Annotated in this window: 46 protein-coding genes (1 of these 46 cut by a window edge); 25 read left to right on the top strand and 21 right to left on the bottom strand. The window is 58.0% G+C overall.

Translation table 11 applies throughout. From position 1 onward, the window contains the following. Nucleotides 1–70 precede the first annotated feature (70 nt). Nucleotides 71–598 (bottom strand): SprT family zinc-dependent metalloprotease, encoded by a 528-nt coding sequence (locus ACCC84_RS12135; RefSeq protein WP_371901944.1) that lies wholly within the window; start codon nt 596–598, stop codon nt 71–73. A 328-nt stretch (nt 599–926) separates the two neighbouring features. On the opposite strand from ACCC84_RS12135, the gene fumA reads away from it, so the two are divergent. Beyond that, on the top strand, nt 927–2,573 hold the full coding sequence (gene fumA, locus ACCC84_RS12140; RefSeq protein WP_004958776.1) for a class I fumarate hydratase FumA: 1,647 nt from the start codon (nt 927–929) through the stop codon (nt 2,571–2,573). A gap of 62 nt (nt 2,574–2,635) precedes the next feature. Here fumA and ACCC84_RS12145 read toward each other — a convergent pair whose 3' ends face one another. The 3 genes from ACCC84_RS12145 to ACCC84_RS12155 form a co-directional block, all read right to left on the bottom strand. After that, nucleotides 2,636–4,030, bottom strand: coding sequence for a sugar porter family MFS transporter (locus ACCC84_RS12145; RefSeq protein WP_371901945.1), 1,395 nt, complete (start codon nt 4,028–4,030; stop codon nt 2,636–2,638). A gap of 259 nt (nt 4,031–4,289) precedes the next feature. Next, nucleotides 4,290–5,258 carry an XdhC family protein gene (locus ACCC84_RS12150; protein ID WP_371901946.1) on the bottom strand — a complete coding sequence of 323 codons (969 nt, stop codon included), beginning with the start codon at nt 5,256–5,258 and terminating at the stop codon, nt 4,290–4,292. Between the two features lie 7 nt (nt 5,259–5,265). Then, nucleotides 5,266–5,835 (bottom strand): nucleotidyltransferase family protein, encoded by a 570-nt coding sequence (locus ACCC84_RS12155; protein ID WP_004958785.1) that lies wholly within the window; start codon nt 5,833–5,835, stop codon nt 5,266–5,268. 198 nt (nt 5,836–6,033) lie between these two features. Between ACCC84_RS12155 and ACCC84_RS12160 the strand changes: the two genes are divergently transcribed. From ACCC84_RS12160 to ACCC84_RS12170, 3 genes are read left to right on the top strand one after another with little or no spacing between them, the layout of a single operon-like run. Next, a complete protein-coding gene (locus tag ACCC84_RS12160; protein ID WP_371901947.1) occupies nt 6,034–8,823 on the top strand; it encodes a xanthine dehydrogenase family protein molybdopterin-binding subunit in 2,790 nt (929 codons plus the stop codon). Then, nucleotides 8,820–9,371: a (2Fe-2S)-binding protein gene (locus tag ACCC84_RS12165; RefSeq protein ID WP_004958789.1), complete on the top strand. Its 552-nt coding sequence runs from the start codon at nt 8,820–8,822 to the stop codon at nt 9,369–9,371. Before ACCC84_RS12160 ends, ACCC84_RS12165 begins: the two co-directional genes overlap by 4 nt. Further along, complete coding sequence (locus tag ACCC84_RS12170) at nt 9,368–10,609, top strand: cytochrome c (protein WP_004958793.1); 1,242 nt, start codon at nt 9,368–9,370, stop codon at nt 10,607–10,609. Before ACCC84_RS12165 ends, ACCC84_RS12170 begins: the two co-directional genes overlap by 4 nt. Before the next feature lie 34 nt (nt 10,610–10,643). On the opposite strand, the gene ACCC84_RS12175 is transcribed toward ACCC84_RS12170, so the two are convergent. The 3 genes from ACCC84_RS12175 to ACCC84_RS12185 all read right to left on the bottom strand — a co-directional run bounded on the left by ACCC84_RS12175 (nt 10,644) and on the right by ACCC84_RS12185 (nt 14,451). Next, on the bottom strand, nt 10,644–11,594 hold the full coding sequence (locus tag ACCC84_RS12175; RefSeq protein WP_198773672.1) for a glycoside hydrolase family 43 protein: 951 nt from the start codon (nt 11,592–11,594) through the stop codon (nt 10,644–10,646). 10 nt (nt 11,595–11,604) lie between these two features. After that, nucleotides 11,605–13,005, bottom strand: coding sequence for a glycoside-pentoside-hexuronide (GPH):cation symporter (locus ACCC84_RS12180; protein WP_198773671.1), 1,401 nt, complete (start codon nt 13,003–13,005; stop codon nt 11,605–11,607). Nucleotides 13,006–13,230: 225 nt separating this feature from the next. After that, nucleotides 13,231–14,451, bottom strand: a complete 1,221-nt coding sequence (locus tag ACCC84_RS12185) for an MFS transporter (protein WP_371901948.1) — start codon at nt 14,449–14,451, stop codon at nt 13,231–13,233. 170 nt (nt 14,452–14,621) lie between these two features. Between ACCC84_RS12185 and ACCC84_RS12190 the strand changes: the two genes are divergently transcribed. Then, nucleotides 14,622–15,239, top strand: coding sequence for a TetR/AcrR family transcriptional regulator (locus tag ACCC84_RS12190; RefSeq protein WP_004958804.1), 618 nt, complete (start codon nt 14,622–14,624; stop codon nt 15,237–15,239). A gap of 62 nt (nt 15,240–15,301) precedes the next feature. Here the strand turns inward: ACCC84_RS12190 and ACCC84_RS12195 are convergent, their stop codons facing one another. Beyond that, nucleotides 15,302–16,678, bottom strand: a complete 1,377-nt coding sequence (locus ACCC84_RS12195) for an amino acid permease (RefSeq protein ID WP_004958807.1) — start codon at nt 16,676–16,678, stop codon at nt 15,302–15,304. Between the two features lie 630 nt (nt 16,679–17,308). Between ACCC84_RS12195 and pdhR the strand changes: the two genes are divergently transcribed. The 10 genes from pdhR (at nt 17,309) to ACCC84_RS12245 (ending at nt 32,458) form a co-directional block, all read left to right on the top strand. Continuing rightward, a complete protein-coding gene (gene pdhR / locus ACCC84_RS12200) occupies nt 17,309–18,073 on the top strand; it encodes a pyruvate dehydrogenase complex transcriptional repressor PdhR (protein ID WP_004958808.1) in 765 nt (254 codons plus the stop codon). Between the two features lie 166 nt (nt 18,074–18,239). Further along, entirely contained in the window at nt 18,240–20,903 is a 2,664-nt protein-coding gene (gene aceE, locus ACCC84_RS12205; RefSeq protein ID WP_004958812.1) for a pyruvate dehydrogenase (acetyl-transferring), homodimeric type, read from the top strand. Between the two features lie 13 nt (nt 20,904–20,916). After that, nucleotides 20,917–22,800 (top strand): pyruvate dehydrogenase complex dihydrolipoyllysine-residue acetyltransferase, encoded by a 1,884-nt coding sequence (gene aceF, locus ACCC84_RS12210; protein ID WP_371901949.1) that lies wholly within the window; start codon nt 20,917–20,919, stop codon nt 22,798–22,800. Between the two features lie 311 nt (nt 22,801–23,111). Then, nucleotides 23,112–24,536, top strand: a complete 1,425-nt coding sequence (gene lpdA, locus ACCC84_RS12215) for a dihydrolipoyl dehydrogenase (protein WP_039991753.1) — start codon at nt 23,112–23,114, stop codon at nt 24,534–24,536. Nucleotides 24,537–25,069: 533 nt separating this feature from the next. Beyond that, on the top strand, nt 25,070–27,667 hold the full coding sequence (gene acnB / locus ACCC84_RS12220) for a bifunctional aconitate hydratase 2/2-methylisocitrate dehydratase (RefSeq protein ID WP_371901950.1): 2,598 nt from the start codon (nt 25,070–25,072) through the stop codon (nt 27,665–27,667). A gap of 214 nt (nt 27,668–27,881) precedes the next feature. Continuing rightward, nucleotides 27,882–28,244: a protein YacL gene (yacL, locus tag ACCC84_RS12225; protein ID WP_039991754.1), complete on the top strand. Its 363-nt coding sequence runs from the start codon at nt 27,882–27,884 to the stop codon at nt 28,242–28,244. A gap of 247 nt (nt 28,245–28,491) precedes the next feature. Further along, complete coding sequence (locus ACCC84_RS12230) at nt 28,492–29,448, top strand: 2-keto-3-deoxygluconate permease 1 (protein WP_004958826.1); 957 nt, start codon at nt 28,492–28,494, stop codon at nt 29,446–29,448. Then, nucleotides 29,445–30,716: a D-threonate kinase gene (dtnK, locus tag ACCC84_RS12235; RefSeq protein ID WP_273871909.1), complete on the top strand. Its 1,272-nt coding sequence runs from the start codon at nt 29,445–29,447 to the stop codon at nt 30,714–30,716. The genes ACCC84_RS12230 and dtnK overlap by 4 nt, the downstream gene beginning before the upstream one ends. Continuing rightward, a complete protein-coding gene (locus tag ACCC84_RS12240; RefSeq protein WP_050763112.1) occupies nt 30,676–31,689 on the top strand; it encodes a D-threonate 4-phosphate dehydrogenase in 1,014 nt (337 codons plus the stop codon). Before dtnK ends, ACCC84_RS12240 begins: the two co-directional genes overlap by 41 nt. A gap of 10 nt (nt 31,690–31,699) precedes the next feature. Continuing rightward, a complete protein-coding gene (locus tag ACCC84_RS12245) occupies nt 31,700–32,458 on the top strand; it encodes a DeoR/GlpR family DNA-binding transcription regulator (protein WP_004958834.1) in 759 nt (252 codons plus the stop codon). An 82-nt stretch (nt 32,459–32,540) separates the two neighbouring features. Here the strand turns inward: ACCC84_RS12245 and speD are convergent, their stop codons facing one another. The 3 genes from speD to ACCC84_RS12260 form a co-directional block, all read right to left on the bottom strand. Continuing rightward, the gene (speD, locus tag ACCC84_RS12250; RefSeq protein WP_004958838.1) at nt 32,541–33,335 is read right to left on the bottom strand and encodes an adenosylmethionine decarboxylase; all 795 of its coding nucleotides are present in this window, start codon (nt 33,333–33,335) and stop codon (nt 32,541–32,543) included. A 25-nt stretch (nt 33,336–33,360) separates the two neighbouring features. Continuing rightward, nucleotides 33,361–34,221, bottom strand: a complete 861-nt coding sequence (gene speE / locus ACCC84_RS12255) for a polyamine aminopropyltransferase (RefSeq protein ID WP_039992566.1) — start codon at nt 34,219–34,221, stop codon at nt 33,361–33,363. Between the two features lie 133 nt (nt 34,222–34,354). Beyond that, nucleotides 34,355–34,702: a YacC family pilotin-like protein gene (locus ACCC84_RS12260; protein WP_102991096.1), complete on the bottom strand. Its 348-nt coding sequence runs from the start codon at nt 34,700–34,702 to the stop codon at nt 34,355–34,357. A gap of 156 nt (nt 34,703–34,858) precedes the next feature. Between ACCC84_RS12260 and cueO the strand changes: the two genes are divergently transcribed. Both cueO and hpt read left to right on the top strand, forming a co-directional pair. Next, nucleotides 34,859–36,496 (top strand): multicopper oxidase CueO, encoded by a 1,638-nt coding sequence (gene cueO / locus ACCC84_RS12265; protein ID WP_371901951.1) that lies wholly within the window; start codon nt 34,859–34,861, stop codon nt 36,494–36,496. Between the two features lie 164 nt (nt 36,497–36,660). Further along, a complete protein-coding gene (gene hpt / locus ACCC84_RS12270) occupies nt 36,661–37,197 on the top strand; it encodes a hypoxanthine phosphoribosyltransferase (RefSeq protein WP_004958848.1) in 537 nt (178 codons plus the stop codon). 40 nt (nt 37,198–37,237) lie between these two features. On the opposite strand, the gene can is transcribed toward hpt, so the two are convergent. After that, nucleotides 37,238–37,903 carry a carbonate dehydratase gene (can, locus tag ACCC84_RS12275; RefSeq protein WP_004958851.1) on the bottom strand — a complete coding sequence of 222 codons (666 nt, stop codon included), beginning with the start codon at nt 37,901–37,903 and terminating at the stop codon, nt 37,238–37,240. A gap of 188 nt (nt 37,904–38,091) precedes the next feature. Here can and ACCC84_RS12280 point away from each other — a divergent pair, with 188 nt between their 5' ends. From ACCC84_RS12280 to ACCC84_RS12290, 3 genes are all read left to right on the top strand, one after another. After that, a complete protein-coding gene (locus ACCC84_RS12280; protein WP_004958853.1) occupies nt 38,092–39,015 on the top strand; it encodes an ABC transporter ATP-binding protein in 924 nt (307 codons plus the stop codon). Beyond that, nucleotides 39,012–39,782, top strand: coding sequence for an ABC transporter permease (locus tag ACCC84_RS12285; RefSeq protein WP_004958857.1), 771 nt, complete (start codon nt 39,012–39,014; stop codon nt 39,780–39,782). Before ACCC84_RS12280 ends, ACCC84_RS12285 begins: the two co-directional genes overlap by 4 nt. A gap of 157 nt (nt 39,783–39,939) precedes the next feature. After that, a complete protein-coding gene (locus ACCC84_RS12290; protein ID WP_004958862.1) occupies nt 39,940–41,220 on the top strand; it encodes a polysaccharide deacetylase family protein in 1,281 nt (426 codons plus the stop codon). 36 nt (nt 41,221–41,256) lie between these two features. On the opposite strand, the gene panD is transcribed toward ACCC84_RS12290, so the two are convergent. The 3 genes from panD to panB all read right to left on the bottom strand — a co-directional run bounded on the left by panD (nt 41,257) and on the right by panB (nt 43,438). Continuing rightward, on the bottom strand, nt 41,257–41,637 hold the full coding sequence (gene panD, locus ACCC84_RS12295) for an aspartate 1-decarboxylase (RefSeq protein ID WP_004958864.1): 381 nt from the start codon (nt 41,635–41,637) through the stop codon (nt 41,257–41,259). Between the two features lie 130 nt (nt 41,638–41,767). Continuing rightward, the gene (gene panC / locus ACCC84_RS12300; RefSeq protein WP_004958867.1) at nt 41,768–42,622 is read right to left on the bottom strand and encodes a pantoate--beta-alanine ligase; all 855 of its coding nucleotides are present in this window, start codon (nt 42,620–42,622) and stop codon (nt 41,768–41,770) included. Between the two features lie 21 nt (nt 42,623–42,643). Beyond that, nucleotides 42,644–43,438: a 3-methyl-2-oxobutanoate hydroxymethyltransferase gene (gene panB, locus ACCC84_RS12305; protein ID WP_371901952.1), complete on the bottom strand. Its 795-nt coding sequence runs from the start codon at nt 43,436–43,438 to the stop codon at nt 42,644–42,646. Nucleotides 43,439–43,602: 164 nt separating this feature from the next. Here panB and qseB point away from each other — a divergent pair, with 164 nt between their 5' ends. Further along, entirely contained in the window at nt 43,603–44,265 is a 663-nt protein-coding gene (gene qseB / locus ACCC84_RS12310) for a quorum sensing response regulator transcription factor QseB (RefSeq protein WP_004958872.1), read from the top strand. Then, nucleotides 44,262–45,620: a quorum sensing histidine kinase QseC gene (gene qseC, locus ACCC84_RS12315; RefSeq protein WP_004958874.1), complete on the top strand. Its 1,359-nt coding sequence runs from the start codon at nt 44,262–44,264 to the stop codon at nt 45,618–45,620. The genes qseB and qseC overlap by 4 nt, the downstream gene beginning before the upstream one ends. 33 nt (nt 45,621–45,653) lie before the next feature. Here the strand turns inward: qseC and folK are convergent, their stop codons facing one another. The 6 genes from folK to thpR form a co-directional block, all read right to left on the bottom strand. Further along, nucleotides 45,654–46,157 carry a 2-amino-4-hydroxy-6-hydroxymethyldihydropteridine diphosphokinase gene (folK, locus tag ACCC84_RS12320; RefSeq protein WP_004958877.1) on the bottom strand — a complete coding sequence of 168 codons (504 nt, stop codon included), beginning with the start codon at nt 46,155–46,157 and terminating at the stop codon, nt 45,654–45,656. 100 nt (nt 46,158–46,257) lie between these two features. Further along, nucleotides 46,258–47,793: a polynucleotide adenylyltransferase PcnB gene (gene pcnB / locus ACCC84_RS12325; protein WP_371901960.1), complete on the bottom strand. Its 1,536-nt coding sequence runs from the start codon at nt 47,791–47,793 to the stop codon at nt 46,258–46,260. Nucleotides 47,794–48,012: 219 nt separating this feature from the next. Next, nucleotides 48,013–48,924 carry a tRNA glutamyl-Q(34) synthetase GluQRS gene (gluQRS, locus tag ACCC84_RS12330; protein ID WP_198773663.1) on the bottom strand — a complete coding sequence of 304 codons (912 nt, stop codon included), beginning with the start codon at nt 48,922–48,924 and terminating at the stop codon, nt 48,013–48,015. A 73-nt stretch (nt 48,925–48,997) separates the two neighbouring features. After that, on the bottom strand, nt 48,998–49,453 hold the full coding sequence (dksA, locus tag ACCC84_RS12335) for an RNA polymerase-binding protein DksA (RefSeq protein ID WP_004958885.1): 456 nt from the start codon (nt 49,451–49,453) through the stop codon (nt 48,998–49,000). 182 nt (nt 49,454–49,635) lie between these two features. Beyond that, entirely contained in the window at nt 49,636–50,343 is a 708-nt protein-coding gene (gene sfsA / locus ACCC84_RS12340) for a DNA/RNA nuclease SfsA (RefSeq protein WP_004958887.1), read from the bottom strand. Nucleotides 50,344–50,355: 12 nt separating this feature from the next. Continuing rightward, complete coding sequence (gene thpR, locus ACCC84_RS12345; protein WP_039991761.1) at nt 50,356–50,883, bottom strand: RNA 2',3'-cyclic phosphodiesterase; 528 nt, start codon at nt 50,881–50,883, stop codon at nt 50,356–50,358. Nucleotides 50,884–50,955: 72 nt separating this feature from the next. Here thpR and hrpB point away from each other — a divergent pair, with 72 nt between their 5' ends. The 3 genes from hrpB to fhuA all read left to right on the top strand — a co-directional run. Next, a complete protein-coding gene (gene hrpB, locus ACCC84_RS12350) occupies nt 50,956–53,394 on the top strand; it encodes an ATP-dependent helicase HrpB (RefSeq protein WP_182646434.1) in 2,439 nt (812 codons plus the stop codon). A gap of 175 nt (nt 53,395–53,569) precedes the next feature. Then, nucleotides 53,570–56,077: a bifunctional glycosyl transferase/transpeptidase gene (gene mrcB, locus ACCC84_RS12355; RefSeq protein WP_004958895.1), complete on the top strand. Its 2,508-nt coding sequence runs from the start codon at nt 53,570–53,572 to the stop codon at nt 56,075–56,077. A gap of 254 nt (nt 56,078–56,331) precedes the next feature. Continuing rightward, nucleotides 56,332–57,671 carry the 5' portion of a ferrichrome porin FhuA gene (fhuA, locus tag ACCC84_RS12360; RefSeq protein WP_039991763.1) on the top strand. 859 nt of this gene lie beyond the right edge of the window, so 1,340 of the gene's 2,199 nt are visible here — the first part of the coding sequence; the start codon lies at nt 56,332–56,334; its stop codon lies off the right edge, out of view.

The following is a 57,671-nucleotide window of genomic DNA, read 5'->3' on the forward strand; positions in this document are numbered from 1 at the left end:
AATTTGGCAAAGCAGGCAGGGTAACGGAAGTTATCGACAGGAGCAAATCTCGCAATATGCTTGTTTTAACTTATAAATCGTTTAACTCATGCGTTTCGCCAGCGATAAATCTTAGTTTATCGCCGCAGCGGCGGCAGCGGTATTCGCTTTCACCGCGCAACACCCGGTTATGGCGGCGCACCGTCAACTGATGCCGTTGGCAAGCGCATTGATAAGGAAAGGTTTTGCTCTGTACCGATGCGGTTTCAAAACCATGGGTGCGGCTGGCGGGGACGCGCAACACGCTTTCCATCATCCAGCGCCATTCACTGCCGTGCGGTGCCACGCGGCCAAAACGCCGGAATACCAGCAGGTGCGCCAGTTCATGCGGCACCACCTCATCGATAAAGGCGTGCTGATTTTCCAGCAGTAGCACCGGGTTGAGGCGGATTTCCCAGGCTTGCAGCCAGGCGGTGCCCGCGCTGGTGCCGCGTTGCTGGTAAACGATCTTGGGTTCGGCAAATTCTTCGGCAAAATGCTCTGCCGCCAGCTGCAGTTTTTCTCGCAGACAGCGCATTACCGCCTGTTGCAGCGCTATGGGGATTCTTACTTTGTTCATTGCCGCTAGCATAGGCCAGGCGAGCGTTCCAGACAATATCCCATCAATAATGATAACCCGATCGATAACCACAGATTGTAATCAAGGTGTTAACTGCGGGATAATAATTCGTGCTTGATGAGTCTGTACCCGCAGTTCTCAATGGATGAGGTTGAAAAAACTTGGCCAGTAGTAATTCCTTACCGTTAAAGGGGTTATTTTGCGATTTTGCGCAATAACCGACTCGCTGAAAATACGTAAGGTAAGGTGAGTTTTTTTGACGCAGCGAACCCGAATTACGCGCTGAAAGTGTGAATTTAACGCAGCTGATGTTGCAAGTGAGAGATAAATGTCGAATAAACCGTTCCATTATCAAGATCCGTTCCCGCTGAAGAAAGACGATACCGAATACTATCTGCTGAGCCGCGACCACGTTACCGTTGCCGAATTCGAAGGGCAGGAAATCCTCAAAGTCGCCCCGCAAGCCCTGACCCTCCTCGCCCAGCATGCCTTCCACGACGCGTCGTTCATGTTACGCCCGGCGCACCAGCAACAGGTGGCCGACATTCTCGCCGATCCGGACGCCAGCGAAAACGATCGCTACGTTGCGTTGCAATTCCTGCGTAACTCGGAAATCGCCGCCAAGGGCATTTTGCCAACCTGCCAGGATACCGGCACGGCGATTATCGTCGGCAAAAAAGGCCAGCGGGTGTGGACCGGCGGCGGTGATGAAGAGGCGCTGTCGCGCGGGGTGTACAACACCTATATCGAGGACAACCTGCGTTATTCGCAAAACGCGGCGCTCGACATGTACCAGGAGGTCAACACCGGCAGCAACCTGCCTGCGCAGATCGATCTGTACAGCGTGGACGGCGATGAATACAAATTCCTCTGCATTGCCAAAGGCGGCGGTTCGGCCAATAAAACCTACCTGTATCAGGAAACCAAGGCGCTGCTGTCGCCGGGCAAACTGAAGGATTACCTGGTCGACAAGATGCGTACGCTGGGGACCGCGGCGTGCCCACCCTACCACGTGGCGTTTGTCATCGGCGGCACCTCGGCGGAAGCCACGCTGAAAACGGTGAAGCTGGCATCTACCAAATATTACGATGGGCTGCCGACCGAAGGGAACGAACACGGCCAGGCGTTCCGCGACGTTGCGCTAGAGGCCGAGTTGCTGAAGGAAGCGCAAAACCTCGGTCTGGGGGCGCAGTTCGGCGGTAAATACTTTGCACACGACATCCGCGTAGTGCGACTGCCGCGCCACGGCGCCTCATGTCCGGTCGGTATGGGCGTTTCCTGTTCCGCTGACCGTAACATCAAGGGCAAAATCAACCGCGACGGCATCTGGCTGGAAAAACTGGAGCATAACCCAGGCAAATACATCCCGCAGGAACTGCGGCAGGCCGGCGAAGGCGAAGCCATTAAAGTGGATCTGAACCGACCGATGGGCGAAATCCTCAAGCAGCTGTCGCAATATCCGGTGTCGACTCGCCTGTCGTTGAGCGGCACCATTATTGTTGGCCGTGATATTGCTCACGCCAAGCTGAAAGAGCGCCTGGATCGCGGCGAAGGTTTGCCGCAGTACGTCAAGGATCACCCGATTTACTACGCCGGCCCGGCCAAAACGCCGGATGGCTACGCCTCCGGTTCTCTGGGGCCAACCACCGCCGGGCGGATGGACTCCTATGTCGATCTGCTGCAATCGCACGGCGGCAGCATGATCATGCTGGCGAAGGGCAATCGCAGTCAGCAGGTGACCGACGCCTGTCACAAGCACGGCGGTTTCTATCTCGGTAGCATCGGCGGTCCGGCGGCGGTACTGGCGCAGCAGAGCATCAAGAGTCTGGAATGCGTGGAATACCCTGAACTGGGGATGGAAGCGATCTGGAAAATTGAAGTAGAGGATTTCCCGGCGTTCATCCTGGTGGATGACAAGGGCAATGACTTCTTCCAGAAGATCCAAAGCGCGCAGTGCGCGCGCTGTGTGAAATAAGACGCATAAAAAAGCCGCCCGGCAACGGGCGGCAGAGGCACAGCATCGGCGGTTGACGTGGATTAGCGAGAGCCAATCTCACGCAGCGGTTTGCCCGCCATCAGATTGCGTTCGATGTGTTCCAGCGAAATGCTCTTGGTTTCCGGGATCAGCACGATGGTCAGGACGATAAAGATCAGATTAAGCGCAGCGTAGACCCAGAAGGTATGCGCGCTGCCCAGGCTGTTTAGCATGGTCAGGAAGGTTGCGCCGACGATCATATTGGCAATCCAGTTGACGGCGGTCGAACAGGTAATACCGAAGTCACGACCTTTCAGCGGCTGTATTTCCGAGCACAGCACCCAGATCAGCGGGCCGGCGCTCATGGCGAAGCCGACGATAAACATCAGCAACATCAGGACGGCGAAATACTGTGCCGCCGGCGTTGCCATACCGATGCTCATCATGGTGCCGAGCACGCCCATGCCGATAGCCATCACCAGGAAGCCCAGCTTCAACGTCGGTTTGCGCCCCCAGCGGTCAACCAGCCCGATGGCGATAAAGGTGGCCAGCACATTGACCAGCCCAACGATCACCGTTCCCCACATCTGCTGTGCGGTGCTGGCAAAGCCGGCCAGGTCGAAAATCTTCGGCGCGTAGTACATGATCACGTTCATGCCGGTGAACTGTTGCATCACCTGTAGCAGAATGCCGAGGTAGACCGCGCGGCGGAAGTTTTTGTTATCTTTGAACAACGCCCAGCCACTTTGCTTGATCTTCAGACTTTCGCGGATCTCATCCAGCTCGGCTTTGGCTTGCGCGCTGGTATCACGCAGCATTTCCAGTACCTGGTGCGCTTCGGCATCGCGGCCGCGCGACGTCAGCCAGCGTGGGCTGCGTGGCAGAAAGAACACGCCCACCAGCAACAGCAGGGCGGGGATAGTGATGATGCCGAGCATCCAGCGCCATGAACCGCTGTAGCTGAAGGCGGTATCCGACAGGTAGGCTGCCAGAATGCCGATGGTGATCATCAATTGATACATTGAAATCATGCTGCCGCGAATGCGCTCCGGGGCAATTTCCGACAGGTACAATGGCGCGGTGAATGACGCGATGCCTACCGCCAGACCGAGCAGCACGCGCGAAACCAGCAGCACGTCGACGTTTGGCGCGAAGGCGGAACACAGAGAGCCGGCGACAAACAGCACCGCGCCAATCATCAGGCTGTATTTACGACCCAGACGGAAGGACAGCCAGCCGCTGCCCACGGCACCGACCGCCGCGCCGAACATCATCGAGCTAACCACCCACTCTTGCTGCTGAGAGGTGATCTGGAATTCATGGGTAATAAACGGCAGAGCGCCAGCGATCACGCCGATGTCCAGCCCAAACAGCAAGCCGGCCAATGCTGCCAGAAAACAGACAAAAAAGGTCAATTGGGCATTGGTGCGGCCCTTGCCTGCGGAAGTTTTACTCATAACGCCTCCGAATGAAACTTGGTGAAACTGCTTTGGCCGCTATGTTATTGATCCTGCGGCTGGTTAAAAGTGCGCCTGATCACATTAATGTAATCGCTTACATTAATGGCGTATTTTGAGATGATTCCAATAGGTGATTAATTGTTAATCGGTATGCCATGAGGATTGGAAGATATAAAAAAGCGCAGAAAGCCATGTAAACGTTTTCAATTTAGGAAGGTAACCAAGTGGCCGCGGGAATCGCCCGCTGTCAGCGGGCTCAGACGTGGGTGCGGTTTTTTTGCTGCACGATGTCGGCCATCACCGCCAGGGCGATTTCCGCCGGGGTTTTACTGCCTAGCGGCAGGCCGATGGGCGCATGGATACGCTCGAGATCCTGTGGCGTAAATTCGGCGATCTGTTGCAGCCGTTGTCGGCGACGGGCGCTGTTGTGCTGCGATCCCATGGCGCCGATGTAAAACGCCGGGGTATGAATGGCTTCCATCAGCGTCAGGTCGTCGATGCGCGGATCGTGGGTCAGTGCGACCACGGCAGTATTGGCATGGCAGCCGCCTTGTTCAATAAACCGCGCTGGAAACTGCTGTAGCAGCGTAACGTCGGCCGGTAACTGGTTGGCGAAGTTGTCCAATGCATCAGGGCGGTTTTCGCATACCAGAACTTCAAAGCCTAACGCGCGGGCAAATTCGGCGCAAAACAGCGCCACGCTGGACAGACCGGCGATCAGCAAGCGTGGCGCGGCGGCGATATGCAAGATAATCTCCCGATCCTGTCGCACCACCTGCGTCGCGCTGGTGAACTCGGTGACCTCCAGCGTGCTGCAGGCGTTGGGCAAGCGCAGTCGTTTCACCAGTGCATGATGCCCATCCAGTGCCGCGGCAATTTGCGCCAGATAGCGCATGCTGGCATCGCCGGCCGGCAGGTATTCGATCAACACATCCAACACGCCGCCACAGGGGAGCGCGACGTTGGGCGTCAACCCCCCCTCACCGTAACGGATCACCTGGCTGGCAGCCTGATAGTCACCCTCGCCGATGCGGCGTAGAAAATCCTCCTCCACGCAGCCACCGGATAACGAACCGCAATAATGGCCGTCGCGCGTCGCAGCCATCAGTGCGCCGGGAGAGCGAGGCGATGAACCATAGGTGTTCAACACGGTACACAGCCACACAGGTTGCTGTTTAAGCCAGCTTATCGCCTGGCTGACGACGGTAATATCGAGGTGTTGCATCGGCTATTCACTCGCTGGCGGAGAGCTGAGACGGAAAATCAATATCCTGCATGATGTCCGCCGAATCAACAGAAAACAGATGGACCTGCTGGCCATGCAGCAGGCTACGCCCGCCGTCGTCGCCATGCAACGCACACAACGGCGCGCGCAACGCGGCAGAAAAACCCACCGGATGTCCCGGACGTTGAGCGAAACAGGGGCGTGCGATGGCGTATTGTCGCAGCGCGGCCGCGGTCTGGATGAAAATCTGCGGTGTGACAAACGGCATGTCCGCCAGATGGATCAGCCAACCGTCCCAGCGTGGCGTGGCGGCCACGCCGGCAGCGATCGAATCGCCCAGACCGGGGCTGGCCAGCAGCGTGACGGCGATCTGATGCGCGGCGCAAACCCGTTGCACCGGCAGATTGTCCGGCCGGGTAACCACCTGAACCGGCATACCGGAAGCCAGCGCCTGGCTCAGCGTTTGTTCAAATACCGTTACGTTGCCAAGTAATGCGTTCAGCTTATTACCGCTGCCACCAGCGCGAGTAAACCGCGTGCCGCGCCCGGCGGCGGCGATCACAATGCCTATTGTCATTTTCGCCCGCTCTCATTTGCGCAAGTTATATTTACCACACAAACCGTATGTGTTTTGTATATGTATTTTTGTTGAAAACAAGATGTTAATCATCACATGATTCTAGCGATAAGCATATGCTTATGTCGTCTAAGGCAACGGTATTCACGTTTGCGCAACAACACCACTAAAAATACTATAAAGAACCAAGGGATATTTATGAGCAATTTTAACCCGTCACGGCGTCGCTTTATTAAAAGCGCAGTGATAGCGGGGGTAGCCGTTTACCTCGCGCCACTTTACAGCCGCGCTTATGCCGCGCTGTTCGAACAAAAAATCCTTCAGTCGCCCGCATGGGATGCCCAGCAAAAACGTATCCGTTTCCGTATTGACGGCCGCGCAAAGGTGATGGGCCACAAGGTGTTCGCGCGCGACATTCGCGCAGTGGATATGCCGCACTGGCCACAACGGCAGGCGCATGCCTTTGTCCTGCGCGTCACCAAGGCCGACCGATTGTTCGACGGCGTCGACCTGTCGCTGCTGGGGGAGGAGTTGCAGCCGGATCGGCTGGTTACCGCAGACGATCTGGCGCGCGACGGACTGGCGTTGCCGGCATTTTACGGCGACGACATGTTGTTGCCGCGTGGTAAAACGCCGGCCTATCTCGGCCAGGCGGTGGCTATTCTGATCTATCACGACTTTGCCCGCTTCCGTTTCGCCAAAGACGCGCTGAAGTTCCGCGATGAGGTTATCCGATACGGTGCGCAAACCGGCCCGTTGGCGCGCGATCCGTGGGGCTCGTTCCGTTACGTGCGCATCGGCGGTGCGCAGCCGTTCGACGACGACCGCTTCTCCAGCCTCAAGGATAGCCCGATCTTCCCGATCGGGATGCGCAAACACCTTCCGGTCTGGCCGGAAGGGCGCGACGGCGGCAAGCTGGATCAGGAGGGCATGCATTACGCCGGGCTGATCGCCGATGAGTTGCGCTCGCCGCCAGCGGATTGGCTGGTGATGTCGCGTCGTTACACTACGCAGTCGATTGATACCGCTGCGCTGGAACCGGACAACGCCAACGGCTGGTACGACAGCGCGACGCAAACGCTGCATCTGGTGGTACCGACCCAGTCACCACAGGAAGTGGCCGCGGAAATGCCGCGCATGTTGGCGCAGCACAATCCGCCGCTGAAGCAGTTGATTCTGCACCCGTGCTACACCGTGGGTTATGGTTCAAAAGATCACTGTAACTTCCCGTATTACGGCGCGGTGGCGGCGATGTACGGCGACGGTCATCCGGTGCGGTTGGCCAATGACCGTTTTGAACAGTTCCAGACCTCATTGAAGCGCCACGCGTTTGATATGCACTACACCATTGCGGTGAACCGGCAAACCGGCGTGCTGCAATCCTTCCACGGCGAAATGACCGCTGACGGCGGGGGCCGCAGCAACTTCACGCCGTCGGTGGTGATGGTGGGGGCGACCGCTGCGCAGTCGATCTATTACTTCCCGAAAAGCGATCTGTCGTCGGTTGGCCTGGCGTCACGCGCCATTGATGCCGGTTCGGCGCGCGGTTACGGCACGCTGCAAAGCATGGCGGCAACCGAAATGATGGTGGACGAACTGGCTGCCGAACTGCAGATCGATCCGATCGAGTTCCGTTTGCGCAACGTGTTGAAGTCCGGCATGAAGAATACCCAGGGGGCGATCCCGGCCGGGGCGATCCGCGCGGATGAAGTGCTGGAAAAGGCCGCGCAGCACCCGATCTGGCTCAAGCGTCGCGAACGCAAAGTCGAATTTAACGCGCAGCATCCCGGCAAGCGCTACGGCGTTGGCTTTGGCTGCGTGCAGAAGGATTTCGGCACCGGCGCGGAAACCTCTTTCGCCCGGGTTGAACTGAGCGAAGACGGTCGCATTACGTTGCACCATAGCGGCGCTGAAATGGGCACCGGCATGTCTACCTCCCAGTCGGTGCTCTGCGCTCAATGGCTGGGAAAACCGGCCGATGAAGCGCATTTTTCGGTGACCGACTGGTCACTGTTGCCAATGGTGACCAGTGGCGATCCCTATCTGATGTCGCAGCAGCAACAGGACGCGATGCAGGCCAATCCGCAGTGGACGCCAAGTTATTGCTCGCCCTCCAGCGCCAGTAACTCGGCGTTTTATTTCTCTCACAGTACGCGCGAAGCGGCGCGGCTGGTGTTTGAACATGGCCTGTGGCCGGCGGCGCTGGCCATTTGGCAGTCCGGCATCGGTGGCGGCCAGGCTGCGCCGCTGGTGGTGCGCAAAGAAGACGCCCGCTGGGTGGAAGGCGGTTTGACCGCCGCCGGTATGCAGGTACTGCCGCTGGAGATGTTGGCGAAAAAGGCTTTTCAACTGGGCGGCGTCACCGGTGCGGTGGTACATGTGTTCAACCGCTGGCAGTGGGCCGAAGCCGAGTTCAACCTGGGTAATCAGCGCCAACGGCTGCCGATTGACGGCCTGGCCTTGCGTCAGGCCGGCGGCGACTACCGTACGCTGGCGCGCGAGCAGGTTTATTACCCGCCGACCCAGCGCAATAACGCCGCCGTGACTTACTACAGCGCGGTCGGCACGCTGGTGGAGGTAGCGATAGATATCGCCACTGGCCAGGTAGAATTGCTGAATCATCATTCGATCATGGAGTGCGGCAACCTGATTGTGCCGGAACTGGTGTCCGGCCAGCTACAGGGCGGTGTCGCGATGGGTATCGGCCATGCGCTGCACGAATATTTACCGTTGTACGAAGACGGGCCGGGTAACGGAACCTGGAACTTCAACCGTTATCACCTGCCGCGCGCCAGCGATGTGGCGGTTTGGCAACAGACCGACCATATCCTGCCTGCGCTGTCGGAAACCGATCCGCCGAAGGGCATGGCGGAAGTGGTGATGATCCCGGTGGTGGCCGCGTTGGTCAACGCCATTGCCGACGCCACCGGCCATCGTTTCCGTGATTTACCTGTCCGTGCCGAGAATATTCGTGAGGTATTACCATGAGCATCAAAACCCAGCCAATCACCCTGACCATCAATGACAAACAGTACGGCCCGCTGGAAGTGCCGGAAGGGCTGATGATGATCGATTTTCTGCACGAATATCTCGATCTGACCGGTTCACGCCTTGGCTGCGGTCAGGGCATCTGCCATGCCTGCGTGGCGATCGTCGACCACCCGAGCGGTAGCAGTGAAGAAGTGCGTACCTGCATTACCGGCGCGCATTTCTTCAACGGTAAAAAAGTCCGCACCGTTGAAGGCCATGCGAAAGTGGACGAACAGGGCGCAGTGACGCTCTCGCCGATTCAACAGGCGTTTCTTGACCATTACAGTTTCCAGTGCGGTTACTGCACGCCGGGCTTTGTTAACGCTGCGACCCTTTTTGTGGAAAAACTGCAGCGAGAGCCGATAGCTCGCGAGGCGCTGGAAGCGGCGATTGAACAGGCGCTGGATAGCCACATCTGTCGCTGTACCGGTTATGTTCGCTATTACCAGGCGGTACGCGAGGTGGTATTGAACACGCCAGGACTGCTGAAGGAGACGGCAAAATGAAAAAACGTCTCGCTTTGTCGGTGGTGTTGCTGGTGATTATCGTGGTAGCGGTGCTGTGGTGGCGGGAAAACCGCAGCTACGACGGGGCCGCACAAAACGTAACGGCCAATGCGCAACAGCTTGAACGCGGGCGCTATCTGACGCGGGCGGCAGACTGTGCGGCATGCCATACCGCCGACGGCGGCGCGCCGCTGGCCGGAGGCTATCCGCTGGCAACGCCGTTCGGCACCCTCTATGGCAGCAACCTGACGCCGTCGGTCGAGCACGGTATCGGCCGCTGGACCAAAGACGACTTCTTCCTGGCATTGACCCAGGGCGTTGCGCCGGGCGGCCGACATCTGTATCCAGCGATGCCGTACACCTCGTATAAGGGCATGACGCGCCAGGATTCGGATGATATCTACGCCTATCTGATGACGCGTCCGGCGGTGGATGTGGCTACGCCGAACAACGACCTGCCGTTCCCGCTCAATCAACGCATGGCGCTGATTGGCTGGAATCTGCTGTTCCGCAATAGCGATCCGTTGCCGGCCAGCTCGCAGGGGCAATCGGCAGACTGGCAGCGCGGCCGCTATCTGGCCGACGTGCTCGGCCACTGCGGCGAGTGCCATACGCCGCGCGGCGCTCTGGGCCAGATGACGCTGGACCACGCCATGCAGGGCGGCGACCTGGGGCGTTTCATCGCGCCGGACATCACGCCGAACGGGCTGGCGCAACGTGGCTGGACGCCGGCGGATCTCAGCCGCTTCCTTGCCAGCGGTTTGGCGCCGCAGGGATCTGCCTTCAGCGAAATGCATATGGTGGTGGATCTCAGCACGCAGCATTTGACGGCGGAGGATCAGCGGGCGCTGGCGACCTACCTGATGGGTGATCGGCCGCCGCCGGCGGTGGTAGCCAAAATTGGTCAGGGTGATGATGCCGGTCGGCGCACCTATCTGGATCAATGCGCTGGCTGCCACGCCCGCGACGGACAGGGTAAGCCGCACGTAGCGGTGGCAATGCGTGGTAATGCCACGCTGCGCCAGGCGGATGGCAAAAACCTGATCGTCTCGGTATTGGATGGCTTGCCGGCACAGCAGTTCCCCAATGGCGAAAGCATGCAGAGCATGCCGGGTTTTGGCCAGCGACTGGACGATGCGCAAGTGGCGGAGCTGGTGAATTATCTGCGTGTGACCTGGGGCGGGCTGCCGGCGGATATCACCGCCGAACAGGTGAAGGCATTGCGTAACGCGCATTAAGTGGCGGAGCGCCGCAACGGCGCCCCGCAGTCTGTTAGTGATTATCTGCCGGTGGTACGCCAAACACCGGCATGCCTTGCCGATCCCATGTCAACGGTTTGATCCGCGTATGCCGGTTCGGGTCATACAGCGGATCGCCATCGATTTCCGTGTAATTGCGCGCGTGGTATACCAGCACGTCGTTGCCGTCCTCATCAACGGTAAAGCTGTTGTGGCCTGGGCCGAACTGACGGTGCTCATAGCTGGTGCGAAACACCGGTTGCGGTGATTTATGCCACTGCGCCGGATCGGTGATGTCGCTGTCGATATCGGCCCATAACAGACCGATGCAGTAGTTTTCGTCGGTGGCGCTGGCGGAATAGCTGATAAACAGCCGCTGGCCGTGCACTATCGCCGCCGGGCCTTCGTTAACCCAAAAGCCGACGGTTTCCCACGGCAGCTCGGGCTTGCTGAGCATCACCGGTTCGCCTTGCAACGTCCATGGGTTGGCCATTTCGGCCAGGTAGAGGTTGGAATTGCCACGTATGGCCGGATCTTTCTGTGCCCATAAATAGTAGTGTTTGCCGCGATGGGTAAAGTGGGTGGCATCCAGCGAGAAACTGTCGATATGACTGTAAATGCGGCCTTTTTCCTGCCATTCCCCGCTCAGTGGATCCGCGTCACGGCACTCCAGCGCGAACATGCGATGCTGGAACAGGCCGTCGGCAATCTCCGGACTGTGCGCAGCGGCAAAGTAGATGTACCACTTGCCGTCGATAACATGCAGTTCGGGCGCCCAGATCAGCGCGCTCATTGGCCCACTGGCAGGTTTGCGCCACACCACCGTTGGCGTTGCCTGCGCCAGTTCGTTCAGGCTGGCGGCGCGGCGCAGTTCCAACCGATCGTATTCCGGTACCGAGGCGATAAAGTAATAGTAGCCGTCGCTATGGCGAACAATATACGGGTCGGCACGCTGTTCAATCAGGGGGTTGGGATACTGTTTCATCTCTGGTTCCTTACGGATGTTTGGCTTCAAGCTGTTGCTCGCGGTAGTCGGCCAGCTCCTGGTAGTTGGTGCGGCGCTTTTCCAGATCGATCTGGATTTGCTTCATCAGTTCACGGTCCACCTTCAGCAGTCGCACGACGCCGGCGGTGATCAGATAGCCGATGCCGGGGATCACGGTGAACAGCAATACGATGCTGTTGAGCGCACTGGCGCTTTGGCTGGCCGCATCGGCCTGGTAGCCGGAAAACGACATCAGGAAACCGACCATGGCGCCGGCTACCGCCAGACCCACCTTCAGGAAGAACAGGTTGCCAGAGAAGCTGATGCCGGTAATGCGTTTGCCGGTCTTCCATTCACCGTAGTCGTCGACGTCCGCCATCAGCGACCAGTGCAGCGGCGACGGGATCTGATGCAGGATGTTCAGCAGGAAGTAAGCCGCGACGATAAACCACGTCAGCTGTGGATTAAAGAAATAGAACCCGCATGAAAACAGCGCCAGTGCGATATTGGTCCAGAAGAACACCTTCAGCTTGCAGAATCGGTCGGTAAGCGGCTTGGCCAGCGCGCTGCCGAGCATCATACCGACCACCCCCAGGCTGATGAACAGGCTGGCGAACGAGGCCGACTGTTGCATGACGTAGGTGACGTAATACATGGTGGCCGCCATGCGAATAAAGCCGGGGCAGACGTTACAGAAGGTCAGCAGCAGGATGCGCACCCATTGATCGTTTTTCCACACGTCTTTCAGATCGGCTTTCAATGCGTCATGGGTGGGCACCGCCGGGCGAATGCGTTCTTTCACCGTGGCAAAGCAGAACAGGAACATGAACAGCGCTATCAGCGCCAGCACGCCCATCGCCATTTGATAGCCGCGCGCCTTGTTGTCGCCGCCGAACCATTCGGCCATTGGCAGTAGCGTCATGGACAGGATCAGCGTAGCGATGCCGACCATGATAAAGCGATACGACTGGCAGGAGACGCGCTCGTGCGGATCGGCGGTAATTACGCCGCCCAGCGAACAGTAGGGAATATTGATGGCGGTGTAGGTCAACGACATCAGAAAATAGGTGGCAAAGGCGTATACCACTTTACTGTCATAGCTCCATTCCGGCGTGGTGAACATCAGCACGCTGAACAGCACATAGGGCAGCGAAACCCACAGTAGCCACGGGCGAAAACGCCCCCAACGGCTCTGGGTACGGTCGGCAATAGCTCCCATGATCGGGTCGGTGACCGCGTCGAGCACTCGCACCGACAGCAGCAATATGCCGACCAGGGCCGGCGTCAGGCCAAAAATGTCAGTGTAGAAGTAATTGAGGAATAACATGATTGCACCGCCAATCATGTTACAACCGGCATCTCCCATGCCATAGCCGATCTTTTCTCTTACCGAAAGGGCAGTGCTGTTCATGGACATTCTCTCCGCGCTGGCAGGATCTGACTGAATGGCAACGATTATTGCCTTGCTCGGCGGCGAGTCATCAGGAAATCATGGTTATTGAGATGGACAAACCTGCCATGGCGGAAGAAGTGTGAGCTTGTTAGCAAACTTGACCCGGAGAAGGGACGGCAGAAGCCGGTATTCCCTAGACGAGAACACGGCGTGAGCCGTGTTTTTTCAGGATGGCGTGGGCATTCAGTGGCTCACGATATGGGAACTGCCGAGACGGTGTCCCGGTTTGAAAGCGTATTCACGGGACGACCAGGCGATGGCGAACGCAACGGCCAGCAGGATCAGCAATGCCCAGGGGAAAACGCTGGCCTCCCAGGTATCAAGCAGCATGCCGCCGATCACGCCGCCGCCGGCGATCGCCGAGTTCCAGGCCACCACATTCATGGAGAGCGCTACGTCAGCGCCGTCTCCCGCCGCATCGGCCAGCGCGGTTTGCAACAGGGTTGCCGCACCGCCGAACGTGATGCCCCAGACGATCACCCCCAGATAAATCACGGCGGGATCTTGCGCACCGACGCCGAAGGCGAACGCGGTGAGCGCGAAGGCGGCGAGACTGGCCAGTACCGTGGTGCGCAGGTGGCGCTCCACCAGCCGGCCGGTGATCCAGATGCCGGCGAGCGCCGCTGCGCCGAAGGCGAACAGCACCAGATCGGTTCGGTCAGCCATTCCCGCCGGCGCGATAAACGGAGCGATATAGGTATAGAGAATGTTGTGAGCAAGCATCCAGGTGATTACCACCGCCAATACCGGGCGTACGCCGGGCGTGGTGAAGACCCGGCGCAGCGGCATGTGTTGATGGGCGGACTGGCCGGGGTAATCGGGGACTTTGGCGTATACCCAGACGATCAGCAGCAGCGTCAGGGCCGACATGATCCAGAATGCGCTGCGCCAGCCGATAGTCGATCCCATGAAGGTCCCCAGAGGCACCCCCAGAGAGAGAGCGATTGGGGTTCCCACCATGGCGATGGCCAGGGCGCGTCCTTGCTGATAAGGCGCGACCATCCGCCGGGCGAAGCCGGCCAGCAGGCTCCAGGCCAGCCCTGCGGCGACGCCGGCAAAGAAGCGGGCGACCAGCGTGACGGCATAGTGGGTAGATAGCGCGGTGGCTGAGTTGAAGAGAAGGAAGCCGATGATAGTCAGCAGCAGGACGTTACGCCGCCGCCATCTGCGTGTTGCAATCGTCAGCGGGATGGCGGCCAGCAGCGAGCCCAGCGCATATGCCGTCACCATTTGCCCGGTCAGCGCCGGATTGACGCCGAGTCCCTGACTGATTTGCGGTAGCAGGCCTGCAGGCAGCGTTTCGGTCACGATACAGATAAATCCTGTCATGGCCAAAGCCAGCAGGACGGCGACGGGCAGGCGGGCGGCGGTGGCCGATGTCGCCTGAGTGGATGAGTGATTCACGCAAAAGATCCTTTCGACGATGAGAAGGTTCCGGCGTCGCTTGGTGAGCCGGCGTCCGAAGCATATCGATATATATACCGATCGATATAAATGTAATCATCATCGTCGCTACGTTGTCAATAAATTATATATCGATTAGTATATATGTCGTAAAAGATAAGGAGTCAGCGATGGCACAAATGGGACGTCCCCGCAGCTTTGACCGCCAGCAGGCCATCGAACAAGCGATGCACCTGTTCTGGGAGCAGGGCTATGAATCAACCTCGCTCAGCCAGCTAAAGGCGAGCATTGGAGGTGGTATTTCCGCCCCGAGTTTCTATGCGGCTTTCGGGTCGAAAGAGGCGCTGTTCAACGAGGCGGTGCAGTGTTATCTGGCGAGTTATGCGCGCGTCACGGCGTGCCTTTGGGACGACGCGCTGGCGCCGCGGGAGGCCGTTGAACTGGCGCTGCGTCAGTCGACGACCATGCAGTGCGAGCCGGGGCATCCGAAGGGGTGTATGGTCGCTTTCGGCGTCATGAGTGCGCCGACGCCCGCGCATGCCGACGTGGCCAAACCGCTGGCGGAATCGCGTGCGCGAACGTATGGCGGATTTATCCGCTGCGTCGAACGTGCCATTGCCGCCGGCGAGCTGACGGCGAGCACCGACGCCCGGGCGCTGGCGACCGTATTCAACAGCTTTTTGCTGGGCATCTCAACGTCAGCTCGGGATGGTGTTGACGTAGCGACCTTCCAGGGAGCGATTGCCGAAGTGATGAAAGTCTGGGACGCGCTGCGTAAGCAGGCGTAGCGGGCGGGAAAAGGCGTGATATGAAACAGGCCCGCCGTGGCGGGCCTGCGGCAGAGATGAAATCAGCGCGTGGCGCTGCCGAGCGCCCGCTGGCTGCGCTGCTTGATGGCGTAGCCAATCGCCAGCACCGCCACCCAGACCGGGATCAGCAGCACCGAAATGCGAATGCCCGGTGTCAGGTACATAATCACCAGGATACCGGCCATAAACAGCAGGCACAGATAGTTGCTGAACGGATACCAGAAGGCCTTGAACTTAGGCTCTACGCCGTCGCGATTTTTGGCAGCGCGGAATTTCAGGTGCGCCAGGCTGATCATCGCCCAGTTGATCACCAGAGCGGAGACCACCAGCGCCATCAGCAGTTCGAAGGCGCGCCCCGGGATCAGGTAGTTGATCAATACGCAGAACGCCGTGGCCAACGCAGATACGCCGATGGCGATCACCGGTACGCCGCGGCCGTCGACCTTCAGCAGGCTTTTCGGTCCGTTGCCCTGTTTCGCCAGGCCGTACAGCATGCGGCTATTGCAGTATACGCAGCTGTTGTAGACCGACAGCGCGGCGGTCAGCACCACGATATTCAACACGGTGGCGACCAGATTGCTGTTCAGCGCGTGGAAGATCAGCACGAACGGGCTGCCGCCTTCGACCACTTTGCCCCACGGGTAGAGAGAAAGCAGAATGGTCAACGAGCCGATATAAAAGATCAGGATACGGTAGATGACCTGATTGGTGGCTTTTGGAATGCTGGCCTGCGGGTTGTCGGCCTCCGCCGCGGTGATGCCCACCAGCTCCAGACCGCCGAAGGAAAACATGATAACCGCCATGGCCATTACCAGTCCCATCACGCCGTTCGGGAAGAAGCCGCCCTGTGCCCACAGGTTGGTCACCGTGGCTTCCGGGCCGCCCATGCCGCTGAACAGCAGGTAGGCACCGAATACGATCATGCCGATAATCGCCACCACCTTGATAATGGCGAACCAGAATTCCATTTCGCCATACACTTTGACGTTGGCCAGGTTAATGGCGTTAATCGCCAGGAAGAACACCGCCGCCGAGACCCAGGTCGGAATTTCCGGCCACCAATACTGTACGTAGATCCCGACCGCGGTCAGTTCCGCCATCGCTACCAGCACATACAGCACCCAATAGTTCCAGCCGGAGGCGAAACCGGCGAAGTTACCCCAGTATTTATAGGCAAAATGGCTGAATGAGCCGGCAACCGGCTCTTCCACCACCATTTCACCCAGTTGGCGCATAATCAGGAAAGCGATGAATCCGCCGATGGCGTAGCCCAAAATCACCGACGGGCCAGCCATTTTTATTGTTTGCGCGATACCGAGAAACAACCCGGTACCGATAGCGCCACCTAAGGCAATAAGCTGAATATGGCGGTTTTTCAGGCCGCGTTTCAGCTGGTCACCCTGTTGTTGACCATCCATCCATTTACCCTCTGTTGTTGCAGAATGCTCACATGCTGTAAGGCAGTGATTACGATGTGTGTATTATTTTCTTTACGGCATTTGATCTATTAATTCGACGGCACCGCTACCGTTTGCAAAAGAATAATGATATGCGCGGAAGTTTGCACCTGCTTTGTGTTGTGAGTGACCAAGATTTCAGCAGTTTAGGAAACAAAATGCGGATTGTGTGACCGTAAGGGGGGTTATGTGCATGAAATAAGCATCAAGTCACATTACTCGCAAAAATAGCTCAGGTTTGACCAATTGCTCTCTCCATCACGCTCGTGATCTGGATCACAGAACCGAACATTGGCAGGCGATCACCAAAGTTTCATCGACCTGCCATAAAAGCCCGATATTAACGGTGCAGTCTGCCTAACCAAACGTTTCGCAAAAGTTAAATCACACGCTTAGGCCGTAAATGGTATTACCAGCACGGGGTTAGCGGATTGCAGCAGGGTATCGGCTGGGGTGTTAAAATGTGCGGGTATCGGCAATTCGGCCCGAGCCCATATGGACAGGAGGTGAATACTTTGTTACTTTACCGTCACGTTTTTGAAATTGGTATTACCAATTGACTCCGCGCCATTCGCAGAGAAGAAATCACTCATGGCCTACAGCAAAATCCGCCAGCCCAAGCTGTCAGACGTTATCGAGCAACAGCTCGAATACCTGATTCTCGAGGGTACGCTGCGCCCAGGCGAAAAACTGCCTCCGGAGCGTGAACTGGCGAAACAGTTTGATGTTTCCCGTCCTTCTCTGAGAGAGGCGATCCAGCGCCTGGAAGCGAAAGGGCTGCTGCTGCGTCGTCAGGGCGGCGGTACCTTCGTACAAACTAATCTCTGGCAGAGCTTCAGCGATCCGTTGGCTGAACTGTTGGCCGATCACCCTGAATCACAATTCGACCTGCTCGAAACCCGTCATGCTCTTGAGGGCATCGCTGCGTACTATGCGGCGCTGCGCGGCACGGAAGAAGATCTGGCGCGCATCCGCGATTGCCATATCGTGATTCAACAGGCCCAGGACAGCGGCGATCTCGACGCCGAAGCAGACGCGGTGATGCAGTATCAGATCGCCGTTACCGAAGCTGCCCACAACGTGGTGTTGCTGCATTTGCTACGCTGCATGGGGCCAATGCTGGAACAGAACGTCCGACAGAACTTTGAATTGCTCTACTCGCGCCGTGAGATGTTGGCAAAAGTGAGCAGCCACCGCGCCGGGATTTTTGAGGCGATAGTGGCACGTGAGCCGGAAAAGGCCCGCGAAGCCTCGCACCGCCACTTGGCGTTTATCGAGGAAATTTTGCTGGATCTCAGTCGGGAACATACCCGGCGTGAGAGATCGTTACGGCGACTCCAGCAACGCAAGGATTAAGAGCGGTTATCTACAGGGGAAACACCAGCCTGTGGGCATAAAGCTCGAAGTGCTTAGTTAAGTACTTAAGCGGCAACAAACTGATGAGCCTGTCTTCGTGCGCTTTGGTACAGAGTGCAGGAAGACAGGCTCCAAACAAACCATTAGACAGATAAGGAATACCACCATGTCAGAACGTTTAAACAATGACGTGGATCCGATCGAAACCCGCGACTGGCTGCAGGCGATCGAATCGGTCATCCGTGAAGAGGGTGTTGAGCGAGCTCAGTTTCTGATTGATCAGGTATTGGGTCAGGCCCGCAAAGGCGGCGTGAGCGTAGCGGCAGGTGCCGCAGCGAACAACTACGTCAACACCATCGCGGTGGAAGAGGAGCCTGAATATCCGGGTAACCTGGATCTGGAACGCCGCATTCGCAGCGCCATCCGCTGGAACGCCATTATGACCGTTCTGCGTGCTTCCAAGAAAGACCTGGATCTGGGCGGCCACATGGCTTCCTTCCAGTCTTCCGCGACCTTCTATGAAGTCTGCTTTAACCACTTCTTCCGTGCACGTAACGAGAAAGATGGCGGCGATCTGGTGTATTTCCAGGGCCACATCTCTCCAGGCATTTATGCACGTGCCTTCCTTGAAGGCCGCCTGACCGAAGAACAAATGAACAACTTCCGTCAGGAAGTACACGGCAATGGTCTGTCATCTTATCCGCATCCTAAGTTGATGCCTGAATTCTGGCAGTTCCCGACCGTTTCCATGGGCCTGGGGCCAATCAGCGCCATTTACCAGGCGAAGTTCCTGAAGTATCTGGAACACCGCGGCCTGAAAAATACCGCAGAACAAACCGTTTACGCTTTCCTGGGTGACGGCGAGATGGATGAGCCGGAATCCAAGGGCGCCATCACCATCGCGACCCGTGAAAAACTGGACAACCTGGTCTTCGTCATCAACTGCAACCTGCAGCGTCTGGACGGCCCGGTCACCGGTAACGGCAAGATCATCAACGAACTGGACGGCATCTTCAGCGGCGCCGGCTGGCAGGTGATCAAAGTGATCTGGGGCGGGCGTTGGGACGAACTGCTGCGTAAAGATACCAGCGGCAAGCTGATTCAACTGATGAACGAAACCCTGGACGGCGATTACCAGACCTTCAAATCCCGCGATGGCGCTTACGTTCGCGAGCACTTCTTCGGCCGTTATCCAGAAACCGCGGCGTTGGTCAAAGACATGACCGACGATGAGATCTGGGCGCTGAACCGTGGTGGTCACGATCCGAAGAAAGTCTTTGCTGCCCTGAAGAAAGCACAGGACACCAAAGGTAAACCGACCGTTATCCTGGCCCATACCATCAAAGGTTACGGCATGGGTGATACTGCGGAAGGCAAAAACATCGCTCACCAGGTCAAGAAAATGAACATGGAAGGGGTTCACCACTTCCGCGATCGTTTCAACGTGCCGGTTGCCGATGCCGATATCGAAAAACTGCCGTACCTGACCTTCGAGAAAGATTCCGAAGAGTACAAGTATCTGCACGAACGCCGTCAGGCACTGGCCGGTTACCTGCCAAGCCGTCTGCCGAACTTCACGCAGAAGCTGGAGCTGCCGACGCTGGAAGATTTCAGTTCACTGCTGGAAGAGCAGAACAAGGAAATCTCTACCACCATCGCCTTCGTGCGTGCGCTGAACGTGATGCTGAAGAACAAGTCGATCAAGGATCGCCTGGTGCCAATCATCGCCGATGAAGCGCGTACCTTCGGTATGGAAGGCCTGTTCCGTCAGATCGGTATTTACAGCCCGAACGGCCAGCAGTACACCCCGCAGGACCGTGAGCAGGTTGCTTACTACAAAGAAGACGAGAAAGGCCAGATCCTGCAGGAAGGCATCAACGAACTGGGTGCGGCATCTTCCTGGCTGGCAGCGGCGACCTCTTACAGCACCAACGATCTGCCGATGATTCCGTTCTACATCTACTATTCGATGTTCGGTTTCCAACGTATCGGCGACCTGTGCTGGGCGGCGGGCGACCAACAGGCGCGTGGCTTCCTGATCGGCGGCACCTCTGGCCGTACCACGCTGAACGGCGAAGGTCTGCAGCACGAAGATGGCCACAGCCACATTCAGTCGCTGACCATCCCTAACTGTATCTCTTACGATCCGGCTTATGCCTACGAAGTGGCGGTCATCATGCATGACGGTCTGGTGCGTATGTACGGTGAAGCGCAAGAGAACGTGTACTACTACATCACTACGCTGAACGAAAACTACCACATGCCGGCCATGCCGCAGGGCGCAGAAGAGGGTATCCGCAAGGGTATCTACAAGCTGGAAACCCTGGAAGGCAGCAAAGGCAAGGTACAGCTGATGGGCTCCGGCTCGATCCTGCGTCACGTACGTGAAGCCGCGCAGATCCTGGCGAAAGATTACGGCGTTGGTTCCGACGTGTTCAGCGTGACCTCGTTCACCGAACTGGCGCGCGATGGCCAGGACTGCGAACGCTGGAACATGCTGCACCCAACCGAAGAGCCGCGTGTTCCTTACGTTGCTCAGGTGCTGAGCGATGCGCCAGCGGTAGCCTCTACCGACTACATGAAGCTGTTTGCCGAGCAGATCCGCAACTTCATCCCGGCCAGCGATTATCGCGTTCTGGGCACCGACGGTTTCGGCCGTTCCGACAGCCGCGAGAACCTGCGTCACCACTTCGAAGTGGACGCGTCTTACGTGGTGGTTGCCGCTCTGGGTGAACTGGCCAAACGCGGTGAAATCGATAAGAAAGTGGTGGCTGATGCGATCACCAAATTCAATATCGATGCAGATAAAGTCAACCCGCGTCTGGCATAAGAGGTAAAGAACAATGTCTATTGAAATTAACGTGCCGGACATCGGTGCAGACGAAGTTGAAATCACCGAGATTCTGGTGAAGGTCGGCGACAAGGTTGAAGCGGAGCAATCGCTGATCACCGTTGAAGGCGACAAGGCTTCGATGGAAGTTCCCTCGCCGCAGGCCGGCGTGGTGAAAGAGATCAAGGTTGCGGTCGGCGACAAGACCGAAACCGGCAAACTGATCATGATCTTTGACGCAGAAGGGGTAGCGCAAGCTGCACCGGCGGCCAAGGCAGAAGAAAAACCGGCGGCGGCATCTGCGCCGGCGGCTGCGGCGGCCAAAGACGTCGAAGTACCGGATATCGGTGCGGACGAAGTCGAAGTGACTGAAATTCTGGTGAAAGTGGGCGACAAGGTTGAAGCGGAACAATCGCTGATCACCGTTGAAGGCGATAAGGCCTCGATGGAAGTCCCTGCGCCATTCGCCGGCACGGTCAAGGAAATCAAGATCGGCACCGGCGATAAAGTGAAAACTGGCTCGCTGATCATGGTGTTTGACGTGGCGGGCGGCGAAGCTGCCGCACCGGCAGCGGCTGAAGCGCCATCGGCTCCGGCGGCAGCGCCAGCGGCCAGCGCGGCGAAAAACGTTGAAGTGCCTGACATCGGCGGCGACGAAGTTGAAGTCACCGAAGTGATGGTCAAAGTGGGCGATAAAGTGGCCGCAGAGCAGTCGCTGATCACCGTTGAAGGCGACAAGGCTTCAATGGAAGTGCCTGCGCCGTTCGCCGGCACGGTCAAAGAGATCAAGATCGGTACCGGTGATAAAGTGAAAACCGGCTCGCTGATCATGGTATTCGAAGTGGAAGGCGCAGCGCCTGCGGCGGCACCGGCTCAGAAAGCCGAAGCGGCACCGGCTGCGGCCAAGCAGCAAAGCCAGGCGCCGGCACCGGCTGCCAAGGCCGAAGGCAAAGGCGAATTTGCCGAGAACGACGCTTACGTGCATGCGACCCCGGTTATCCGTCGTCTGGCGCGCGAGTTCGGCGTTAACCTGGCGAAGGTCAAAGGAACCGGTCGTAAGGGCCGTATCCTGCGCGAAGACGTACAGAGCTACGTGAAAGACGCGGTGAAACGCGCTGAATCCGCTCCAGCGGCGGCAGCCGGCGGCGGTCTGCCAGGCATGCTGCCATGGCCGAAAGTGGACTTCAGCAAGTTCGGCGAAATCGAAGAAGTGGAACTGGGTCGCATTCAGAAAATTTCTGGTGCCAACCTGAGCCGTAACTGGGTGATGATCCCGCACGTGACCCACTTCGACAAGACCGATATCACCGATCTGGAAGCGTTCCGCAAGCAGCAGAACGAAGAAGCTGCCAAGCGCAAACTGGACGTGAAGTTCACCCCGGTGGTGTTCATCATGAAGGCCGTTGCTGCCGCTCTGGAGCAGATGCCGCGTTTCAACAGCTCGCTGTCGGAAGATGGCCAGAAGCTGACGCTGAAGAAATACATCAACATTGGCGTGGCGGTTGATACGCCGAACGGTCTGGTGGTTCCGGTGTTCAAGGATGTGAACAAGAAGAGCATCACCGAACTGTCCCGCGAACTGATGGCGATCTCCAAAAAAGCGCGCGATGGCAAGTTGACCGCGGGCGAAATGCAGGGCGGTTGCTTCACCATTTCCAGCCTGGGCGGGATCGGGACTACCCACTTTGCGCCAATCGTCAATGCGCCTGAAGTGGCTATCCTGGGCGTATCCAAATCGGCCATGGAGCCGGTTTGGAACGGTAAAGAGTTCATGCCGCGTCTGATGATGCCGATGTCGCTCTCCTTCGACCACCGTGTTATTGACGGTGCAGATGGTGCGCGCTTCATCACCATTATCAACAATATGCTGGCTGATATTCGCCGTCTGGTGATGTAATGAAAAAGGGGCGCAGCATGCTGCGCCCTTATCGATTCAGTAGCAGTTTTGTCGGTTTTTGCATGACTCGACAAGATTGTTGAGACACGGGTCACTCGAACGCGCTTTGCAGTTTATTAACAATTCTGTAAACTGCTCGCGGTGTAAGCGTCCCGGTGGATGAAGGGCGTTATGAATTCGATTAATAATATGCCCCAAATAATTGGCGTGACATCAAGGCGGCGAGCGAACGCAGCCAACACCGATGCCGCTTCAACTATGACGGGTATAAATGACGTCTGACCCGCCGGACAATAAATTAAGAGGTCATGATGAGTACTGAAATTAAAACTCAGGTCGTGGTACTTGGGGCGGGCCCGGCAGGATACTCTGCTGCCTTTCGTTGCGCTGACTTAGGTCTTGAAACCGTTCTGGTTGAACGTTATTCCACGCTGGGCGGGGTTTGCCTGAACGTGGGGTGTATCCCTTCCAAAGCGCTGCTGCACGTAGCCAAAGTGATCGAAGAAGCCAAAGCGCTGGCTGAACACGGCATCGTTTTCGGTGAGCCGAAAACCGATATCGACAAGATCCGCACCTGGAAAGAAAAAGTCATCAATCAGCTGACCGGCGGTCTGGCTGGCATGGCTAAAGGTCGTAAAGTCAAAGTGGTTAACGGCCTGGGTAAATTCACCGGCGCTAACACCCTGGTTGTTGAAGGCGAAAACGGTGCTACCACCATCAACTTCGATAACGCCATCATCGCTGCAGGTTCTCGTCCGATCCAACTGCCATTCATTCCTCATGACGATCCGCGCGTGTGGGATTCCACCGATGCGCTGGAGCTGAAAAACGTGCCTGAGCGTCTGCTGGTTATGGGCGGCGGCATCATCGGTCTGGAAATGGGCACCGTATATCACGCGCTGGGTTCGCAGATCGACGTGGTTGAAATGTTCGATCAGGTTATCCCGGCGGCCGATAAAGACGTGGTGAAAGTGTTCACCAAACGCATCAGCAAGCAGTTCAACCTGATGCTGGAAACCAAAGTCACTGCGGTAGAAGCCAAAGAAGACGGCATCTACGTGACGATGGAAGGCAAGAAAGCGCCGGCGGAACCACAGCGTTACGACGCGGTGCTGGTGGCTATCGGCCGTGTGCCGAATGGCAAACTGCTGGATGCCGGCAAAGCCGGTGTGGAAGTCGACGACCGTGGGTTCATCCGCGTTGACAAGCAGCTGCGCACCAATGTGCCGCACATCTTCGCTATCGGCGACATCGTCGGTCAGCCGATGCTGGCGCACAAAGGCGTGCATGAAGGTCACGTTGCCGCGGAAGTCATCTCCGGCAAGAAACACTACTTCGATCCGAAAGTGATCCCTTCCATTGCTTACACCGAGCCGGAAGTTGCCTGGGTTGGTCTGACCGAGAAAGAAGCGAAAGAGCAGGGCATCAGCTACGAAACGTCCACCTTCCCGTGGGCTGCGTCTGGCCGTGCTATCGCATCCGACTGTGCCGACGGCATGACCAAACTGATCTTCGACAAAGAAACCCACCGTATCATCGGCGGCGCGATTGTCGGCACCAACGGCGGCGAGCTGCTGGGTGAAATCGGTCTGGCCATCGAAATGGGCTGTGACGCGGAAGACATCGCGCTGACCATCCACGCCCACCCGACGCTGCACGAGTCTGTAGGCCTGGCGGCGGAGATTTTCGAAGGCAGCATCACTGACCTGCCAAACCCGAAAGCCAAGAAAAAGTAATTTTTCCGCGTTGAACGGTTGATAGACGGCTCCTTTGCAGGGGCCGTTTTTTTTTACAGGGCAGGGTGAAAGGCCGCTCCGCGAACGGACGGCTGCTTGGCTGTCAGGCTATTGCCATTCATCGATCCGCTTCCTGTGCTGACAGCGAACGGAACGGGAGAACCGCCTTGACGGCGGTTTTTTTATGCCTGCGGCTGTGCTTTTCCTCGCCTGCCAGACGATTAACCATTGCAATATTATGGTTATCGTGGTGTGCTCAGCAGGCTAAACCGCCGTGCTGGCAACGCCGCCAATGCCGGCTTGCAGCCGATTACACTGTGCTCAACGATTCAGCAAAGATTTAATGTTGCTTTTATGTGAACGAATTAACAACCGATTCAAATCCTGATATGCTGGCTGGGCGGAACCGGGCACTGTACCTTACAGTCCAGGACATCGACAGCAGTGCCTCGTAATATCACCGTGCGCTAAAAACCCGGTTTGAATATTGAGCGCCAGGCACCATAAATGACAATGAGAGCGAGGAGAAAGTCGTGCTAGAAGAATACCGTAAGCACGTGGCCGAGCGTGCTGCAGAGGGCATCGTCCCTAAGCCATTAGATGCAACACAAATGGCAGCGCTGGTTGAATCATTAAAAAATCCGCCAAAAGGCGAAGAAGAATTCCTGTTAGACCTGCTGATTAACCGAGTACCACCGGGCGTCGATGAAGCCGCCTACGTCAAAGCAGGTTTCTTGGCTGCGGTCGCCAAAGGCGAAGCTACCTCCCCCCTGATTACCCCAGAAAAAGCCGTTGAACTGTTAGGCACCATGCAGGGCGGTTATAACATTCATCCGCTGATTGAAGCGCTGGACAACGAAAGCCTGGCACCGATCGCAGCCAAAGCGCTGTCGCATACCTTGCTGATGTTCGACAATTTCTACGACGTGGAAGAAAAAGCCAAAGCAGGCAACCCGCACGCCAAGCAGATCATGCAGTCATGGGCCGATGCCGAATGGTACCTGTCCCGCCCGCAGCTGGCAGAAAAAATCACCGTTACCGTGTTCAAGGTCACCGGCGAAACCAACACCGACGATCTGTCGCCGGCACCGGATGCCTGGTCGCGCCCGGATATCCCGCTGCACGCACTGGCGATGCTGAAAAACGAACGTGACGGCATCGTGCCCGATCAGCCGGGCAGCGTTGGCCCGATCAAGCAGATCGAAGAACTGAACAAGAAAGGCTTCCCGCTGGCTTACGTCGGCGACGTGGTCGGTACCGGCTCCTCGCGCAAATCCGCCACCAACTCGGTGCTGTGGTTTATGGGCGACGACATTCCGTACGTGCCGAACAAGCGCGGCGGCGGGGTGGTTCTGGGCGGCAAGATTGCACCGATCTTCTTCAATACCATGGAAGATGCCGGCGCGCTGCCGATCGAAGTCGAGGTATCCGACCTGAACATGGGCGATGTTATCGACATCTTCCCGTACAAAGGCGAAGTGCGTAACCACGAAACCGGCGAGCTGATTGCCGAATTCGCATTGAAAACCGACGTACTGCTGGACGAAGTCCGCGCCGGTGGCCGTATCCCGTTGATCATCGGCCGTGGCCTGACCACCAAGGCGCGTGAAGCGCTGGGTCTGCCGCACAGCGAAGTGTTCCGCATTGCCAAGCCGGTGGCAGCCAGCAACAAGGGCTTTTCACTGGCGCAGAAAATGGTGGGCCGCGCCTGCGGCATAGCCGGCGTGCGTCCGGGCGAATACTGTGAACCGAAGATGACCTCGGTAGGCTCGCAGGATACCACCGGGCCAATGACCCGTGATGAGCTGAAAGACCTGGCCTGTCTGGGCTTCTCGGCCGATCTGGTGATGCAGTCATTCTGCCACACCGCGGCCTATCCGAAGCCGGTGGACGTAACCACCCACCACACGCTGCCTGACTTTATCATGAACCGTGGCGGCGTTTCGCTGCGTCCGGGCGACGGCATCATCCACTCATGGCTGAACCGCATGCTGTTACCGGACACCGTGGGTACCGGCGGCGATTCGCATACCCGTTTCCCTATTGGCATTTCGTTCCCGGCCGGTTCCGGTCTGGTGGCGTTTGCCGCCGCCACCGGCGTGATGCCGCTGGACATGCCTGAATCGGTGCTGGTGCGTTTCAAGGGCAAAATGCAGCCTGGCATCACCCTGCGCGATCTGGTGCATGCCATCCCTTACTACGCGATTCAACAGGGTCTGCTGACCGTTGAGAAGAAAGGTAAAAAGAACATCTTCTCCGGCCGCATTCTGGAAATCGAAGGCCTGCCGGAACTGAAGGTAGAACAGGCATTCGAACTGGCCGACGCCTCGGCCGAACGTTCGGCGGCCGGCTGCACCATCAAGCTGGATCAGGCGCCGATCAAAGAGTACCTGAACTCCAACATCGTACTGTTGAAGTGGATGATCTCCGAGGGTTACGGCGATCGCCGTACGCTGGAGCGACGCATCCAGGGTATGGAAAAATGGCTGGCGGATCCGCAACTGCTGGAAGGCGACGCGGACGCGGAATACGCGGCGGTGATCGACATCGATCTGGCCGAAATCACCCAGCCTATCCTGTGTGCGCCGAACGATCCGGATGACGCGCGCCTGCTGTCCGACGTGGCTAACAGCAAAATCGATGAAGTGTTCATCGGTTCTTGCATGACTAACATCGGTCACTTCCGCGCGGCGGGTAAATTGCTGGACCAGCACAAGGGCCAGTTGCCGACCCGTCTGTGGGTGGCGCCGCCAACCAAGATGGATGCCGCTCAACTGACCGAAGAGGGCTATTACAGCGTGTTCGGCAAGAGCGGGGCGCGTATCGAGATCCCGGGCTGTTCACTGTGCATGGGCAACCAGGCACGGGTAGCCGACGGCGCGACGGTGGTCTCCACCTCGACCCGTAACTTCCCGAACCGTCTGGGTACCGGCGCCAATGTCTATCTGGCTTCGGCGGAGCTGGCAGCGGTGGCTTCCTTACTGGGCCGACTGCCGACGCCGGATGAATACCAGACCTATATGGCGCAGGTGGACAAGACGGCGACCGATACCTATCGCTATCTCAACTTTGACCAACTGAGCCAGTATACGGAAAAAGCCGACGGCGTGATTTTCCAAACGGCGGTGTAATTACCGCCAGGGTACTGGGTTAGCCATGATGCCAGTCAGCTACGCTGACTGGCATTTTTTTTGCCCGGCACATGGCCGCCAACGGCCCGATACGCCTCGGTTGACGCGCCACGCTGGCTTCACTTTCCAGCGCTAAGTCGTTATATTGCGCGCGCTCACTAATAAGGGCCGAATTAATGATTACACTGATAAAAAGGCCTTGGGAGGGCGCGCTATGGATTACGAATTTCTGCGGGATGTGACCGGCCAGGTCGTGGTCAGATTTTCGATGGGGCATGAAGCCATCGGCCATTGGATCAATGAAGAGATCAAGGGCGACCTGAATCTGCTGGACCGTATCGAAGCCGGGGCGGCAGAGGTGAAAGGCAGCGAGCGCCAATGGCAGCTCGACGGTCACGAATATACGCTGTTAATGGATGGCGAAGAAGTAATGATCCGGGCCAATCAACTGTCGTTTGAAGGTGACGAAATGGAAGAAGGCATGAATTATTATGACGAGGAGAGCCTGTCTTTCTGCGGCGTTGAGGATTTCCTGAAGGTGTTGAAGGCCTATCGACACTTTATGCTGAACTATTAACCACACCGGTCCCGATCGCCAGCCCAGCCGATCAGGGCTGGCGCCCCCCTTGTCCGGCTGATGCCGGCGCGGCCTCCGGCAGGTGTTCACGCTAACCTGCCATCCACACCCGATATCCGTTACGTCATGCGTGGCAGATGACGAAAAATAATCATTTTATCTCTTATAACTGCGATCAAGCTCTCTAATTTGTTAAATTTGATTCAATATAATCATGATGATTAAAATAAATCATAGCGAGGGTGAGATGAAACTAAAAGCGTCAATAGAAAAAGTCCCTGGCGGGATGATGGTCATCCCTCTGGTGCTCGGTGCGCTGTTAAATACCTTCGCCCCGGCCGCACTGGATATCGGCGGTTTTACCACCGCATTGTTTAAAAACGGTGCGGCGCCGTTGATCGGTGCGTTCTTGCTGTGCATGGGGGCGGGGATAAGCTTTAAAGCCGCGCCGCAGGCGTTGCTGCAAGGCGGCACCATCACCCTGACCAAGCTGCTGGTTGCCATGGCACTGGGGCTGGGCGTCGAGCGGCTGTTTGGTGCGGAAGGCATCTTTGGCCTGACCGGCGTGGCGATCATCGCGGCAATGAGCAACTCCAACGGCGGTCTGTATGCGGCGCTGGTGGGCGAATTTGGTAATGAACGCGATGTCGGTGCCATTTCCATTCTTTCTCTCAACGATGGGCCGTTCTTTACCATGATTGCGCTCGGCGCCGCCGGTATGGCCAATATTCCGCTGATGGCGCTGGTCGCGGTGCTGGTGCCGCTGCTGGTGGGCATGGTGCTTGGCAATCTCGATCGCAACATGCGTGAGTTTCTCACCAGGGGCGGGCCGATTCTGATTCCGTTCTTCGCCTTTGCGCTCGGCGCCGGTATCAATCTGGAAATGCTGCTGCAGGGGGGCCTGGCCGGCATTCTGTTAGGCATATTGACCACCTTTGTTGGTGGCTTCTTCAATATCCGTGCCGATCGTCTGGTCGGAGGCTCGGGCATTGCCGGTGCGGCGGCATCAAGCACTGCCGGCAATGCGGTAGCAACGCCGCTGGCCATCGCGCAGGCCGATCCATCACTGGCCGAGGTTGCCGCGGCCGCGGCGCCGCTGATAGCCGCTTCGGTGATTACCACCGCGATCCTGACGCCGATACTCAGTTCCTGGGTGGCGAAGCGCAACGCTGCCAAAACGGCGGTAGAGGAGAATGCCGCATGAAGATGATCGTCATTGCTGATGATTTCACCGGCGCCAACGACACCGGCGTACAGTTGGCGAAAAAAGGCGCGCGCACCGATGTTTTGCTGAACCCGCAGCAAAAACCGCCGCGTGGCGGCGACGTCCTGGTGATCAACACCGAAAGCCGTGCGCTGCCGGCTGCCGACGCGCACCAGCGGGTAAGTGCTGCATTGCGGCCCTACTGCTCCGGTGGCAAGCAGCCGTTGATCTACAAAAAGATTGATTCGACCTTTCGTGGCAACGTAGGGGCCGAAATCGACGCGGCGATGCAGGCCAGCGGCGCCCGGCTGGCGATCGTGGCGGCGGCGATCCCGGCCGCCGGGCGAACCACGCTACACGGTGAATGTCGGGTGCATAACGTACCGCTGGCGCAAACCGAGTTTGCCAGCGATCCGAAAACCCCGATCGTCTCATCCCATATCAAAACCCTGATCGGCTTGCAGACCGAGATACCGGTGCACGAAGTGGATCTGGCGGTGGTGCGCAGCGCTGGGCTGAGCGATGCGTTGCAGCGGCTGGGACGGCAGCAGCGGTGCATCGTGGTGGTGGATGCCGAGCAGGATGGCGATCTGGCCCTATTGGCGCAAAGTATCGGCCGGCTCGAGGTGCCGCTGCTGCTGGTTGGCGCCGCCGGTTTGGCCAATGCGCTGCCATCGGCGTGTTATCTGACGGCCCGGCAACGCTTGCCGGTGCTGGTGGTGGCCGGTTCGATGAGCGACGCCACCCGGCAACAGATTGTTTTTGCCGAACGGGAGCTGGCGCTGGGCATTGTCGATATCGACGTGGAAGCGTTAGTGGCGGCGGACGGCGCGCGGGTCGTGCAGCAGACGGTCAGGCGGGCGGTGGCGTTGTTGCAGGATCGCCAGCATTGCGTGTTGCGCACCTGCCGTGACGCCGATGCACGGCAACTGATCGATCGTTTGTGTGAACGCACGCAGCTGTCCCGGCAGCAGCTGGGCGATCGCATCAGTCAGACGCTGGGGGAGATCGCGCTGGCGATAATCAACCATACGCAGATTGGCGGGCTGTTCCTGACCGGTGGCGATATTGCGATTGCCGTCGCGCGCGCCCTGGGCGCCGAAGGCTACCGGATCGATGGAGAAGTGGCTCCCTGCGTACCTTGCGGCACCTTTATCAATAGTGAAATCGACGATTTGCCAGTGATCACCAAGGCTGGCGGGTTTGGTGGCCCATCCACCTTGCGCGATGCGCTTTATTTTATCGAGGAGATGTACAGTGGCGAATAACACAATTGCAGTCACCATGGGCGATCCGGCGGGCATTGGCCCGGAAATCATCATCAAGGCATTGGCCTCTGGCGAGCTGTCCGGCGCCAACGCGGTGGTGGTCGGCTGTTTGCAGACGCTACAGCGCATTCAGGCGTTGGGGATTACCCCACCGGTAGAGCTGCGGCCGATACAGCAGGTTGCACAGGCCCGCTTTGTGCCGGGGATCGTTAACGTTATCGACCAGCCGCTGGCCGACCCTGCCGCGCTGATGCCGGGGAAAGTGCAGGCACAGGCAGGAGATCTGGCCTACCGCTGCGTGAAACGTGCCGCCGAAATGGCCATGGCCGGCGAGGTACAGGCTATCGCTACCGCGCCGTTGAACAAGGAAGCGCTGCACCTGGCCGGCCATATGTATCCGGGGCATACGGAACTGCTGGCCAAACTGACCGACAGCCGCGACTACGCGATGGTGCTGTATACCGATAAGCTGAAAGTGATCCACGTAACCACCCATATCGCGCTGCGCAGGTTCCTCGATACTCTCAGTAGCCAACGCATTGAGACGGTGATCGGCATGGCAGACACTTTCCTAAAGCGCGTCGGCTTCAGGCAGCCGCGTATTGCCGTCGCCGGCGTTAACCCGCACGCCGGCGAAAATGGCCTGTTTGGTGATGAGGAAATCACCCTGGTCAGCCCGGCGATTGCCGCGGCCAAACGGCGCGGCATTGAGGTATACGGCCCGTGCCCGCCGGATACCGTCTTCCTGCAGGCGTATGAAGGGCAGTACGATATGGTGGTGGCGATGTATCACGATCAGGGGCACATTCCCCTCAAGCTGCTGGGCTTCTATGATGGCGTAAATATTACCGCCGGGCTGCCGTTTATTCGCACTTCTGCCGACCATGGCACGGCGTTTGATATTGCCTGGACAGGAAAAGCCAAGTCTGAGAGCATGGCGATCTCGATCCAATTAGCCAGTCAGCTTGCTTAATCAAGAGCCTATGAAGTCACAACATCGTCTGGACCAGATCCTGGACTATTTAAAGGGCCATAATCTGGTCACGGTTGAACAATTAGTGCATGCAATCGATGCGTCGCCGGCCACCATCCGGCGCGATCTGATCAAACTGGATGAGCAGGGCATTATCAACCGTAGTCACGGTGGCGTGGCGCTCAACCGTTTTATTCCCGCACAGCCAACCACCAACGAGAAGCAGCTGCGCCACCAGCAGGAAAAACAGGCGATCGCCAAATATGCCTTGTCGATGATCAATCCCGGTGATGCGGTGGTGCTGGATGCCGGCACCACCATGCTCGAACTGGCGCGTAATTTGACACATTTGCCGTTGAGGGTGATCACCGCCGATCTGCGCATTGCCCTGTTCCTGTCGGAGTTCAAGCAAATCGAAGTCACGATTATCGGTGGGCGTATCGATGACAGCAGTCAATCCTGTATTGGCGATCACGGGCGTAAGCTGTTGCGCGGGATTTATCCGGATATTGCCTTTATCAGCTGTAACTCGTGGAGTCTGGAAAAGGGAATTACCACGCCGACCGAAGAGAAGTCCGGCCTGAAGCAGGATCTGGCGGCCAATGCGCGCCGTCGAGTGCTGTTGGCCGACAGCAGCAAATATGGCGCCTATTCCCTGTTTTGCGTTGCGCCGCTCAGCAGCCTGACCGATATCGTCACCGACCGCGCTCTGCCGCAGGAGACACAACGCCAGCTTGACCAGCTACCCGGTCAATTATGCCTGGTTTAGCACGCTGCCAACGAGTGACTGACGGCGGGGCGACCCGCGCCGAACATCAAAACAACGGGGCAGCCAAGGCCGCCCCGTTTTATTACAGATGCGGAATGTTCCGCCCGTAATAGATCTCCTGCATCTCTTTCCACAGCAGATCGGTAATCCGTTGCCGTTCTTCCTCGCTCAACGCTTCCGGCTTGGCGTTAAACAGATAGTGCTTCAGATCGAAATCCTTCAGCAGCATCTTGGTATGGAAGATATTTTCCTGATAAACGTTCACATCCATCATGTGATAAAGCGACTTCATATCTTCAGACATAAAGTTCTGGATCGAATTGATCTCATGATCGATGTAATGCTTCACGCCGTTGACATCACGGGTAAAACCGCGCACGCGGTAATCCATGGTGACGATATCCGATTCCAGTTGGTGAATCAGATAGTTGAGCGCTTTAAGTGGTGAAATGACGCCGCAGGTCGACACTTCGATGTCGGCGCGGAAGGTACACAGCCCGCCTTCCGGATGGCTTTCCGGGTAGGTGTGCACGCAGATATGGCTCTTGTCCAGGTGCGCAACCACCGTATTGGGCAACGGGCCGGGATGTTCCGAGGTATCAACGTCTTTCGGATCGACCGGCTCTTCGCTGACCAGGATGGTGACGCTGGCGCCTTGTGGCTCGTAGTCCTGACGTGCAATGTTCAGAATGTTGGCGCCAATGATTGAGCAGGTCTCGCTGAGGATCTCGGTCAGGCGATTGGCGTTGTACTGTTCGTCAATGTAGGCGATATAGCCGTCGCGATCGTCTGCGGTTTTGGCGTAACAGATATCGTAAATACAAAAACTCAGGCTTTTGGTCAGGTTATTGAAGCCGTGCAGTTTTAGCTTGTGCAATTTGGTTCACCTCCTGCGACCCCAGTCATTCTGGAGATAGGGCATTGAGTAAATATTGCGGCAGGGCAAAGCTGCCGGTGTGGATAGCCGGGTTGTAATAACGGCAGTGTAAACCGCTTTGGTTAAAGCGCTGTTGCAGCGTGGCCAGATCGTGTTGACGCAGCGCCGGATCCTGGCTCGCCCAGGCAAAGGTCATGATACCGCCGTAATAGGTCGGGATCGCTGCCTGATAGAAGCTGACGTCCTGGAAATATGCACTCAGGCGGGTGTGACTGTTGACGGCCTCATCCTGTTGCAGGAAACACACGCCGTTCTGTGCCACAAAGACGCCGCCGTCGTTCAGACAACGTGCGCAACCCTGGTAAAACGCCGACGTAAACAGGCTTTCGCCAGGACCGATCGGATCGGTGCAGTCAGAGATGATCACATCGAACTTTTCATCGGTCTGATTAACAAAGTTAACGCCGTCGTCAATCACCAGCTTGAAGCGCGGGTCGTCATATGAACCGGCATTGTGGTTGGGCAGGTACTGGCGGCAGAACTCCACCACTCCGGCATCGATTTCTACCATGGTGATGCGCTCAACGCCTTGATGTCGGCTGACTTCGCGCAGCATACCGCCGTCACCGCCACCGATGATCAGCACGCTTTTGGCTTGTCCATGCGCCAGCAACGGCACGTGGGTCATCATTTCATGATAGATGAACTCATCGCGTTCGGTGGTCTGAACCACACCGTCGAGCGCCATGACGCGGCCCAGCACCGGGTTTTCGAAGATAACCAGGTCCTGATGATCGGTTTTCTCACGGTACAGCACCTTCTCTACCGAGAAGTACTGGCCGAAGCTGGCATGTAACGTTTCATGCCAAATATCTTTCTGGGTCATGTCGGGAAACTCCGTAATAACAGCCATGAAAAATTGGCGCAACATCATAGCTAACTCTGCCTGAGGTTGCACGGCTGAATTTCAATCAATCGGGATGACGGGCAGGAGGGCGGCGGCCAGTAGCCGACCGCAGTTAGTTGGCGTAAGCCAGAAGGCTGAGCGAGTCGCGTGCCAGTGACTTGCATTTTTTCGGGGTTGGAATGGCAATGCCGCTAAGATCGCGGTAGCTCTCTTCCCCCAGCGCCTTCATATTGAAACTATTATAGTTGCTGAGATCCCAGCGATTTTGCTGGGCAAAGTACACGATGGCGCGTTTGATCTGGGCGTTGGGCAAATCACCGTAACCGCAATCGTTTTTCAGGAAAACGAACACCGCGGTCAGATCGGCCAAATCTTCCGCTTCTGATTCGTTCAGCGCCAGGCTGGCGTTGGAAAAGCCCAGCATGGTCAGCAACAGCAGCAATAACCTGGTTTTTTTAATCATGAAAGTAGACCTGTTTGTTGTCCACAGACGTTATCACACTTGGCCGCGCGGGCACCAAATATTATTAGTGGCAGTTAATGCTTGACCTTCCTCCAAGGGGAGGGTTTAGGCTGTCATCGTAGAGTCGTGTCACTAAGGAAAGGGAGCATACCGATGTTACGCCGTGATTTTATCCGATTGACCGCCGCGCTGGGCGCGGCAAGCGCGCTGCCGCTATGGAGTCGAAGCGTCTGGGCCGCCGATTTGCCGGCGCTGCCGATACCGCCGCTGCTGGAGCCAAACGCACAGGGAAAGCTGACGCTGGCACTGCAAACCGGCGAAGTGAAATGGTTACCGAACGCCGCCACCAAAACCTGGGGCATCAATGGTGCTTTGCTGGGGCCGGCGGTGCGTTTGCAGCGCGGTAAATCGGTGACGGTAGACATGACCAATCGTCTGCCGGACGCCAGCACCATCCATTGGCACGGTCTGGAAATTCCAGGCAACGTCGACGGCGGCCCGCAGGCGCTGATCCAACCGGGCAGCACCCGCACGGTGAATTTCACCGTCGATCAACCTGCCGCTACCTGCTGGTTCCACCCGCATACCCATGGCAAGACCGGTCATCAGGTGATGATGGGATTGGCTGGGCTGGTGCTGTTGGAAGATGATGAAAGCAGCAAATTGCCGTTGCCGAAAACCTGGGGTAAAGACGACGTGCCGGTGATTCTGCAAGACAAACGGCTGGGTAAAGATGCGCAGATTGACTATCAACTGGACGTGATGAGTGCGGCGGTTGGCTGGTTTGGCGATCGCATGTTTACCAATGGCGCGCAGTATCCACAACATATCGCCCCACGCGGCTGGCTGCGCTTGCGTTTGCTTAACGGTTGCAACGCGCGCTCGCTCAACGTGGCAACCAGCGACAACCGTCCTTTATACGTGATTGCCAGCGACGGGGGTTTTCTGGCCGAGCCGGTAAAACTGAGCGAATTGCCCATGCTGATGGGGGAGCGCTTTGAAGTCCTGGTCGATGCCAGCGACGGCAAGCCTTTTGATATCGTCACCCTGCCGGTGAAGCAGATGGGCATGACGTTGGCGCCGTTCGACCAGCCATTGCCAGTGCTGCGCATTCAGCCGTCACTGGGACAGGGAGTGAAGAGCATGCCGGACAGCCTGGTCAAGTTACCGGCGCTGCCGGCGGTAAGCGGTATTCAAGAGCGCTGGTTGCAATTGATGATGGATCCGAAACTGGACATGCTGGGCATGCAGGCGCTGATGGACCGTTACGGCCACCAGGCGATGGCCGGTATGAGCATGGATCACGGCGCGATGCCGGGCATGGATCATGGTGCGATGAAGGGCATGGATCATGGTGCGATGAAGGACATGGATCACGGCACGATGAAGGGCATGGATCACGGTGCAATGAAAGGCATGGATCATGGCGAGAAAGCGTTCGATTTCAGCCAGGGCAACAAGATCAATGGTAAAGCCTTTGATATGAACCAGCCGATGTTTGCCGCCAAACGGGGTCAGTACGAAAAGTGGACCATTTCCGGCGAAGGCGACATGATGCTGCACCCGTTCCATATTCATGGCACGCAATTTCGTATTTTGAGCGAAAATGGCAAACCGCCAGCGGCGCACCGTTGCGGCTGGAAAGACACCGTGCGGGTCGAAGGTGGGCGCAGTGAAGTGCTGGTGCAGTTCAACCATACCGCCAGCGCCGAGCAGGCCTATATGGCGCACTGCCATCTGCTGGAGCATGAAGATACCGGCATGATGCTGGGCTTTACCGTCGCGGATTAAGCGGGCTACCGTCTGTCACGCTGTGGCCACCATCGGCGCCAGCGTGACAACGGCCGAGCGATTTCCACGGCCCGTCAACCGGCAGTAGCGGTGGACTCGCGTCGCCAGCGTCGGCAGGCTATGCTAAACTCTGCGCCTTTCTTCCGGCAACTGACCTGAAAACTATGAAACACACTGTAGAAGTAATGATTTCCGAGCAGGAAGTTAAGACCCGTATCGCCGAACTTGGCCGTCAGATCACCGAACATTACCGCGACAGCGGCAGTGAAATGGTGCTGGTCGGTTTGCTGCGTGGTTCATTCATGTTCATGGCCGATCTGTGCCGTACCATCGAAGTCTCCCATGAAGTCGATTTCATGACGGCTTCCAGCTACGGCAGCGGCATGTCCACCACCCGGGACGTGAAAATCCTCAAGGATCTGGACGAAGACATTCGCGGCAAAGACGTGCTGATCGTGGAAGATATTATCGATTCCGGCAACACGCTGAACAAGGTGCGTGAAATTCTGGCGCTGCGTGGGCCGAAATCGCTGGCTATCTGTACGCTGTTGGACAAACCGGAACGCCGCGAAGTGGACGTGCCGGTCGAATACGTCGGTTTCACCATTCCCGATGAGTTCGTGGTCGGCTACGGCATCGATTATGCTCAACGCTATCGCCATCTGCCGTACGTCGGCAAAGTGGTATTGCTCGACGAATAATCGCCACGTTTCAGGGCGCGTGTTACCGCGCCCTGAGGGTTTAAATGTCCTTCAGGCCTTTCTCTTGCAGCAGCGTTGAGATCGCCTTGCGATAGCCCATTTCCAGGCTTTCGCGGCTGGTGGCCACCACTTCCAGATCGCGCAGTCGGCCATCTTGAATACCGTATACCCAACCGTGAATCATCACTTTTTGCCCGCGTTTCCAGGCGGACTGCATGATGGTGGAATGGCCGAGGTTGTAGACCTGCTCGATCACGTTGATCTCGCACAGCACATCCAGACGCTCTTCCGGTTCGAGTTCTCCCAGCAGCGAGCTATGCTTGTACCACAGGTCGCGGATATGCAGCAGCCAGTTGTTAATCAATCCCAGTTCCGGGTTTTCTACCGCCGCCTGCACGCCGCCGCAACCCAGATGGCCGCAGATGATGATGTGTTCAACTTCAAGCACGTCAACGGCGTACTGCACTACCGACAGGCAGTTCAAATCGGTGTGAATCACCAGGTTGGCTACGTTACGGTGCACGAACAGTTCACCCGGCTCCAGTCCGGTCAGACGTTCGGCGGGGACTCGGCTGTCCGAGCAACCAATCCATAAAAAGCGCGGTTTTTGCGCCTGAGCCAAACGTTCAAAAAAACCGGGGTCTTCCTGGTTGATATTGGCGGACCAAGCCTGATTGTTGGCGATGAGTCTTTCGATTTCTTTCATGGAGGTTATTGACCTGTAATGAACAGTTTGCGTTGGGGTAATATAGGGCAAGCATCACAATTTTGAAATCGGAACAGTGATGTTAACCGCACGGATTCGACTCAGTGAAAGCGCTGCCAATGATAAGATATAGCCAATCATTACAAAAGACAGCAGCATACTCATCGTCATAAGGTACTCTCTAATTTATGAATTATGCACTGGAATTAGCGCAGTTGACCAAGACTTACGCCGGTGGCGTCAAGGCATTGCGCGGTATCGATCTCAACGTCGAGGCAGGGGACTTTTATGCCTTGCTGGGGCCTAACGGCGCAGGTAAATCCACCACTATCGGCATTATCAGTTCGCTGGTGAACAAGTCTACCGGCACGGTGCGGGTGTTCGGTTACGACATCGACAAGGATATCGTCAACGCGAAGCGCCAACTGGGGCTGGTGCCGCAGGAGTTCAACTTCAACCCGTTTGAAACCGTGATGCAGATTGTGGTCAATCAGGCCGGCTACTATGGCGTTACGCGCCGTGAAGCGCTGGAGCGGGCGGAAAAATACCTGTCGCAGCTCGATCTGTGGGGCAAGCGCAATGAGCGGGCGCGCATGCTGTCCGGCGGCATGAAACGCCGTTTGATGATTGCCCGTGCGCTGATGCATCAGCCGAAATTGCTGATCCTCGATGAACCGACCGCCGGGGTGGATATTGAACTGCGCCGTTCGATGTGGGGTTTTCTAAAAGAACTCAACGCGCAGGGCACCACCATTATCCTGACCACGCACTACCTGGAAGAAGCCGAAATGCTGTGCCGCAACATCGGCATCATTCAAAACGGCGAGCTGGTGGAAAACACCTCGATGAAAGGCCTGCTGGCGAAGCTGAAATCTGAAACCTTCATCCTCGATCTGGCGGCGAAAAGCCCGCTGCCGACGCTGGATGGTTATATCAGCCGACTGGTGGACACCTCGACGCTGGAGGTGGAGGTGATGCGCGAACAGGGCCTGAACGGCCTGTTTACCCAGCTGAGCGCGCAGGGCGTGCAGGTGCTGAGCATGCGTAACAAGGCCAATCGCCTGGAAGAGCTGTTTGTCACCCTGGTTAACGGTAATGGAGAAAAAGCATGACACGTTTGTATTGGGTGGCATTGCAAAGCATTTGGGCCAAAGAAATCAACCGGTTTGCGCGTATCTGGATCCAGACGCTGGTACCACCGGTGATCACCATGACGCTGTATTTTATTATCTTCGGTAATCTGATTGGTTCGCAAATCGGCAATATGCATGGTTTCACCTACATGCAGTTTATCGTTCCCGGCCTGATCATGATGGCGGTTATCACCAACTCCTACGCCAATGTGGCCGCTTCGTTCTTCAGCGCCAAGTTCCAGCGTAATATCGAGGAGTTGCTGGTAGCGCCGGTGCCGACCCACGTAGTGATCGCCGGCTATGTCGGCGGCGGCGTGGCGCGCGGGATTTGCGTCGGCATACTGGTAACGGCGATTTCGCTGTTCTTTGTACCGCTGCAGATCCATGCCTGGTGGGCGATTGCCGTCACGCTACTGCTGACCGCGATCCTGTTCTCGCTGGGCGGTTTGCTCAATGCGGTGTTCGCCAATACCTTTGACGATATAAGCCTGATCCCGACGTTTGTCCTGACGCCGCTGACCTACCTGGGCGGGGTGTTTTATTCGCTGTCGCTGTTGCCGCCGTTCTGGCAGGCGGTGTCGAAGCTGAACCCGATCGTCTACATGATCAGCGGCTTCCGCTACGGTTTCCTTGGCATCAGCGATGTGCCGCTGGCGTTTACCATGGCGGTGCTGGTGGCATTTATCGTGGTGTTCTACCTGCTGGCGTGGTATCTGATTGAACGCGGCCGCGGTCTGCGTAGCTGATAACCGTTTCCCCGCGTCGATCCGGCGCGGGGTACATTATTGATGTACCCCAATGATTCGACGTTAACTGCTTGCTTCCCCTTGATCGAATCGTGCTAAGCTTAGGCTCCATTTTTCCTCCATTTTGTTATTACGCACTCGTAAGCAGAACACACTCATGCGCCTTCAAATCAAGATAGCGGCGGGTCTGGCCGGCATTTTCATGTCGATGCTGGCACCGGCGGCAGTTGCCAACCTGTTGTCGCAAGACGGCGTGGTCAAACCGGCCTATATGGAAGTCAAACGTGACAGCGAAGTCTATTCACTGATAGGCGAACAGGTTATTCCGGCAGGGGAAGTGAAGGAAGGGCAACTGATCCAGGTATTTCCGGCCGACGCGGAATACTATGAACTGAAATTTGGTCACGGCATTGGCTTTATCGATAAGGACGACGTGGCGAGTCTTGGCAAGGCGCGTAAGGTAAAAGACGATTTGGGCGAGCTGAACAAGCCGCTGAGCAATCAAAACCTGATTACCCAAAAAGCCATCAATATTTATACCGATGCCGACAACAAGAGCGAGATTTTCGGCATTCTGGAAGAGAACCTGCGCTATCCGATCATCGGCAAGCTGAAAGACCGGCTGAACAATACCTGGTATGAGATTAATGTCGGCGAACGCCTGGGATTTGTCAGCGAGCTGGACTGCGAGATCGATAACGGTATCCCGGTGCTGACCTACCATCATTTGCTGAAAAACGACGAGAACAAACGCTTCCGCCATACCTCGACCACCACTTCGGACGTGGCATTCAGCAACCAGATGACCTACCTGAAGCAGGCGGGTTATGACACCCTTTCGCTCTACCAGTTGGAAGCCTATCTGAAGAATCGCATCAATCTGCCGGGCAAGGCGGTGGTGCTGACGTTTGACGACGGGCTGAAGTCGGTTTATCGCTATGCCTATCCGGTGCTTAAACAGTATGGTTTCCGCGCGACGGCGTTTATTATCTCGTCACGCATCAAGCGCCAACCGCAGAAGTGGAATCCGGACTCGCTGCAGTTTATGAGCGTTTCCGAACTGAAGGAAATACAGGACGTGTTCGACATTCAATCGCACACCCACTTCCTGCACCGCGTCGACGGCTATCGTAAACCGATATTGCTCAGTCGCTCGCTGCACAATATCGAGTTCGATTTTGAACGCTCACGCCGCGCGCTGTCGCAGTTTAATCCGCACGTGCTGTATCTGTCCTACCCGTTTGGCGGCTATAACCAGCGAGCCATTCAGGCGGCGCAGGACGCCGGTTTTCGTATGGCGGTGACCACCGTGCAGGGCAAGGTCAAACCCGGTGACAATCCGTATACCTTGAAGCGGCTGTATATTCTACGTACCGATTCGATCCAGACCATGGCGGACCGCATTGCCAATAAGCCGGGAACGGTGGTGGTGCAGTAAGGGGATAGCGGGCGCCGACGGGCGCCCGTTGGAGCATCAGGCGACCTGAACTGGCACCGCTTTCGCTTTGCGCTGCAGCTGGTTATCACCTTCGAAGTAGGCGACCTTCGGATGGTGCTGGCGTGCGTCGGCGTCGCTCATCTGAACGTAAGAACAAATGATCAGCTTATCGCCAACGCAGGCGCAACGCGCTGCCGCGCCGTTGACCGAAATAATGCGCGATCCGCGCTCGGCGGCAATCGCATAGGTGGAAAAACGTTGTCCGTTATCAACGTTGTAGATATCGATCGCTTCGTATTCCAGAATGCCGGCCGCCTCCAGGAAATCCTGGTCGATGGCGCAGGAGCCTTCGTAGTGCAAGTCGGCCTGAGTCACTTTCACCCGATGCAGCTTGCCTTGCAGCATAGTACGTATCATAGCTTTACCTAACTGAATATCGGCCTTTGCAGGCGCTGGGTTGAATATTGATCACCGGTATCGTCACCGATATCCCGCAGGTTGTCTACTTTCCAGCTCGGAAATCGATGACGACTGTACAAAAAAACAACTACTGCGTCAGATCCACCTGCTGGTTGTCAATCAGCCGCGCCTTGCCCAGCCAGGCGGCCATCAGCACTACCGCGCGCCGGCTGTCGACGCTCAGCGGTTGCAGGCTGTCGGCGTCGCGAATGAACAGTTCGTCCGGCGTAAAGCCGGCGGCGCGTAGCTGGTCGGCGGCCTGCGCCAGCAGATCGTCGACCTGACGTTCACCATTGCCCAGTCGCTCGGCCAGCGCGTTCATGATCTTGCTGAGCTGTGGCGCCAGCTTGCGCTGTTCCGCGCTCAGGTAGCCGTTACGCGAACTGAGTGCCAGCCCGTCCTTGGCGCGCACGGTTGGCACGCCGATGATATCGATGTCGTAGCCCATATCGGCGACCATCTTGCGGATCAGCGCCAACTGCTGATAGTCCTTTTCGCCGAAGCAGGCCAAATCCGGCTGCACCAGATTGAACAGTTTGCTGACGATGGTCGACACGCCACGAAAATGACCCGGACGGCTGGCGCCCTCCAGCATGGTGGAGATGCCCGGCACGTCAACGTAGGTCTGTTGCTCCAGCCCTTGCGGATACACTTCGACCGGTGCCGGAGAGAACACCAGATCGACATTGCGGCGGTTGAGCTTTTCGCAGTCCTCTTGCAGGGTGCGCGGGTAACGCGTCAGATCTTCAGGGCGATCGAACTGCATGGGGTTGACGAAGATGCTAACCACCACCACGTCACCGCGGGCGCGCGCTTCGTCGACCAGCGTCATGTGACCTTCGTGCAGGTTGCCCATGGTTGGCACCAGCGCGATGCGTTTGCCTTCCTGGCGCCAGCGGCGAATGTGCTGGCGCAACACTGGCAGGGTTTGAATAATCAGCATAATGGCTCCCGAGGCGCTGTGTTAGTTGAAAGAGTGCTCTGCCGCAGGGTAGATACCCTGTTCGACTTCCTGAATATAGTGTTGCACCGCGCTGCGTAAGTCGCCGCTTTGCGTCAGGAAATTCTTGGCAAATTTCGGCGTATGCCCGCCGGTAATGCCAAAGGCGTCGTGCATCACCAGAATCTGGCCGTCGGTACCGTTGCCCGCGCCGATGCCGATCACCGGAATGCTCAGCGCTTCAGTGATGTTGCGCGCCAGTTCGGTTGGCACGCATTCCAGCACCAGCAGCTGAATGCCGGCAAACTCAAGGTTTTTCGCGTCTTCCATCAACTGTTTGGCGGCCAGTTCGTCACGCCCCTGCACCTTGTAGCCGCCGAACAGATTAACCGACTGCGGCGTCAGTCCCAGGTGGCCGCACACCGGCACCGCGCGCTCCGTCAGCATTTTCACCGTCTCGCACAGCCAGCTGCCGCCTTCGATTTTCACCATATTGGCGCCGGCGCGCATCACTTCAGCGGCGTTGGCAAAGGTTTGCTCTGGTGTGGCGTAAGCCATGAACGGCAGATCGGCCAACAGCAGACATGCCGGCGCGCCGCGGCGCACCGCGCGGGTGTGATAGGCGATGTCGGCCACGGTAACCGGCAGTGTAGAATCATGTCCTTGCAGCGTCATACCCAACGAGTCGCCGACCAGCATCAGTTTGATGCCTTGCTCTTCAAACAGCTTGGCAAAACTGGCATCGTAGGCGGTCAGCGTCGCAAATTTGCGCTGTTCCTGTTTCCATTGGCGCAAATGGGTCACGGTGGTGGGTTTCATCACGGGTCTCCTGAATAGCGCCGGGCGTTCTGTGTCGGCGCTGGCTGCAAAAAAGTGCAGTCATTCTACTGTAACCCAACGGGGGTGGGTAGCGACGATAGCGGTGGTTAAGATGTTCTTAAGAACCTTGTGATGTAATCGACCAAAACCAGAAAAGGACGCACATGAGAATTCTGTTGATTGAAGACGATAAGATTATTGGCGACGGCATCAACGTTGGGTTGACCAAACTGGGCTTCAATCTGGATTGGTTCACCGACGGCGTTATCGGTCGGCAGGCGTTGACCAGCGCCCCCTACGACGCGGTGATCCTTGACCTCAGTCTGCCGGGCATCGATGGGCTCGATCTGCTGCGTGAGTGGCGCGAGGCCGGGCACGACGTGCCGGTGCTGATCCTGACCGCGCGCGATGCGCTGGAACAGCGGGTCAGCGGCTTGCAGAACGGCGCCGACGACTATCTGTGCAAGCCGTTTGCGCTGGCGGAAGTGGCCGCGCGGCTGCAGGCGCTGATCCGGCGCCGTCACGGCCAGCTGACGCCACAACTGGTGCACGGCAAACTGGTGTTTGATACCGCCGCGCGTAGCGTCTGCCTGAACGGTGAGCCGGTGATCCTCACGCCGCGCGAACTGGCGGTGCTCGAACTGCTGCTTAACAACAAGGGGCGGGTGCTGGCACGGCCATTGATTCAGGAAAAATTGTACAACTGGGATGACGAAGTCAGCAGCAACGCGGTCGAAGTGCATATCCATCATCTGCGCCGCAAGTTGGGCAATGGCGTGATCCGCACCGTGCATGGCGTGGGATATACGCTGGGAGACGCCGAGTGAAGCGTCTGAGCCTGCGGTTACGCCTGATAATCATCTTCAGCCTGCTGGCGTTACTGACCTGGTGCATCGCCAGCGCGGTGGCGTGGAATATCACGCGCCATAACATCGACCAACTGTTCGACACCCAGCAAATGCTGTTCGCCAAGCGGCTGGCGACGGCCAATCTGGGCGATCTGTCAACGCAGCAGGCGGCGCGCAGCCTGCCGGCAACCAAAAAACTGGTCAACCACGGCAAACGCGGTGAGCAGGAGGACGATGCGCTGGCATTTGCCATTTTCGACAGTGACGGCCAGATGCTGCTCAACGATGGCGAAAACGGCGCCGATATGACGTTTGACGGCAAACGCCAGGGGTTTGTCAATGGTCGGCTGAAGGACGATGACGACCTGTGGCGACTGGTATGGCTGACCAGCCCCGATAGCCAGCATCGCATTGTGGTCGGGCAGGAACTGGATTATCGGCAGGATATGGCGCTGTCGCTGGTGACCGGGCAACTGACGCCGTGGCTGGTAACGCTGCCGCTTTTGATGCTGCTGATGGCGCTGATGGTCGGCCGCGAACTGCGGCCGTTGCGCACGGTCGCCGCCGGTTTACGCCAGCGCGCGCCGGACGATGCCACGCCGATCGCAGCGCAGCGGGTGCCGACCGAAGTGCGTCCGTTGGTGGATGCGCTGAACGCGTTGTTTGCACGGATCAATACCATGCTGCTGCGCGAACGGCGTTTTACCTCCGACGCGGCGCACGAGCTGCGCAGCCCGCTGGCGGCACTGCGGGTGCAAACCGAGGTGGTGCAGTTGGCCGGCGACGATGTCGCGATGCGTGAACGGGCGGTGGAAAACCTGTCCGTCAGTATCGATCGCGCTACGCGGCTGGTGGATCAGTTGCTGACCCTCTCGCGGTTGGACGCGCTGCCCAACCTGGACGGGCAAGCGCCGGTGGACTGGGGGCAACTGGTGCCGGCGACGCTGGCAGAGCAGGAACATCATGCCCACCAGGCGGGCGTAACGCTGCGCTATCAGCCACAGGGCGCGCCGTCGCCACGTTCAGGCGATGGGCTGCTGCTGTCGCTGCTGGTGAGAAACTTGCTGGACAATGCGGTGCGCTACACGCCGACGGGGAGCGCCGTTACGGTGACATTGAACGCCGCTGAACTGCGGGTTGAGGACGAGGGGCCTGGCGTTACGACGCAGCACCTGGCTCGGCTGGGTGAGCGCTTTTACCGACCGCCAGGGCAGGAACAGACCGGCAGCGGATTGGGGGTTTCCATCGTGCAGCGCATCGCCGATCTGCATGGTTTGCGGGTCAGTTTCGCCAATCGGCGCGAAGGGGGATTTGTCGCCAGGGTGCTGTTCTAGCGTGAGCTGCCAGGACGCATCGTGTCTGCGGCGTCAGGCGGAATGCCACAGCCTCATACCGTTCATCGGCACGCGCTTCAGGCAGTCGGCCAGCGCTTCGCCGTCGGGCAGAATCAGATCCGGGGCGATTTCCGCTAGCGGATACAACATGAACTCACGCTCTTTCAGGCCGTAATGCGGCACCGTCAGGCGGTCGGTGTTGATGACCCGATCGCCATACAGCAGCATGTCGAGATCGAGCGTGCGCGGCCCCCAGCGTTCGTCCTTGCGGACGCGTCCCTGATTGCGTTCAATCGCCTGAGTGTGATCGAGCAACTGTTCGGCGGGCAGTCGGGTGTCAACCGCCACCACCGCATTGAGGAAGTCCGGCTGGTTCTGCGGCCCCAGCGGTTTGGTACGGTAAAACGAGGAGCAGGCGATCAACTGGGTGCGAGGTATATGCGCCAACGCCTCCAGGGCCGTGTTCACCTGTTGCAGCGGCTGCGCCAGGTTGCTGCCCAGCGCGATGTAAACTCTGAAGAATTCAGGCTGCGTCATCAGCGTTACCAGGCAAAACCCCGGCCGCCTGGTTCACCAGGTGCCCGGGAAGCGCCAATGTCGACGCAGCGTGAAGTATGACGAGTAACAACGCAGATCATTATGCTCCTTCTTTGCGTGGCGCTCTGCGGCGCGGTCGGCGCTGACGCGAGCGTCGCGGTGCCGGATCTTCGCCCAGCGTGCTCAACATGGTTTTCTGGCGTGCCGGGGTGGCATCCTGGAATTCGTCCCACCATTCGGCCAGGCGCAGCATTTCCGGATTGTTTTCCACCTGGGCGCGCAACGCCAGCAGATCGTAGGCGGCACGGAACTTGGGATGCTCCATCAGCTTGTGTGCCCGTTTGCCCTGACGGCGCGATAGGCGCAGCTGCAGCTGCCAGATATCACGTACCAGCGTGGTGATCCGTTTTGGGATCGCCAGTGAACGACACTGTTCGTCCAGCACGTCATTCATCGCCAGCGCAAAGGCATCGTAATACGCCAGACCGCTTTCCTGTGCCAGCTTTTGCGCATGTTCCAGCAACGGATACCAAAGCATAGCAGCAAACAGGAACGCCGGGTTGACGCGCATATCATTCTGCAAACGGTGATCGGTGTTTTTCAGCACCTGTACCAGCATGCGCTCCATTGGCGTGTCATGGTTTGGCGTAAAGTTGCGGGCGATCAGCGGGAACAGCGGCTGGAACAGCTGGTATTCGCACAGCTTCAGATAGGTCGAGAAACCGTAGCCGGATTGCAGCAGCTTGAGGGATTCCTCAAACAGCCGGGCCGGTGGGATTTCATGCAGCAGCGATGCCAGGCGCGGAATCGGCTCGGCCGTTTCGTTGCTGATGGTCATATCCAGTTTGGCGGCGAAACGCACCGCGCGTAGCATGCGCACCGGATCTTCGCGGTAGCGGGTTTCCGGATCGCCAATCAGGCGAATCACGCCTTGTTGCAGATCGCGCATGCCGCCAACGTAATCACGCAGGGTGAAGTCCGCCACGCCGTAATACAGGCTGTTGATGGTAAAGTCACGACGTTGGGCATCTTCTTCGATCGAACCGAAAATGTTGTCGCGCAGCAGCATGCCGTTTTGTGCCTGCTGGGAGGAGTTCTTGTCGTGCTCCGGGTTGGGCTCATGATGGCCGCGGAAGGTGGCGACTTCGATGATTTCCGGCCCGAACATCACGTGCGCCAGACGGAAACGGCGCCCTACCAAGCGACAGTTGCGGAACAGCTTGCGTACCTGTTCCGGCGTGGCGCTGGTGGTGATGTCAAAATCCTTCGGCTTTTTGCCGAGCAGCAAATCACGCACGCCGCCGCCGACCAGATAGGCTTCATAGCCGGATTTGTTCAGGCGGTAGAGCACCTTCAGCGCGTTTTCGCTGATGTCCTTGCGCGAAATGGAATGCTGTTCGCGTGGGATCACGGTCATTGGGCGCGTTCCCTCGCTGGCGGGCACGGGTGGACGTTTGCGCGCCGGGCGACGGGCAGGCTGATCTCTGCCGCCGTCGGCCTGTGGCGCTGGGGATGGGGTTGCCACAACGCTTTCTTCGCGAACTACGTTTTTATCGTTGGCCGGCGTTGTTTCGCGGGCCACCTTGTCATCGCGGATTAGTACCTTACGGCAGAAATTGGCTACTCGGGTAAAAATGGTACACCTCGATAGTGACTGATAAAAATGGAGCTGCCCTGCATATTTCAAGCTGCAACGCCATCGACTACGCGCTGGCCTGTCTCGGCGGGGCTTTCCCCCTGCGAGAGGCGCGGCATGCCACGGCGGCTTCTGTTCGCGGCAGATTTGCCAGCCGATCGCTGCCTGGCTGCACCTTGAAATCTATTGGGCATATAAAAAATAGCGGCTAATCATAGCTCACCATGGCTCTTTTGAGAATGCCGTTGTGTTTTCGTCCAGGGTAATTGCCTGTCGACGCGGTACGTTTTCCAACCGCCAATGGGCGATTGCAAAGCGTAATAATAATGGCAGATCAAGATCTTGCCAGTTTTCCGGCAGCGGCTGGTGCAAAAATTTCAGTGCGGCGACCAGCAGCGGGCGCGGATCGCCGGTAGGCAACGGCGGTGCATGATTCTGTTTGGACAGTTTCAGGCCGTGTTCACCGAGCGCCAACGGCAGGTGTACATAGCGCGGTACCGGCGCCTGCAACTGATGATACAGCGCAATCTGCCGCACGGTAGGTTCGATCAGATCCGCGCCGCGCACGATTTCGTTGACGCCCTGGAAGTGATCGTCGACCACCACCGCCAGATTATAGGCGAACAGGCCGTCGCGCCGACGGATGATAAAATCCTCCTGCGCCAGCGCCGGGTCGGCCTGCAGGCGGCCCTGCAGGCGATCGTCAAACGCGTAAACCGGAGCGCTTTGCCGCAGGCGAATGGCGGCAGCGTGTGCGCCTAGCTGCAGGTCGCGGCAATGGCCGTCATACAGCCCGCCAATCTGCTGGATGCGGCTGCGGGTACAGGTGCAGTAATAGCTGAGCCCCTGCTGTTGTAGCCAGTCCAGAGTAGCGCGGTAAGCGTCGTGACGTTGGGATTGATAGACGACCTGGCCGTCCCAGTGGAGACCATAGTGTTCCAGCGTGGCCAGGATACGATCGGCGGCACCGGCGACTTCGCGCGGCGGATCGATATCTTCGATGCGTACCAGCCACTGCCCGCGTTGGGCGCGAGCCTGAAGAAAACTTCCCAGAGCGGCAATCAGCGAGCCGAAATGCAAATCTCCGGAAGGTGAGGGGGCGAAGCGCCCCACATAATGACGTTCTTGCATAGCCTGGGAAGTTGGGTTCCCTGTTGCTTAAAACGGCGCGTGGTGAAACGCGCCGCCAGCGTTGACAACGGTATTAACCGGCCATCTGCTTTTCGCGGATTTCAGCCAGTGTCTTACAGTCGATGCACAAATCGGCGGTCGGGCGCGCTTCCAGGCGTCGAATGCCGATCTCCACGCCGCATGATTCGCAGAAGCCAAAATCTTCGTCTTCTACTTTCTTCAGCGTTTTTTCGATCTTTTTGATCAGTTTGCGTTCACGGTCACGGTTACGCAGTTCAAGGCTGAACTCTTCTTCCTGCGCGGCACGGTCGACCGGATCCGGGAAGTTGGCAGCTTCGTCTTGCATATGCGATACAGTACGGTCTACTTCGTCCCTGAGCTGGTTGCGCCACGCTTCAAGAATGCGCTTAAAATGCGACAGCTGGGCGTCGTTCATATACTCTTCGCCCGGCTTCTCTTGGTACGGCTCCACCCCAGCGATGGCGAGAATGCTCAAGGACGAGGTTTTACGGTTTTGCCCTTCTTGCATGTTGCTTCTCCTACATACACACGCACTATCGAATCCCCAATGCGGGGGAAAAACAGGCCGCTATAAATAACAGATGGGAAGTAGGTTGGCAATTATTCCTGTCGCCTGCTTGACAATCGTGTGAAGGAAGGCGTATTTGGCGACGCAATATCCGGTTGTCGAAATATTTGTTCCCGGAATCGCTAATCGATAAAAAACGGTAACTTATCTTCAAGATATATACCGTCAGGTGATAATTTAGCCCCATAACAAACCACTTCTACACCCTGCAGCCGAACCTGAGCCAACAGTGACGCATAATGCGCATCTATATGATGAGCGGGGGCGACATGGTCGATGCCACTGTGTAACACGGCAAAAAACAATACCGCCCGCTGCCCGCTTGCAGCCACGCTCTGCAACTCGCGTAAATGCTTCTGCCCTCTGAGCGTGACGGCATCAGGGAAGTAACCACGTTTCTGTTGCAATAATGTGACCGACTTGACTTCAATATAGCAGTTAACGCGGTTTTCTGCCTGTAATAACAAATCGATACGACTGTTTTCACCGCCATATTTTACTTCGCCGGTCATTTTACTGTAACCGGATAATTCACTGATTAAATTACGTTCAATGGCTTCGCGTACCAGAGCGTTGGCACGCAGAGTATTGACGCAGATCCAGTCGCCCTGTTGGGTGTGCGTCAGCTCCCAGCTATGGGCATATTTGCGTTTGCCATTGGTCGACGTGGAGTACCACACGGTGTCGCCGGGCGTGGCGCAGCCGGTCATGGCGCCGGTGTTGGCGCAGTGCAGGGTAAAGGTATCGCCTTGCGGCGTCACTACATCGGCCAGAAAGCGCTTGTAACGTTTAATCAGCGTGGCGGATTGCAGCGGCGGGGTAAATTCCATGGATGTTCCTGCTTATTTTAGCGGCCAGTGCGCCAGCGGCTGATAGCGCGTGCGGCCATGTTCGAATACCGATTGATACAGGGAAAATTGTGTGGCTGGCATCACCCAGCCCGGAGTCGACGGCGGCAGCGCTATCGGTCGGGTGGCGGCGCGCAGTAGCGTAATATGTGGATGGAATGGCAGCGGGCTTTGGAAGCAGCCGCTGCGTGCCGCCTGCGAGCGCAGCATATCGGCCAGTTGCAGCAGTCCACGCGGCGCGCGCTTGCAGCCGAGCCATACTACGCCGGGTCGCGGCCAATGACCGAGATCGTCCAGGGTAATGCTGAACCCCGGCTGACGGATGCGTCCGGCCAGTTGCGTCAACGCCGCTTCTTTCTGCGCGCTGACGTCACCGAGAAACGCCAGCGTCAGATGCAGATTGGCTGCGGCCACCGGGCGGCCGTGTTCAGGCTGAAACGCCTCGGCGCGCCAGCGAATTACCGGTTGCTGCAAGGCGTCGGGCAGGCTGAGGGCAAAGAACAGGCGGCGGCTACTGGACATAACGATCTCATTGATTGAAGGCAACATACTGTACAATGCCCGGTTTTGAATGTTAACCACCACGGAGAGACTGTGTCTTCATTGCCCGTCAGCGCGATACTCGATGAACTGCTCACTGCATTGCACAGCGCACCGCAGGTGCTGCTGCACGCCCCTACCGGTGCCGGCAAATCGACCTGGCTGCCGTTGCAGATCCTGGCGCGAGCGGGATTGCCGGGGCGCATTATCATGCTCGAGCCCCGCCGGCTGGCGGCAAAAAACGTCGCTTACCGCCTGGCGCAGCAACTGGGGGAAGAGCCGGGCGCAACGGTGGGCTACAGCATGCGGGCCGAAACGCGCAGCGGGCCTGATACCCGCCTGATGGTGGTGACTGAAGGGGTGCTGACCCGCATGTTGCAGCAGGATGCCGAATTGCAGGGCGTCTCGCTGGTGATCCTCGATGAATTTCATGAGCGCAGCCTGCAGGCGGATTTGGCGCTGGCGCTGCTGCTCGACGTGCAACAGGGGCTACGCGACGATCTAAAGCTGCTGGTGATGTCGGCGACACTGGACAATGCGCGCCTGTCACCGCTGTTGCCGGACGCGCCGGTGGTGGTGTCGGCAGGGCGCAGCTTCCCGGTAGAGCGTCACTATCATTCTCTGGCCAGCTACCCGCGGCTGGAAGATGGCGTGGCGGCGGCGGTCAAGCGCCTGCTGGCTGAGCAGCACGGCTCGCTGCTGCTGTTCCTGCCGGGGGTGGCGGAGATCAACCGGGTACAGGAACGCCTTAATGGTGCCGTCGCCAGCGATGTCGATCTTTGCCCACTGTACGGCGCGCTGCCGCTCGCACAGCAACAGCGGGCGATCCAGCCGGCGGCTGCCGGGCGACGCAAGGTGGTGCTGGCGACCAATATTGCCGAAACCAGCCTGACCATCGAAGGCATACGGCTGGTGGTCGACAGCGGGTTGGAGCGCGTCGCGCGTTACGACCCGCGCAGCGGTCTGACACGGTTGCTGACACAGCGTATCAGCCAGGCGTCGATGATCCAGCGAGCCGGCCGCGCCGGACGCCTGGAGCCGGGCATCTGCTGGCATCTGTTTGCCAGGGAGCAGGGCGAGCGCGCCGCCGAGCATGCCGAGGCGGAAATAGGACAAAGCGATTTGTGCGGTTTTTGGCTGGAGCTGCTGCAATGGGGCTGTGTGGATCCCGGGCAACTGACCTGGCTCGATGCGCCCCCCGCAAGCGCACTGGCGGCGGCGCAACGCCTGCTGCATTCCCTTGGCGCCACCGACGACGGCGGCAAGCTGACCGTCGCCGGGCGGCAAATGGCGATGATGGGCTGTGAACCCCGACTGGCGGCGATGCTGCATGCCGGCGCGCAATCAGGCGCCGATGGGCTGGCGACCGCGGCGCTGCTGGCGGCACTGTTGGAGGAGCCGCCGCGCGGGGGAGCCATGGATATCGATTACTGGCTGAGTCGCCCGCAGCCGCATTGGCAACGGCGCGCGCGCCAGCTTGCCCAACGGCTGCCGGGGCGTGCCGGTCAGGTGGATGTCACGCTGGCGCCGCGTTTGCTGGCGCAGGCCTTCGCCGACCGCATTGCCCAACGGCGTGGCCAGGATGGCCGTTACCTGTTGGCAAACGGCATGGGTGCCGCAATGGATCAGGATGAGGCTCTGTCGCGCACGCCGTGGCTGATTGCACCCGCGTTGTTACAGGGAGCCAACAGTCCCGATGCACGCATCCTGTTGGCGTTGCCGGTAGATATCGAGGCATTGGCCGCACAGTTGCCGCACCTGATACGGCAGCAGACCGCCGTCGAGTGGGATGAGGAGAAGGGCACGCTGCGCGCCTGGCAGCGCCAGCAGATTGGCCGCCTGACGCTGAAAGCCCGACCGTTGGCAAAACCGGCGGACGACGCGCTGCAACAGGCGCTGATCGAGTGGGTACGCACGCAGGGGCTGGCGGTGCTGGGTTGGGATAGCGCAGCCGAGCAACTGCGTATTCGTTTACAATGCGCACAGCGCTGGCTGCCGGAGGCCGACTGGCCAGCGGTGGATGATGAGACCCTGTTGGACTCGCTGGAGCGCTGGCTGCTGCCATCTCTCGGCGGCGTGCGGGATTTACGCGGGCTCAAGCAGGTCAACCTTGCCGAGGCCCTTGGTCGGCTGCTCGACTGGCAACAAAAGCAGCGGCTGGATAATGCGTTGCCCACTCATTACACTGTGCCGACCGGCAGTCGCCTGCCGATCCGTTACGATGCGGACAAGCCGCCGCTGTTGCCGGTGCGTTTGCAGGAAATGTTTGGTGAACAGCGCAGTCCGATGCTGGCCGAGGGTCGCATCGCGGTGGTGCTTGAGTTACTCTCTCCGGCGCACCGACCGCTGCAAATTACCGGCGATCTGGCGGCGTTTTGGCAAGGGGCCTACCGCGAAGTGCAAAAAGAGATGAAAGGGCGCTACCCGAAGCACTTATGGCCTGACGACCCGGCCAACGCCGCTCCGACGCGGCGTACCAAGAAATACCAATAGGCGGATGTGCTGGTCGCGACGGCGACCCGGGCTGAGCCTGGCGACGTGCCGTGATGCAGTGGTGCTGGTTTAGGGTATAGAATTCAGATGTTTCTTCTGTTCACGCGTCCGGTGCAGGAACAGATTAAGCGATTCATTTACGGCCACGGGCCGTTCAGCGTGGAGAACAACGGCAATGGCTGGGGATGACCGCGAACCCATTGGGCGCAAAGGCAAGCAACCGAAACGCAGCGCATCGCGCAAACCGCTGCGCCGTCGCAGAGACGACGACTATGATGATTTTGAAGCAGATGACTATCAGGATGAGTATGAGGATGAAGACTATGATGACCAGGAGCAACGCATGCCGCGTAAGGTAAAAGCTGCCCCACCGCGTAAAAAACGCCGCTGGCTTGGCCTGATTGTTAAAATCATTCTGGTGATTGCCGTGCTGCTGGCGGTGTACGGCGTCTACCTTGATTCCCAGATCCGTAGCCGCATTGACGGCAAGGTCTGGCAGTTGCCGGCGGCGGTCTATGGCCGCATGGTCAACCTTGAACCGGGCATGCCGTACAGCAAAAAGGAAATGGTCGATCTGCTGGAAGGGATGCAGTACCGCCAGGTGAGTCGCATGACGCGTCCGGGAGAATTTACCGTACAGGCCAACAGCATCGAAATGCTGCGTCGTCCGTTTGACTTCCCGGATGGCAAGGAAGGCCAGATCCATGCGCGTCTCGATTTCCAAAACAATCGGCTCGCCAAAATCGAAAACATGGAAAACCGGCGCAGCTTCGGTTTCTTCCGCCTGGATCCGCGACTGATCACCATGTTGCAATCGCCTAACGGTGAGCAGCGACTGTTTGTACCGCGTAGCGGTTTCCCCGATCTGCTGGTGGATACGCTGATCGCTACCGAAGACCGCCACTTCTATGAGCATGGCGGCGTCAGCCCGTACTCCATCGGCCGTGCGCTGGTGGCCAACCTGACCGCCGGTCGTGCGGTGCAGGGTGGCAGTACCCTGACACAACAGTTGGTGAAGAACCTGTTCCTGACCAACGAACGCTCGCTGTGGCGTAAGCTCAACGAAGCCTACATGGCGTTGCTGGTCGATTACCGATACAGCAAGGATCGCATTCTGGAGCTGTACCTCAACGAGGTGTATCTCGGCCAGAGCGGCAGCGATCAGATTCGTGGTTTCCCACTGGCCAGCCTGTATTACTTCGGTCGCCCGGTCGATGAGCTGAGCCTCGATCAGCAGGCGTTGCTGGTCGGCATGGTGAAGGGCGCGTCGCTGTATAACCCGTGGCGTAACCCGAAACTGGCGCTTGAACGCCGTAATCTGGTGTTGAAACTGTTGCAGAACCAGGGGGTTATCGATGCCGAGCTGTACAATATGCTCAGCGCGCGTCCATTGGGCGTGCAGCCGAAAGGCGGCGTGATTACCCCGCAACCGGCCTTTATGCAATTGGTGCGTCAAGAATTGCAGGCCAAACTGGGTGACAAGGTCAACGACCTGTCGGGGGTGAAGATCTTCACCACCCTCGATCCGGTATCGCAGGATGCGGCGGAAAAAGCGGTGGAAACCGGCGTGCCAGCACTGCGCGCCGCGCGTAACGTCAAGGATCTGGAAGCGGCGATGGTGATCGTCGATCGCTTCAGCGGCGAAGTGCGTGCCATGGTCGGCGGCTCCGATCCGCAATATGCCGGCTTCAACCGTGCGATCCAGGCGCGCCGTCTGGTGGGCTCTCTGGCCAAGCCGCCAACCTATCTGACCGCGTTGTCTGAACCGGACAAGTACCGTTTGAACACCTGGCTGGCGGATGCGCCACTGTCGTTGAAGCAGCCGAATGGCAGCGTATGGCAGCCAAACAACTACGATCGCCGATTCCGTGGCAAGGTGATGCTGGTGGATGCGCTGGCCAACTCGCTGAACGTACCGACGGTAAATCTGGGGATGGCGGTCGGGCTGGATCAAATCAGCGCCACGCTGCAACGTCTGGGTATTCCGAAGGCGGAAATCAACCCGGTGCCGTCGATGCTGTTGGGGGCGATTGGCCTGACGCCGATGGAAGTGGCACAGGAATACCAGACCATCGCCAGCGGTGGTAACCGTGCGCCGTTGTCGGCTCTGCGTTCGGTGATCGCCGAAGATGGCAGCGTGCTGTACCAGAGCTTCCCGCAGGCGGAACGCGTGGTGCCGGCACAGGCGGCCTATCTGACGCTGTATGCGATGCAGCAGGGCGTAGCGCGCGGTACGTCGCGCTCGCTGTCGGTGAAGTTCCCGAATTACCATCTGGCGGCCAAAACCGGTACCACCAACGACCTGCGTGACAGCTGGTTTGCCGGCGTGGACGGCAAAGAGGTGGCGATTGCCTGGGTGGGGCGCGACAACAATGGCCCGGCCAAGCTGACCGGCGCCAACGGCGCGCTGACGCTGTATCGTCGTTATCTGGAGAACCAGACGCCGTTGCCATTGATGCTGCAACCGCCGGAGGGCATTAGCCAGATGAACATTGACGGCGACGGTAACTTTATCTGCGGCGGCGGCGGTCGCACTCTGCCGGTATGGACCGATAACCCGGACGGGTTGTGTCAGGCCAGTCAGGCGGCGATCCAGCAACAGCAGGAACAGCAGCAGCCGCAAAACGAGCAGAAGGGTGCTGACGGCGTTGCCGGCTGGATTAAGGATATGTTCGGCCAATAATTCAGGCGCAGAAATGTAAAATCGCCTACAAGAATCCGCTTGTTTTGTTACTCGGCCCGCAACGTTCAGTTGCGGGCTTTTTTGTTTTTGGCATCAGGATATTTAGCGCGGGTTAAACGGGCTGAATGCGCATCGTTACTGGTTTCCCTTAACGGAAATCAGCTTGCAGTTCAATTACGCTTCTGCATAAAATGCGACGCTTATAATAATTATTATCGTTTACATTCGTTATCACCGACATCAGAGAAAAAACCATGCCGACCAAGCGTCCTTCTTCATCTCCGGCTGTGTTCAGCCGATTTCCCGTGCGCGGTGCGGCAATTGCCATCGCCGCTGCGTTAGGTTCCTTCAGCCTGCCGTCTTTGGCCGCCGACAGCGCGACCAGCAACGGCAAGGAAGACACGCTCACCGTGGTGGGCAGCAGCAGTGCGCCGCAGGAGAGCGCCTGGGGGCCGGTAGGCACCTACGCCGCCAAGCACAGCGCCACCGGCACCAAAACCGATACGCCGCTGGTGAAAACGCCACAGTCGGTATCGGTGGTGACGCGTGAAGAGATGGACATGCGCCAGCCGGACACGGTGAAAAGCGCACTGGCCTATACGCCAGGCGTGATGGTCGGTAACCGTGGCGCTTCCACCGCCTATGATTCGGTGAACATTCGCGGCTTCAGTTCGGTCGGCACCAATATGTATCTGGACGGTTTGAAGCTGCAGGATGACAACTATTCGATTTTTCAGATCGACCCCTACTTCCTGGAGCGTGCCGAAGTGCTGCGCGGGCCGTCTTCGGTGCTGTACGGCAAAAGCAATCCGGGCGGGGTGGTGGCGTTGGTCAGCAAACGCCCGACCACCGAGCAACTGCGCGAAGTCCAGTTCAAGATGGGCACCGACAATCTGTTCCAGACCGGGTTTGACTTTGGCGGCGCGCTGGATGACGCCGGCGTTTACTCGTATCGTCTGACCGGCCTGGCGCGTGACGAAGATCAGCAGCAGGTGGGAGAGAAGAGCAAACGCTACGCCATCGCGCCTTCCTTTACCTGGCGACCGGACGATCGCACCTCGCTGACGCTGCTCAGCAGCTTCCAGGACGATCCGAGCGTGGGTTATTACGGCTGGCTGCCGAAAGAAGGCACGGTTGAAAACGGCATCAACGGCAAGCTGCCAACCAGTTTCAACGACGGCGAGCCTGGTTACAACAACATCTCGCGCAAGCAGCAGATGCTCGGCTATGCCTTTGAACACGGCTTTAACGACGTGTGGACCGTGCGGCAAAACCTGCGTTACTCCAAAATGGACGTCGATTACCGTTCTATCTATGGATCGGGTATCAGCGCCAGTAACCCTGCCGAGCTGACGCGCGGGGTGATGAACTCGAAGGAGCACCTGTCCAGCTTCGCGGTGGATACGCAGGCCCAGGCCAGGTTCGCTACCGGCGCCGTCGATCACACCCTGTTGCTGGGGGTAGATTATATGCGCATGCGTAACGACGTGGTTTACCAGTATGGCAGCGCGTCCAGTCTGAACGTCATTGCTCCGCAATACGGTAACCAGAGTTACACGATTAACGGCGGCGCCAGCCAGGTCAATCGGCAGGA

This window comes from Serratia odorifera (genome assembly GCF_041448735.1).
In the GTDB taxonomy this organism is placed as follows: Bacteria; Pseudomonadota; Gammaproteobacteria; order Enterobacterales; family Enterobacteriaceae; genus Serratia_F; species Serratia_F odorifera.

Excerpts from the sequence above, each read along its gene's own strand:
- ACCC84_RS12135 (WP_371901944.1), bottom strand. The coding sequence starts at position 598 with ATGAACAAAGTAAGAATCCCCATAGCGCTGCAACAGGCGGTAATGCGC.
- fumA (WP_004958776.1), top strand. The coding sequence starts at position 927 with ATGTCGAATAAACCGTTCCATTATCAAGATCCGTTCCCGCTGAAGAAA.
- ACCC84_RS12145 (WP_371901945.1), bottom strand. The coding sequence starts at position 4,030 with ATGAGTAAAACTTCCGCAGGCAAGGGCCGCACCAATGCCCAATTGACC.
- ACCC84_RS12150 (WP_371901946.1), bottom strand. The coding sequence starts at position 5,258 with ATGCAACACCTCGATATTACCGTCGTCAGCCAGGCGATAAGCTGGCTT.
- ACCC84_RS12155 (WP_004958785.1), bottom strand. The coding sequence starts at position 5,835 with ATGACAATAGGCATTGTGATCGCCGCCGCCGGGCGCGGCACGCGGTTT.
- ACCC84_RS12160 (WP_371901947.1), top strand. The coding sequence starts at position 6,034 with ATGAGCAATTTTAACCCGTCACGGCGTCGCTTTATTAAAAGCGCAGTG.
- ACCC84_RS12165 (WP_004958789.1), top strand. The coding sequence starts at position 8,820 with ATGAGCATCAAAACCCAGCCAATCACCCTGACCATCAATGACAAACAG.
- ACCC84_RS12170 (WP_004958793.1), top strand. The coding sequence starts at position 9,368 with ATGAAAAAACGTCTCGCTTTGTCGGTGGTGTTGCTGGTGATTATCGTG.
- ACCC84_RS12175 (WP_198773672.1), bottom strand. The coding sequence starts at position 11,594 with ATGAAACAGTATCCCAACCCCCTGATTGAACAGCGTGCCGACCCGTAT.
- ACCC84_RS12180 (WP_198773671.1), bottom strand. The coding sequence starts at position 13,005 with ATGAACAGCACTGCCCTTTCGGTAAGAGAAAAGATCGGCTATGGCATG.
- ACCC84_RS12190 (WP_004958804.1), top strand. The coding sequence starts at position 14,622 with ATGGCACAAATGGGACGTCCCCGCAGCTTTGACCGCCAGCAGGCCATC.
- ACCC84_RS12195 (WP_004958807.1), bottom strand. The coding sequence starts at position 16,678 with ATGGATGGTCAACAACAGGGTGACCAGCTGAAACGCGGCCTGAAAAAC.
- pdhR (WP_004958808.1), top strand. The coding sequence starts at position 17,309 with ATGGCCTACAGCAAAATCCGCCAGCCCAAGCTGTCAGACGTTATCGAG.
- aceE (WP_004958812.1), top strand. The coding sequence starts at position 18,240 with ATGTCAGAACGTTTAAACAATGACGTGGATCCGATCGAAACCCGCGAC.
- aceF (WP_371901949.1), top strand. The coding sequence starts at position 20,917 with ATGTCTATTGAAATTAACGTGCCGGACATCGGTGCAGACGAAGTTGAA.
- lpdA (WP_039991753.1), top strand. The coding sequence starts at position 23,112 with ATGAGTACTGAAATTAAAACTCAGGTCGTGGTACTTGGGGCGGGCCCG.
- yacL (WP_039991754.1), top strand. The coding sequence starts at position 27,882 with ATGGATTACGAATTTCTGCGGGATGTGACCGGCCAGGTCGTGGTCAGA.
- ACCC84_RS12230 (WP_004958826.1), top strand. The coding sequence starts at position 28,492 with ATGAAACTAAAAGCGTCAATAGAAAAAGTCCCTGGCGGGATGATGGTC.
- dtnK (WP_273871909.1), top strand. The coding sequence starts at position 29,445 with ATGAAGATGATCGTCATTGCTGATGATTTCACCGGCGCCAACGACACC.
- ACCC84_RS12240 (WP_050763112.1), top strand. The coding sequence starts at position 30,676 with ATGCGCTTTATTTTATCGAGGAGATGTACAGTGGCGAATAACACAATT.
- ACCC84_RS12245 (WP_004958834.1), top strand. The coding sequence starts at position 31,700 with ATGAAGTCACAACATCGTCTGGACCAGATCCTGGACTATTTAAAGGGC.
- speE (WP_039992566.1), bottom strand. The coding sequence starts at position 34,221 with ATGACCCAGAAAGATATTTGGCATGAAACGTTACATGCCAGCTTCGGC.
- cueO (WP_371901951.1), top strand. The coding sequence starts at position 34,859 with ATGTTACGCCGTGATTTTATCCGATTGACCGCCGCGCTGGGCGCGGCA.
- hpt (WP_004958848.1), top strand. The coding sequence starts at position 36,661 with ATGAAACACACTGTAGAAGTAATGATTTCCGAGCAGGAAGTTAAGACC.
- can (WP_004958851.1), bottom strand. The coding sequence starts at position 37,903 with ATGAAAGAAATCGAAAGACTCATCGCCAACAATCAGGCTTGGTCCGCC.
- ACCC84_RS12280 (WP_004958853.1), top strand. The coding sequence starts at position 38,092 with ATGAATTATGCACTGGAATTAGCGCAGTTGACCAAGACTTACGCCGGT.
- ACCC84_RS12285 (WP_004958857.1), top strand. The coding sequence starts at position 39,012 with ATGACACGTTTGTATTGGGTGGCATTGCAAAGCATTTGGGCCAAAGAA.
- ACCC84_RS12290 (WP_004958862.1), top strand. The coding sequence starts at position 39,940 with ATGCGCCTTCAAATCAAGATAGCGGCGGGTCTGGCCGGCATTTTCATG.
- panD (WP_004958864.1), bottom strand. The coding sequence starts at position 41,637 with ATGATACGTACTATGCTGCAAGGCAAGCTGCATCGGGTGAAAGTGACT.
- panC (WP_004958867.1), bottom strand. The coding sequence starts at position 42,622 with ATGCTGATTATTCAAACCCTGCCAGTGTTGCGCCAGCACATTCGCCGC.
- panB (WP_371901952.1), bottom strand. The coding sequence starts at position 43,438 with ATGAAACCCACCACCGTGACCCATTTGCGCCAATGGAAACAGGAACAG.
- qseB (WP_004958872.1), top strand. The coding sequence starts at position 43,603 with ATGAGAATTCTGTTGATTGAAGACGATAAGATTATTGGCGACGGCATC.
- folK (WP_004958877.1), bottom strand. The coding sequence starts at position 46,157 with ATGACGCAGCCTGAATTCTTCAGAGTTTACATCGCGCTGGGCAGCAAC.
- gluQRS (WP_198773663.1), bottom strand. The coding sequence starts at position 48,924 with ATGCAAGAACGTCATTATGTGGGGCGCTTCGCCCCCTCACCTTCCGGA.
- dksA (WP_004958885.1), bottom strand. The coding sequence starts at position 49,453 with ATGCAAGAAGGGCAAAACCGTAAAACCTCGTCCTTGAGCATTCTCGCC.
- sfsA (WP_004958887.1), bottom strand. The coding sequence starts at position 50,343 with ATGGAATTTACCCCGCCGCTGCAATCCGCCACGCTGATTAAACGTTAC.
- thpR (WP_039991761.1), bottom strand. The coding sequence starts at position 50,883 with ATGTCCAGTAGCCGCCGCCTGTTCTTTGCCCTCAGCCTGCCCGACGCC.
- mrcB (WP_004958895.1), top strand. The coding sequence starts at position 53,570 with ATGGCTGGGGATGACCGCGAACCCATTGGGCGCAAAGGCAAGCAACCG.